55 protein-coding genes and 2 tRNA genes (2 of these 57 only partly in view) are annotated in these 55,345 nt (G+C 67.7%); 26 read left to right on the top strand and 31 right to left on the bottom strand.

The window, feature by feature from the left end:
• The 12 genes from flgK to GBG68_RS04640 form a co-directional block, all read right to left on the bottom strand.
• On the bottom strand, positions 1-780 hold the 5' end (the start) of the coding sequence (gene flgK, locus GBG68_RS04585; protein ID WP_152145626.1) for a flagellar hook-associated protein FlgK. 1,329 nt of this gene lie to the left of the window's left edge; 780 of the gene's 2,109 nt are visible here — the first part of the coding sequence; the start codon lies at positions 778-780; its stop codon lies off the left edge, out of view.
• Positions 781-840: 60 nt separating this feature from the next.
• Positions 841-1,842 carry a flagellar assembly peptidoglycan hydrolase FlgJ gene (flgJ, locus tag GBG68_RS04590; RefSeq protein WP_152145628.1) on the bottom strand — a complete coding sequence of 334 codons (1,002 nt, stop codon included), beginning with the start codon at positions 1,840-1,842 and terminating at the stop codon, positions 841-843.
• Between the two features lie 140 nt (positions 1,843-1,982).
• Positions 1,983-3,083, bottom strand: a complete 1,101-nt coding sequence (locus GBG68_RS04595; protein WP_152145631.1) for a flagellar basal body P-ring protein FlgI — start codon at positions 3,081-3,083, stop codon at positions 1,983-1,985.
• 11 nt (positions 3,084-3,094) lie between these two features.
• Complete coding sequence (gene flgH / locus GBG68_RS04600; RefSeq protein WP_152145633.1) at positions 3,095-3,760, bottom strand: flagellar basal body L-ring protein FlgH; 666 nt, start codon at positions 3,758-3,760, stop codon at positions 3,095-3,097.
• A 14-nt stretch (positions 3,761-3,774) separates the two neighbouring features.
• Positions 3,775-4,560, bottom strand: a complete 786-nt coding sequence (gene flgG, locus GBG68_RS04605; RefSeq protein WP_152145635.1) for a flagellar basal-body rod protein FlgG — start codon at positions 4,558-4,560, stop codon at positions 3,775-3,777.
• Positions 4,561-4,738: 178 nt separating this feature from the next.
• The gene (gene flgF / locus GBG68_RS04610; protein WP_152145637.1) at positions 4,739-5,479 is read right to left on the bottom strand and encodes a flagellar basal-body rod protein FlgF; all 741 of its coding nucleotides are present in this window, start codon (positions 5,477-5,479) and stop codon (positions 4,739-4,741) included.
• 79 nt (positions 5,480-5,558) lie between these two features.
• A complete protein-coding gene (gene flgE, locus GBG68_RS04615; protein ID WP_152145639.1) occupies positions 5,559-6,899 on the bottom strand; it encodes a flagellar hook protein FlgE in 1,341 nt (446 codons plus the stop codon).
• A 21-nt stretch (positions 6,900-6,920) separates the two neighbouring features.
• Positions 6,921-7,589, bottom strand: a complete 669-nt coding sequence (locus tag GBG68_RS04620; RefSeq protein WP_152145641.1) for a flagellar hook assembly protein FlgD — start codon at positions 7,587-7,589, stop codon at positions 6,921-6,923.
• An 11-nt stretch (positions 7,590-7,600) separates the two neighbouring features.
• On the bottom strand, positions 7,601-8,023 hold the full coding sequence (gene flgC / locus GBG68_RS04625) for a flagellar basal body rod protein FlgC (protein ID WP_152145643.1): 423 nt from the start codon (positions 8,021-8,023) through the stop codon (positions 7,601-7,603).
• Between the two features lie 5 nt (positions 8,024-8,028).
• On the bottom strand, positions 8,029-8,424 hold the full coding sequence (flgB, locus tag GBG68_RS04630) for a flagellar basal body rod protein FlgB (protein WP_152145645.1): 396 nt from the start codon (positions 8,422-8,424) through the stop codon (positions 8,029-8,031).
• Positions 8,425-8,602: 178 nt separating this feature from the next.
• Entirely contained in the window at positions 8,603-9,424 is an 822-nt protein-coding gene (locus GBG68_RS04635) for a CheR family methyltransferase (RefSeq protein ID WP_152145647.1), read from the bottom strand.
• A gap of 82 nt (positions 9,425-9,506) precedes the next feature.
• The gene (locus tag GBG68_RS04640; protein WP_152145649.1) at positions 9,507-10,436 is read right to left on the bottom strand and encodes a chemotaxis protein CheV; all 930 of its coding nucleotides are present in this window, start codon (positions 10,434-10,436) and stop codon (positions 9,507-9,509) included.
• Between the two features lie 214 nt (positions 10,437-10,650).
• Here GBG68_RS04640 and flgA point away from each other — a divergent pair, with 214 nt between their 5' ends.
• From flgA to GBG68_RS04660, 4 genes are all read left to right on the top strand, one after another.
• Entirely contained in the window at positions 10,651-11,400 is a 750-nt protein-coding gene (gene flgA, locus GBG68_RS04645; protein WP_193222221.1) for a flagellar basal body P-ring formation chaperone FlgA, read from the top strand.
• A 96-nt stretch (positions 11,401-11,496) separates the two neighbouring features.
• Positions 11,497-11,820: a flagellar biosynthesis anti-sigma factor FlgM gene (gene flgM / locus GBG68_RS04650; RefSeq protein ID WP_152145653.1), complete on the top strand. Its 324-nt coding sequence runs from the start codon at positions 11,497-11,499 to the stop codon at positions 11,818-11,820.
• A 53-nt stretch (positions 11,821-11,873) separates the two neighbouring features.
• A complete protein-coding gene (locus tag GBG68_RS04655; RefSeq protein ID WP_193222222.1) occupies positions 11,874-12,323 on the top strand; it encodes a flagella synthesis protein FlgN in 450 nt (149 codons plus the stop codon).
• 83 nt (positions 12,324-12,406) lie between these two features.
• Positions 12,407-13,111: a flagellar brake protein gene (locus GBG68_RS04660; protein ID WP_193222223.1), complete on the top strand. Its 705-nt coding sequence runs from the start codon at positions 12,407-12,409 to the stop codon at positions 13,109-13,111.
• 65 nt (positions 13,112-13,176) lie between these two features.
• Here GBG68_RS04660 and GBG68_RS04665 read toward each other — a convergent pair.
• Positions 13,177-13,252, bottom strand: a tRNA-Ala gene (locus GBG68_RS04665).
• A gap of 44 nt (positions 13,253-13,296) precedes the next feature.
• Positions 13,297-14,709 (bottom strand): glutamate--tRNA ligase, encoded by a 1,413-nt coding sequence (gltX, locus tag GBG68_RS04670; RefSeq protein ID WP_152145659.1) that lies wholly within the window; start codon positions 14,707-14,709, stop codon positions 13,297-13,299.
• A 112-nt stretch (positions 14,710-14,821) separates the two neighbouring features.
• Between gltX and GBG68_RS04675 the strand changes: the two genes are divergently transcribed.
• The 8 genes from GBG68_RS04675 (at position 14,822) to GBG68_RS04710 (ending at position 22,330) form a co-directional block, all read left to right on the top strand.
• A tRNA-Val gene (locus GBG68_RS04675) sits at positions 14,822-14,896 on the top strand.
• Positions 14,897-15,480: 584 nt separating this feature from the next.
• Positions 15,481-17,127 carry a cation:proton antiporter gene (locus GBG68_RS04680; RefSeq protein ID WP_152145662.1) on the top strand — a complete coding sequence of 549 codons (1,647 nt, stop codon included), beginning with the start codon at positions 15,481-15,483 and terminating at the stop codon, positions 17,125-17,127.
• Between the two features lie 251 nt (positions 17,128-17,378).
• Positions 17,379-17,774, top strand: coding sequence for a phasin family protein (locus GBG68_RS04685; protein ID WP_152145664.1), 396 nt, complete (start codon positions 17,379-17,381; stop codon positions 17,772-17,774).
• Between the two features lie 238 nt (positions 17,775-18,012).
• Positions 18,013-18,828 (top strand): tetratricopeptide repeat protein, encoded by an 816-nt coding sequence (locus GBG68_RS04690; protein WP_152145666.1) that lies wholly within the window; start codon positions 18,013-18,015, stop codon positions 18,826-18,828.
• Positions 18,829-18,954: 126 nt separating this feature from the next.
• Positions 18,955-20,007: an MlaE family ABC transporter permease gene (locus GBG68_RS04695; protein WP_226801647.1), complete on the top strand. Its 1,053-nt coding sequence runs from the start codon at positions 18,955-18,957 to the stop codon at positions 20,005-20,007.
• Positions 20,007-20,771, top strand: coding sequence for an ABC transporter ATP-binding protein (locus tag GBG68_RS04700; protein ID WP_152145670.1), 765 nt, complete (start codon positions 20,007-20,009; stop codon positions 20,769-20,771). Before GBG68_RS04695 ends, GBG68_RS04700 begins: the two co-directional genes overlap by 1 nt.
• Positions 20,771-21,697 carry an MlaD family protein gene (locus GBG68_RS04705; RefSeq protein ID WP_152145672.1) on the top strand — a complete coding sequence of 309 codons (927 nt, stop codon included), beginning with the start codon at positions 20,771-20,773 and terminating at the stop codon, positions 21,695-21,697. The genes GBG68_RS04700 and GBG68_RS04705 overlap by 1 nt, the downstream gene beginning before the upstream one ends.
• 9 nt (positions 21,698-21,706) lie before the next feature.
• Positions 21,707-22,330, top strand: coding sequence for an ABC-type transport auxiliary lipoprotein family protein (locus GBG68_RS04710; protein ID WP_152145674.1), 624 nt, complete (start codon positions 21,707-21,709; stop codon positions 22,328-22,330).
• Between the two features lie 42 nt (positions 22,331-22,372).
• Here GBG68_RS04710 and GBG68_RS04715 read toward each other — a convergent pair whose 3' ends face one another.
• From GBG68_RS04715 to GBG68_RS04725, 3 genes are read right to left on the bottom strand one after another with little or no spacing between them, the layout of a single operon-like run.
• Positions 22,373-23,161: an iron chelate uptake ABC transporter family permease subunit gene (locus GBG68_RS04715; protein WP_152145676.1), complete on the bottom strand. Its 789-nt coding sequence runs from the start codon at positions 23,159-23,161 to the stop codon at positions 22,373-22,375.
• Positions 23,154-23,882, bottom strand: coding sequence for a metal ABC transporter ATP-binding protein (locus tag GBG68_RS04720; RefSeq protein ID WP_152145678.1), 729 nt, complete (start codon positions 23,880-23,882; stop codon positions 23,154-23,156). Before GBG68_RS04720 ends, GBG68_RS04715 begins: the two co-directional genes overlap by 8 nt.
• Positions 23,879-24,376: a Fur family transcriptional regulator gene (locus GBG68_RS04725; protein ID WP_152145680.1), complete on the bottom strand. Its 498-nt coding sequence runs from the start codon at positions 24,374-24,376 to the stop codon at positions 23,879-23,881. The genes GBG68_RS04720 and GBG68_RS04725 overlap by 4 nt, the downstream gene beginning before the upstream one ends.
• A gap of 112 nt (positions 24,377-24,488) precedes the next feature.
• On the opposite strand from GBG68_RS04725, the gene GBG68_RS04730 reads away from it, so the two are divergent.
• From GBG68_RS04730 to GBG68_RS04755, 6 genes are all read left to right on the top strand, one after another.
• Entirely contained in the window at positions 24,489-25,400 is a 912-nt protein-coding gene (locus GBG68_RS04730; protein WP_152145682.1) for a zinc ABC transporter substrate-binding protein, read from the top strand.
• Entirely contained in the window at positions 25,397-25,699 is a 303-nt protein-coding gene (locus GBG68_RS04735) for a hypothetical protein (RefSeq protein ID WP_152145684.1), read from the top strand. Before GBG68_RS04730 ends, GBG68_RS04735 begins: the two co-directional genes overlap by 4 nt.
• Positions 25,700-25,823: 124 nt before the next feature.
• Positions 25,824-27,203 carry a TonB-dependent receptor gene (locus tag GBG68_RS04740; RefSeq protein ID WP_152145686.1) on the top strand — a complete coding sequence of 460 codons (1,380 nt, stop codon included), beginning with the start codon at positions 25,824-25,826 and terminating at the stop codon, positions 27,201-27,203.
• Between the two features lie 12 nt (positions 27,204-27,215).
• Entirely contained in the window at positions 27,216-28,109 is an 894-nt protein-coding gene (locus GBG68_RS04745) for a metal ABC transporter substrate-binding protein (protein ID WP_152145688.1), read from the top strand.
• Entirely contained in the window at positions 28,106-28,678 is a 573-nt protein-coding gene (locus GBG68_RS04750; protein ID WP_152145691.1) for an ATP-binding cassette domain-containing protein, read from the top strand. Before GBG68_RS04745 ends, GBG68_RS04750 begins: the two co-directional genes overlap by 4 nt.
• Entirely contained in the window at positions 28,672-29,484 is an 813-nt protein-coding gene (locus GBG68_RS04755; protein WP_152145693.1) for a metal ABC transporter permease, read from the top strand. The genes GBG68_RS04750 and GBG68_RS04755 overlap by 7 nt, the downstream gene beginning before the upstream one ends.
• Here GBG68_RS04755 and tsaB read toward each other — a convergent pair.
• A complete protein-coding gene (gene tsaB, locus GBG68_RS04760; RefSeq protein WP_152145695.1) occupies positions 29,457-30,134 on the bottom strand; it encodes a tRNA (adenosine(37)-N6)-threonylcarbamoyltransferase complex dimerization subunit type 1 TsaB in 678 nt (225 codons plus the stop codon). The two genes, GBG68_RS04755 and tsaB, sit on opposite strands and share 28 nt — an antisense overlap.
• A gap of 36 nt (positions 30,135-30,170) precedes the next feature.
• The gene (locus GBG68_RS04765) at positions 30,171-31,475 is read right to left on the bottom strand and encodes an MFS transporter (protein ID WP_152145697.1); all 1,305 of its coding nucleotides are present in this window, start codon (positions 31,473-31,475) and stop codon (positions 30,171-30,173) included.
• A 737-nt stretch (positions 31,476-32,212) separates the two neighbouring features.
• On the opposite strand from GBG68_RS04765, the gene ectA reads away from it, so the two are divergent.
• Genes ectA through GBG68_RS04780 form a run of 3 tightly spaced genes read left to right on the top strand, consistent with a single transcriptional unit; the run spans position 32,213 to position 34,463 of the window.
• On the top strand, positions 32,213-32,731 hold the full coding sequence (gene ectA, locus GBG68_RS04770; protein ID WP_152145700.1) for a diaminobutyrate acetyltransferase: 519 nt from the start codon (positions 32,213-32,215) through the stop codon (positions 32,729-32,731).
• A gap of 14 nt (positions 32,732-32,745) precedes the next feature.
• On the top strand, positions 32,746-34,044 hold the full coding sequence (gene ectB / locus GBG68_RS04775; RefSeq protein ID WP_152145702.1) for a diaminobutyrate--2-oxoglutarate transaminase: 1,299 nt from the start codon (positions 32,746-32,748) through the stop codon (positions 34,042-34,044).
• 29 nt (positions 34,045-34,073) lie between these two features.
• A complete protein-coding gene (locus GBG68_RS04780; RefSeq protein WP_152145704.1) occupies positions 34,074-34,463 on the top strand; it encodes an ectoine synthase in 390 nt (129 codons plus the stop codon).
• A gap of 678 nt (positions 34,464-35,141) precedes the next feature.
• Here the strand turns inward: GBG68_RS04780 and GBG68_RS04785 are convergent.
• The 12 genes from GBG68_RS04785 to GBG68_RS04840 all read right to left on the bottom strand — a co-directional run bounded on the left by GBG68_RS04785 (position 35,142) and on the right by GBG68_RS04840 (position 51,350).
• Positions 35,142-36,140: a 3-oxoacyl-ACP synthase III family protein gene (locus GBG68_RS04785; protein ID WP_152145706.1), complete on the bottom strand. Its 999-nt coding sequence runs from the start codon at positions 36,138-36,140 to the stop codon at positions 35,142-35,144.
• A 319-nt stretch (positions 36,141-36,459) separates the two neighbouring features.
• Positions 36,460-38,262, bottom strand: a complete 1,803-nt coding sequence (gene lpdA / locus GBG68_RS04790; protein ID WP_152145708.1) for a dihydrolipoyl dehydrogenase — start codon at positions 38,260-38,262, stop codon at positions 36,460-36,462.
• 13 nt (positions 38,263-38,275) lie between these two features.
• A complete protein-coding gene (locus GBG68_RS04795; RefSeq protein WP_152145711.1) occupies positions 38,276-39,652 on the bottom strand; it encodes a dihydrolipoyllysine-residue acetyltransferase in 1,377 nt (458 codons plus the stop codon).
• A gap of 59 nt (positions 39,653-39,711) precedes the next feature.
• Positions 39,712-42,369 (bottom strand): pyruvate dehydrogenase (acetyl-transferring), homodimeric type, encoded by a 2,658-nt coding sequence (aceE, locus tag GBG68_RS04800; RefSeq protein ID WP_152145713.1) that lies wholly within the window; start codon positions 42,367-42,369, stop codon positions 39,712-39,714.
• A 327-nt stretch (positions 42,370-42,696) separates the two neighbouring features.
• On the bottom strand, positions 42,697-43,326 hold the full coding sequence (locus tag GBG68_RS04805; protein WP_152145715.1) for a DUF502 domain-containing protein: 630 nt from the start codon (positions 43,324-43,326) through the stop codon (positions 42,697-42,699).
• 77 nt (positions 43,327-43,403) lie between these two features.
• Positions 43,404-44,564: a glycosyltransferase family 2 protein gene (locus GBG68_RS04810; RefSeq protein WP_152145717.1), complete on the bottom strand. Its 1,161-nt coding sequence runs from the start codon at positions 44,562-44,564 to the stop codon at positions 43,404-43,406.
• 101 nt (positions 44,565-44,665) lie between these two features.
• A complete protein-coding gene (gene hemF / locus GBG68_RS04815; RefSeq protein ID WP_152145719.1) occupies positions 44,666-45,565 on the bottom strand; it encodes an oxygen-dependent coproporphyrinogen oxidase in 900 nt (299 codons plus the stop codon).
• A 108-nt stretch (positions 45,566-45,673) separates the two neighbouring features.
• On the bottom strand, positions 45,674-46,255 hold the full coding sequence (locus tag GBG68_RS04820; RefSeq protein ID WP_152145721.1) for an L-threonylcarbamoyladenylate synthase: 582 nt from the start codon (positions 46,253-46,255) through the stop codon (positions 45,674-45,676).
• 14 nt (positions 46,256-46,269) lie between these two features.
• A complete protein-coding gene (locus tag GBG68_RS04825; RefSeq protein ID WP_152145723.1) occupies positions 46,270-48,603 on the bottom strand; it encodes a DNA topoisomerase I in 2,334 nt (777 codons plus the stop codon).
• 7 nt (positions 48,604-48,610) lie between these two features.
• The gene (locus tag GBG68_RS04830; RefSeq protein WP_152145725.1) at positions 48,611-49,087 is read right to left on the bottom strand and encodes a DUF494 family protein; all 477 of its coding nucleotides are present in this window, start codon (positions 49,085-49,087) and stop codon (positions 48,611-48,613) included.
• A 111-nt stretch (positions 49,088-49,198) separates the two neighbouring features.
• A complete protein-coding gene (gene dprA / locus GBG68_RS04835) occupies positions 49,199-50,341 on the bottom strand; it encodes a DNA-processing protein DprA (RefSeq protein WP_152145727.1) in 1,143 nt (380 codons plus the stop codon).
• Entirely contained in the window at positions 50,322-51,350 is a 1,029-nt protein-coding gene (locus GBG68_RS04840; protein WP_152145729.1) for a LysM peptidoglycan-binding domain-containing protein, read from the bottom strand. The genes dprA and GBG68_RS04840 overlap by 20 nt, the downstream gene beginning before the upstream one ends.
• A gap of 120 nt (positions 51,351-51,470) precedes the next feature.
• Here GBG68_RS04840 and def point away from each other — a divergent pair, with 120 nt between their 5' ends.
• The 5 genes in view from def to GBG68_RS04865 are tightly spaced (at most 60 nt apart) and all read left to right on the top strand, a layout consistent with a single transcriptional unit that may run on beyond the window.
• Complete coding sequence (gene def / locus GBG68_RS04845; protein WP_152145731.1) at positions 51,471-51,989, top strand: peptide deformylase; 519 nt, start codon at positions 51,471-51,473, stop codon at positions 51,987-51,989.
• Between the two features lie 60 nt (positions 51,990-52,049).
• A complete protein-coding gene (gene fmt / locus GBG68_RS04850) occupies positions 52,050-52,979 on the top strand; it encodes a methionyl-tRNA formyltransferase (protein WP_152145733.1) in 930 nt (309 codons plus the stop codon).
• Positions 52,980-52,983: 4 nt separating this feature from the next.
• Positions 52,984-54,276 carry a 16S rRNA (cytosine(967)-C(5))-methyltransferase RsmB gene (gene rsmB, locus GBG68_RS04855; protein ID WP_152145735.1) on the top strand — a complete coding sequence of 431 codons (1,293 nt, stop codon included), beginning with the start codon at positions 52,984-52,986 and terminating at the stop codon, positions 54,274-54,276.
• Entirely contained in the window at positions 54,255-54,848 is a 594-nt protein-coding gene (locus GBG68_RS04860) for a DUF4390 domain-containing protein (protein WP_152145737.1), read from the top strand. The genes rsmB and GBG68_RS04860 overlap by 22 nt, the downstream gene beginning before the upstream one ends.
• Positions 54,830-55,345 carry the start of a sensor histidine kinase gene (locus GBG68_RS04865; RefSeq protein WP_152145739.1) on the top strand. 1,677 nt of this gene lie beyond the right edge of the window, so only the first 516 of its 2,193 coding nucleotides appear in the window; the start codon lies at positions 54,830-54,832; its stop codon lies off the right edge, out of view. The genes GBG68_RS04860 and GBG68_RS04865 overlap by 19 nt, the downstream gene beginning before the upstream one ends.

The raw sequence follows: 55,345 nt of genomic DNA on the forward strand, positions 1-55,345 counted from the left end.
TACCAGGGAGATCTCGGACTGATAGGCCTGGTATTCATTGCGGCTGACCTGGATCTCCCGGGCGGAGCTGGCGCTGACCAGCGCCTGGCCGCGGCCGATGAAGATGTTGTAGCGGCCGTCGTCCTGCTCGGTGACGCTGATATCGATCCGCTCGGCGAGCTGGCGCACCATCGCGTCTCGCTGGTCCAGAAGGTCATTGGGCGGCTGGCCGGTGCGCCCGCGCGCTTCCATGATCTCCTGGTTGAGGGTGGCGATGTCCTGGGCGAACTGGTTGACCTCTTCCACCTGCACGGAAAGCCGCCGCTCCACGTCGGCGCTGAGCTCGGCGAAGCGCTCGTCCATGAAGCGGAAACGGGTAGCCAGGCTCTCGCCCTCGTTCAGCACCAGCTGCCGGGCGGTGGGCGAGGTGGGATCGGCGGCGGCGTCCTGCACGGCGTTGAAGAAGGCCTGCATGGCCGGCTGCAGGCCGGCCGCCTCGTCGGCGAGCAGGTTGTCCACGGTGCCCGACAGCTCCGCCAGGGCGTCCAGCCGGGCGTGTTCCGTGGTGTTGCTGCGCAGGGATTGCTCGCGGCTCAGATCGAACAGCCGCGAGACGGTGTCCACGTCCACGCCGGTGCCGATGAAGCCGCTGCCCAGGGCCTCCGGGGTGCGGGTGCTGTATTCCACCCGCTGGCGGCTGTAGCCCTCGGTGTTGACGTTGGCGATATTGTGGGACGTGGTCGCCAGCGCCCGCTGGGCGGCGATCATCGCCGAAACACTGGTACCTAGCAGATTCGCCATGTTCTCTACCCCACCCTCTTATGCTCTATCGGCCCCGTGGCCGATAACTTGAACCCTGTTTCAATCGGCATCGGCCAGCAGCTCGCTGCCCATGATGCGCTTGATCTTCTCGGCATAGGCCGGGTCGGTGGCGTAGCCGGCCTGCTGCAGCCCCTCGGCGTAGGCCTCGGGCTGCTCGCCGAGCTGCAGCACCTGGGCATAGCGCGGGTGGCTGCGCAGGAAATCCGCATAGTCGGCGATGGAGTGCTCCACCGATTCGTAGGCCCGAAAGGCGGCCTGCTCGCGCCGGGCGATGCCGTCGCGGTATTCCAGCGTGGGCACCCGCACCGTGTCGCCGCTCCAGTCCCGGTGGGCCTTGATGCCGAACAGATTATGGCTGCTGCTGCCATCGGCCTTGCGGATCACGTGCTGGCCCCAGCCGGTCTCCAGCGCCGCCTGGGCTACCACCGCCTTCACCGGCAGCCCCACGCTTTGCGCCACCTGGCGGGCGGCGGGCAGCACCGCCTGGACGAACTCCCGGGCATTGCTCCACAAGGCTTTGCCGGCCGGTGCCGCCGACGGCGCTGCCGCGGCGCGCGGCGGCGCGGTGGCGGCCGGGCCTTGCCCCTCGGCTTGCGCCGCGATGCCGCCGTCGGCAAGCGGCGCGCCTGGCGTGGAAGCCGCCGCAGCGCGGGCGGCGCTCGGGCGCATGGCCGTGGGCTGGCGGGCATAGCCTTCCAGCGAGGTATTCAGGGCCGGCTTCGCGCTCTCCGCGTCCAAGCCGGCGTTCTGCAGCAATTGCCGCTCGATCTGCGCGGCCAGGCCCATGCCCCGGCCCTGGCCGATCTGCATGGCGATCTGCTGGTCGAACATGTCCCGGTACTGTTTGCCGCCCTGCCCCAGGCCGTCATCGCCGAAGCTCGCCGCGCGCATGCTCTTCAGCATGGTGCGCACGAACAGCCCCTCGAACTGCTTCGCCACCTCCCGCGCCGATTCCGGCGTGGGGTTCCGGGTATCCAGGCGCAGCTTGCTCAGGGCCTGGGTGTCGAAGATATTGGCCTGACCGGCGATGTAGCCACTCATGGCAGAAGCTCCCGGCGGGAAGATTCACCACAGGGGCACAGCGACGCACAGAGCTGGGAAGGTGATTTTCTTACCATCATGATCTTGCCTTTCCGCTGTGAAACCCTGTGTTCTCTGTGCCTCTGTGGTTAAACACGACCTCAGATGACGATCAGCTCGGCCTGCAGCGCGCCCGCGCGTTTCAGGGCCTCGAGGATGGCCACCAGATCCCCCGGCGCGGCGCCGACGCGGTTCACCGCATCGACGATCTCCTGCAGCTCGGTGCCGGGGCCGAACAGGAACATGGGGTTGGTCTCTTCCTCCACGGCGATGCCGGTGTCCGGGGTGACCACGGTGTCGCCGCCGGCGAACGGGTTCGGCTGATCGACGTTGAAGTCTTCGCTGATGGTCACGGTGAGGCTGCCGTGAGTGACGGCGGCGGCGCGCACCCGCACCTGGTTGCCGATGACCACGGTGCCGGTGCGGGCGTTGACGATAACCCTGGCCGGCGCCTCGCCGGGGGTGAACTCCAGGTTCTCCACGAAGGAGATGAAGCTCACCCGCTGATCGGTGTCCGCCGGGGACTGCACGGCCACCGACACCGCATCCAGCGCCCGGGCGCTGCCGGGGCCCAGGGTTTCGTTGATGACTTCGGCCATGCGCTTGGCGGTGGTGAAATCCGGGTTGTGCAGGTTGAGCACCAGCGGCCCACCCTGGTCGAAGGGGTTGTTCACCTCCCGCTCCACGGTGGCGCCGCTGGGGATGGTGCCGCTGGAGGGGGTGTTCACCGAGATGCGCGAACCGTCGGCGCCGGAGACCCCGAAGCCGGAGACCACCACGCCGCCCTGGGCGATGGCGTAGATCTGGCCGTCGGCACCTTTCAGCGGCGTCATCACCAGGGTGCCGCCGCGCAGGCTGTCGGCATTGGCCAGGGAGGAGACGTTCACGTCCAGCCCCTGGCCGGGTTTGGCGAAGGGCGGCAGATCGGCGGTCACCATCACGGCGGCCACGTTGTTGAGCTGCATATTGGTGTTCGGCGGCAGGGTCACGCCCTGGGCGGCGAGCATGCTGCGGATGGACTGCACGGTGAAGCGCGCCTGGCTGGTCTGGTCGCCGGTGCCGTCCAGGCCCACCACCAGGCCGTAGCCCACCAACTGGTTCTTGCGCACCCCGGCCACCGAGGCCAGGTCCTTGATGCGCTCGGCCTGGGCCAGGTTCAGCAGGGCCAGGGAGAGTGTGATGACCGCAAGCAGACGCTTCATGGCGGATCTCCTCAGAAGGGCCACAGGCCGCTGTTGAACACCCGCGCGATCCAGCCCATGGTGTTGGCGTCGGCGAGCGCACCGTTGCCGGTGTAGCCGATGCGGGCGTTGGCCACGCGGGTGGATGACACGGTGTTGTCCGGGTTGACGTCATCGGGGCGGATGATGCCGCTCACGGTGATGTACTCGTCGCCCTGGTTGAGGGTCAGCTTCTTCTGGCCCTCGATGATCAGATTGCCGTTGGCCATGACGTCGGTGACGATGGCGGTGAGGTTGCCGGAGAGCGCGTTGCTCTGATCGGCGCTGCCACTGCCGCCAAAATTCCGCCCCGCCTCCACATTGGCGGACAGCGGGTTGCCGTTCACCGTCATCGCCCGGCCGAACACTTCCGGCACGCCCAGACCGATGCTCTGATCCTTGGCCACGGTGGTGCTGGAGTCCTTGCTGGCGTCGGTGGACTCTTCCAGCACCACGGTGATGATGTCGCCCACCCGGCGCGCGGTGCGGTCCTCGAACAGGCGCACACCGCGCCCCGCCTGGAAGATGGAGCCATTGTTGGCCCGGGGCGGCTCGCGCAGCTCGGGCTGGGGCAGCGGCTCCGGGGGCTGCTGGGGGACGCTGGCGCAACCGGCCAGCAGGGCCAGGGCGAGCATGGGAATGAGCTTGACGGCGTTCATGGTCCGGCCTCGGCTTAGAGGTTATTGGTGATGAACTGCAACATCTGGTCCGTGGTGGACACGGCCTTGGTGTTGGTCTCGAAACCGCGCTGGGTCTCGATCATGTTCACCAGTTCCTCGGCGATGTTCACGTTGGACGATTCCAGCATGCCCTGCTGCACGCTGCCGATGCCGTTCAACCCCGGCGCGCCGACCTGGGCCGGGCCACTGCCGGCGGTCTCCACATAGAGGTTGCCGCCCACGGCCTGCAGGCCGGCGGGGTTGATGAAGTCGGCGAGCTGAATGTTCCCCACCTGCACCGGCTGGGCCTGGCCCTGCACGGTGGCGCTGACGGTGCCGTCCTGCCCGATGCTGATGCTCTGGGTGTTGGCCGGCACATTGATGGCCGGCTCCAGGCGCAGGCCACCGGCGGTGACCACCTCGCCCTGGTCGTTGATCTGGAAGGAGCCGTCGCGGGTGTAGGCCACACTGCCGCCGGGCTGGGCGATCTGGAAAAAGCCCCGACCGTCCACGGCCAGATCCAGCGAGTTGCCGGTCTGCATCAGGTTGCCCTGGGTGTGCATCTTCTCGGTGGCCACCACCCGCACGCCGGTGCCCAGGTTCAGCCCCGAGGGCAGACGCGAATCCTGGGTGGCCTGGCCACCCGCCTGACGCACGGTCTGATAGACCAGGTCCTCGAACTTCGCCCGGTCCTTCTTGAAACCGGTGGTATTGACGTTGGCCAGGTTGTTGGACACCACCGACATGCGCGTCTGCTGGGCGTCCAGGCCGGTCTTCGCGACCCAAAGTGCCGGGTTCATGGCATCACCTCTTTGCTTGATTGCCTGTGAGTTTCATCATGCAGTTAACGTGCCAGCCAGCTCACAACCCCTGCAGGAGGGGGATTTTCAGGGGGGGTTAACCGCAGAGGCGCAGAGGACGCAGAGTCACGCGGAGGAAAGACAGTTTAAAATCTATTCTCTGCGATCAAACACTCCCCTAGCTATTGCGCAACAAGCGCTGGGCCTGTTCGTCGTTGCTCTTGGCCTCGCTCATGAGCTTGACGTAGGCCTCGTAGCGGCGGGCGTTGTCGATCATCTGCACCAGGCCATCCACCAGGTTCACATTGCTCGATTCGAGCATGCCGGTGTTGACCCGTACATTGGCGTCGGCGGGCTGGGGCTCGCCGCTGGCGTGGCGGAACAGGCCATCCTCGCCCTTGCCCATTGCCGCATTATCGGGCTGGACCAGCTTGATCCGGTCCACCACCGCCAAAGTATTGGCGGCCTGCCCCAGGGGCACCACGCTGAGGGTGCCGTCCTGGCCGATCTCCACCTTCTGCGCCGGGGGCACGGCCACCGGGCCGCCCTCGCCCAGCACCAGATTGCCGTCGCCGGTCTCCAGCAGCCCGTTGGGGTTGATGTGGAAATCGCCGCGCCGGGTGTAGGCCTCGGTGCCGTCGGGGGCCTGCACCGCGATCCAGCCCTCGCCCTGGATGGCCACATCCAGCTGCCGGCCGGTGTTGAGCATCGCCCCCTGGCTGAGGTCCGAGCCGGTGGTGGCCAGCTCGCTGTAAGCGCGGGAGTCGTGACCGGGGCCGCTCACCGGGGCCTGCAGCAAGGCCTGGAAATCGGCCCGAAAGCCGGTGGTGTTGGCATTGGCCAGGTTGTGACTGACCTGCTGCTGGTTCTGCATGGCGTGCTTGGCGCCGGTCATCGCAAGGTAAAGCATGCGGTCCATGGTCAGGGCTCCTTGAAGCTGGGCGATCTCTCCCCCCTTGGGAGCGGCTCATGCGCTCCCAAGGGGTTGGCGGGTGGCGTTAACCGCGGATGTTGAGGATTTCCCGGGTCAGCTGATCCTGGGTGGAGATCATCTGGGCGTTGGCCGAGTAGTTGCGCTGGGCGGTGATCATCTTCACCAGCTGCTCGGTCAGGTCCACATTGGATTGCTCCAGCGCCCCCGCCTCGATCACCCCCAGGCCGCCGTCCCCCGGGTTGCCCATCACCGGCTGGCCGGAGGCGAAGGTCTCCACCCAGCTGGTGCCGCCCACGTTCTGCAGGCTCTCGGGGGCGGGGAAGTTGGCCAGCGCCACCTGCCCCAGCACCTGGGACTGGCCGTTGGTGTAGCGGGCGAAGATGGTGCCGTCGCCTTCCACGCTGAGGCTGGAGAACTGCCCGGCGGCATAGCCGTCCTGGTCGATGCGGGTCACCGCGAAGGGGGTGCCGAACTGGGTGAGGCTGGAGAAATCGATCTCGTAGCGCAATTCGTTGGCGCCGCCCAGGGGGCCGCCGCTGAAGGCCACTTCGGCGCTGTTCGGCCCGGTGGCGCTGACGTCGGCGACGATGGCCGGGTCCACGTCCGGCACGCCGGGCTGGGTGTCGGGCAAAGTGGGGTCGTTATCCACCGCCACGCCGGAGAACACACCGTTCTGGTCGAAATTGAGCTGGATGGGGCCGCGCGCGCCGCTGCCGACACCTTCCACTTCCGCATAGGCCGTCCAGGTGTTGTCGGCATCCTTGCGAAAATACAGGGTCTGCACATGCTCCCGGCCCAGGGAGTCGAACACGGTGGTGGAGGTGGAGAAGTTGTACTGCTCCGGGCGCGGGTTTAGGCGGTCAAAGGCCAGCGTCGGATCCAGCGGGTCGATGGCGTTGTCCTGGGCGTCCAGGTTGGCGACGATGCTCATCGCGACGCCGGTGCCGCCGGTGGCCCGCGGGTTCACGTCCCCGGTCTGCACGCTCAGAGGCCCCAGCTGGCCGGTGACGTTGCCCTGGGCATCGGCCAGGAAGCCGGTCAGTTGCTGCCCCTGGGCGTTGCTCACGAAGCCATCCCGGTCCAGTTCGAAGGCGCCGGCACGGGTATAGGCGACGTTGCCGCCGTCATTGACGCGGAAGAAGCCGGTGCCGTCGATGGCCAGGTCCAGCGCGTTGCCGGTGTAATCCCGGCCGCCCTGGGTGAACTGCTGGCGGATATCCGACAGGCGCACGCCCTGCCCCACGGCATTGCTCGCCGCGCCCAGGTTGCTGGAGGCGAAGATATCGGCGAACTCCGCCCGGCTCTGCTTGAAGCCGATGGTGGAACTGTTGGCAACGTTGTTGCCGGTGACGTCCAGATCGGTGCTGGCGGCCTTCAGGCCGGTCAGTGCGGTTTCAAAGCTCATCTCACACCCCCTGCGGTGGTCTTATTGGATCTGCTGTACGGAATCGAGGGAGGTCTCGCCCAGGCCGGCGAGGGTCAGGGTCGGGCTCTGCCCGCCCTGTCCCAGCCGCACGCTCTGCACCTGGGCGCTGCTCACGGTCTCCAGGGCATAGCTCTCGCCCTCGTAAACCGTGCTGGCGCTGATCTGGTAACGCCCCGGGGGCAGGCTGTTGCCCTCGGCGTCGGTACCGTCCCAGCTGAAGGCGGTCTGGCCCGCCGGCTGGCCGCCCAGGTTGCGCTCGTGGACGAGCTGCCCGGCGGCGTTGCGAATCTTCACCGTCAGATTATCGACACGGCTCGGCAGCTGGATGCCGGCGCGCAGCTCGCCGCCTTCGGCCAGATAACCTTCCGGCGAGCGGATGCTGACCTCGCGACCCACCAGGCTGGCGGCGCGCAGGGCCTGGTCGGATTTCATGTCGGCGGTGAATTCGGAGAAGGCCTTGCTCAGCTCGCCGATGCCGTTGGCGGAGGTGAACTGGGCGATCTGGGTCATGAATTCGCCGCTCTGCATGGGCTCCATGGGGTCCTGGTTGCGCAGCTGCGCGGTCATGAGCTTGAGGAAGTCCTCCTGGCCCATCTCGCTCTTGCCGCGGCCGGCGCCCTGGCTGCCGCCCACGCCGTTGCCGCCACTCAGTGCCGAAAAATCAATCATGCTCTACCCCCTTATTGGCCCAGCCGCAGGGTCTGCAGCAGGAGTTCACGGGAGGTGTTCATGACCTCCACGTTGTTCTGGAAGCTGCGCGAGGCGGAGATCATATTGGTCATCTCCTCCACGGCGTTGACGTTGGAGCGGTATACATAGCCGTTGCCATCGGCCATGGGATGGTCCGGCTGGTACAGGGCCTGCACCGGCGCCTCGCTCTCGACGATGCCCTGCACCCGCACGCCCACGCCGGCGGCCTCGTTGGCGCCGGCCTGGCTGGCCTTGAGCGCGGCGGCGAACACCGGCTGGCGGGCGCGGTAGGCCTCGACCTCGCTGCCGGCGACGCTCTCGGCATTGGCCAGGTTGCTCGCCGTGGTGTTCAGCCGCAGGGACTGGGCGTTCATGGCGGAGCCGGCGATGTTGAACACATGCAACAGGGACATGGTGATTACTCCCCTCTGAGCGCGCCGAGCAGACCCTGGATCCGCCCGGTCAGGAAATTGAGCGACGCCTGGTAGTGCACGCTGTTCTCGGCGAACTTGGCCTGCTCCACCTGGGTTTCCACGGTGTTGCCGTCCAGGCTCGGCTGCTGAGGCACGCGGTAGAGCGCACGGGGCTGGAAGGCGCCGCCGCCCTCGGGCTGGATATGCCGGGCGTGGGTGGCGCGCATCTCGCCCTGCCCGCCCTGGGCCTGACGCAGCGCCGCCTGGAAGTCCAGGTCGCGGGCCTTGTAGTTGGGCGTATCGGCGTTGGCCAGGTTCTCGGCCAGCAGTTTGGTGCGCTCGGCGCGCAACTTGAGTGCGGCCGCATGCACACCGAAGGTCTTGTCGAAAGAGATGCTCATGGCTCGCCTCGCAATGAATCGTTGCCGAAGCATCTGCAAGGGGTGTGCCAAGTGGCCGCTAAACGAGGAGTACGCCGGGTTGGAGGCCGCCCGGGCAGGGATCAGGCCGGTGGCCCGGGGCGAGGGGCCGGGCGGGCGGCGTCGGTTTTCTGACGGCTCGCCGCGAGGAGCGCGCGGCTCAGGCTTTCAGGCGATAGATGGAGCCGTTGGCTGTGCGGACCATCTCGAAGGCGTCGCTGTGCCGGGCCAGGGATTCGCTGGCCCCCAGCATCAGGTAGCCGCCCGGGTTCAGGATGCGGCTCATGCGGGAGATGATGTCCTGGCGGGATTCGGCTGAAAAATAAATGAGCACATTGCGGCACATGATCAGATCGAAGCGCCCCAGCAGGCTGTAGCTCTCCAGCAGGTTGTGCAGCCGAAAGTGCGCGCGGCGACGGATCTCCGGCTTCACTTCCCAGTGCGCTTCATCCACCGGGGTGAAGAAGCGCTCCTGGCGCTCGCGGCTCAGGCCGCGGTTCATGGCGGCAGTGCCATAGCGGGCGGCGTTGGCGTGGCTGATCATGGCCGGGGCGATATCGGTGCCGATAATCTCGGTGTCCAAGGAATTGCCCTGGTCATTGAACTCCTGGTTGGTCATGGCCACGGAGTAGGCCTCCTGCCCGGAGGAACAGGCGGCCGACCAGATGCGGGTGCGCCAGCGTCGGGCCTGCAGCCACTCGGGGAACAGATAGTTCTGCAGGATCAGGAAGGGGTAGCCATCACGAAACCACTGGGTTTCGTTGGTGGTCATGGCCTCGATGACCTCGCCACGCAGGCTTTGGGCGCCTGCCCGATCCAGGGCCTCCACCAGCGCGCCCAGGTCCGTGAAACCGTGGCGGCTCATGGTGTGGCCGAGTCGGCTGCTTACCAGATACTGCTTGTGCTCGCCCAGGACAATGCCGCTGGAGCGCTCCAGAAATCGGCAAAATCGTTCATAGTCTTCGGCCTTGATGGCGGTCATCGGCAAACCCGGTCGTTATACCCGCGGCGGCTGTTTGCCAAGTCCCTCGGCATGGTGGCCTCCTGCCGGCATGAGCGCAACATTATACGGCTTGGCCCATCTGTTCCAGCCGCCCGTTCACCTTCTCGGCCAGCTCCTCGGGATGGAACTTGGCGAGAAAGTCATCGGCACCCACCCGCTGCACCATCTCCTTGTTGAACACGCCGCTCAGGGAGGTATGCAACAGCACATGCAGGCGCATTAGCTCATCGTCGTCACGGATTCGGCGGGTCAGGGTATAGCCGTCCATCCGGGGCATCTCGATGTCGGAAATCACCAGCAGCAGGCGCTTGAACGGAGACTCCGGATCCTGGCTCCACTCCTTGAGTGTCTTGAGGGCCTGTTCGCCGTCGTTGGCCAGGGTGACCTCCACGCCGATGCGCTCCAGGGTGCGCTTGATCTGGTTGCGCGCCACCACGGAGTCGTCGGCCACCAGCACATGCCAGGCACCGGCGTCTTCCCGGCTCTGCACCGCTTCCTCGTTGAAGTTCACGCCGCCGGCGGCGTTGATCTCGGCGAGCACCTTCTCCACATCGACGATCTGCACCAGCTCCTGCTCCACCTTCGCCACGGCGGTCATGTAACTGTTGGCGCCGCCGCTGGGCGGGGGCAGCACGTCCTGCCAGTTCATGTTGATGATCCGGTCGACGGCGGCCACCAGGAAGCCCTGCACCGTGCGGTTGTACTCGGTGATGATGATCGAACCCTTTTCCCCCTCGCGCAGGGGAATGCCCGAGGTGGCCATGTTCAGGTCTATCACCGAGACGGTCTTGCCACGGATGTGGGCAACGCCGCGCACCGCCGGATGAGCGTGGGGCAGGCGGTTCAGCCGCCCCACGGGGAGCACCTCGCGCACCTTGAAAACGTTGATACCGAAGCGTTGCCGGCCGTTCATGCGAAACAGCAGCAGCTCCATCCGGTTGCGCCCGGCCAGCTGGGTACGCTGGTCCACACTCGCCATAATGCCTGCCATCGATCCCCCTCAAGCCCGAGGCCCCGCCTCGCTGGCCGCTACAAGTGATTCGCCACCGCATCGGACCTTTGCCCGATTGCACTGTATACATCGGTACGCCGCGCCAAAGCTTTAGGGAGACTCGGATCGACCCCTTGGCCCCCGGGCGCCTGGCATGAAATCTGCAAGCAACCCGCCAAACCGACAAGGGCCAGCCCGGCGGAGCGTTCATGACATGCAGCAGCAAGGTATTTCCAGGCTATTCGGCAAGCGCCGGCGACGCGACGTCGTCTTTTTGACACGTGCCCTGCTCCTCGCCCTGTGTCTGATCCCCGGCGCCGCGCCGGCGGAGGCGCTGCAGTCGCTGGAGAGCATCCGGCAAAAGGTACAGGCATATCTGCAGGAAAACCATGCGGGGCTGGGGGAAAATACCCGGGTGGAGATTGGCCGCCTGGACCGGCGCCTGCGCCTGGCGGCCTGTGGCGAGCCGCTGGCGGTGTCCTCGCCCTACGGCAAGCCGCGCAGCGGCAGCGTGACCCTGGAGGTGAGCTGCGCCGGCCCCAAGGCCTGGCGCCTGTACGTGCCTGCCCGCATCGAGAGCTACCTGCCGGTGCTGAGCCTGAGCCGGAACCTGCCCCGGGGCGCCATGCTAAAGGAATCCGATCTGCAGCCGCTAAGACAGAACATTGCTGCACTGCCGCACGGCTATTTTACCGATGCCGCGGAGCTGGTGGGCATGGAACTGCGGCGCCCCTTGCGCGCCGGCGCGGTGGTCTCCCCCGGCGCGGTAAAGGCCCCGACCCTGGTGCGCCGGGGCCAGAACGTGAGGCTGGTGGTGGAGAGCGGCGGCGTGCGGATCAGCTCGCAGCTGGAGGCGCTGCAGGACGGGGCCGAGGGCGAGCTGATAAGGCTGAAAAATCCACGCTCGGGGCGTATTGTGCAGGGCAGGGTCAGCGGCCGGGACACGGTACGCATCAAACTGTAATTTTTTATTAAAGCTTTGGGCCGAACGGCCGATATATCTGACGAGTCAGAACGGCCGAGCCCCCGAAACGGGAGCGGGCTCCAAGGAGTAAGGCAGATGAGCAACCCCATCGACAACGGCTCGCGCATCAACGGCGGCGCGCCGCTAGGCGGCCTGCGCAAGGCCCATGCTGGCGCGGTGCAAGGCACCGACCTGGCCGCGGAGGCCGAGCGCAAGGATGCCGGCAACGCCACCCAGACCAGCGGCAGCAACGCGTCCGAGCGGCTGCAGGCGGTGCGCGATCGCATCGATAACACCCCGGAAGTGGACATGGAGCGGGTGGAGGCCATCAAGCAGCAGATCGCCGACGGCGAATACCCGCTGAACCCGGAGCGCATCGCCGAGAAGTTCCTGGAACTGGAAGGCATGCTCAACGACTGAGTGACAGCGTGATGAGCGGACAGGCAGCAGTAAGTTCCGAATGCGAGGCACAGATGGCGGGGCTCCTGACGCAGACCCTGGCGGCCTGCGAAGAGCTGACCGTGGTGCTGGGCGATGAGCAACGCAGCATCGCCGACGCCGATGGCGACGCCCTGCCCGCGCTGATCCAGCGCAAGCTGGAGCTGCTGCAGCAGCTGGAGAGCCTGGAGCAGGATCGGCGCCGGCTGCTGGGCCACGAGGCCGCCGCGAATGAAGGGGCGATGCAGGCCTTCATCGCCGGCTGTGCCCGGGGCGATGCCCTGGAGGCGCAATGGCAGGCGCTGCTGGGGCAATTGCGCCAGCTGCAGGCGGTGAACGAGGCCAGCGGCGCACTGATCAACCGCGGCCTGCACCAGACCGAAGCCTCCCTGAGCGTGCTCACCGGGCGCGATCGGCAGAACACCTACGAGTCCGGCGGCCAGCGCCCCGGCTACGGCCCGGGGCGCGAACTCAGCCGTGCCTGAGGGAGCCGGGGCACCGACACGGCTTCGGCACCACAACGCCCTCCCCCTCCCGCCAGCCCGCCCGGGCCGGTAGAATGCCGCGCATGGCTGCCTACCAAGATACCCCCGCGCAACAGATCCGCAACGCCGGCCAGCGCGCCGCCCTGCTCAAACGCCTGGTGAAGGACCGCGCCCTGCTGTCGGTGCGCCTCCCCGGACGAGAGGGCCGATACACCAGCGTGCTGCTCAGCGTGGACGCGAACAAAAACACCCTGCTGCTGGACGAGCTTACCCCGGAGGCGGGCCACCGGCTGATGGAGGAAGGCGTGGAGGTCGCGGTGATCGGTCGCTGCCGGGGCGTGGAACTGCGCTTTCGCTGCACGGTCCAGCGCCTTGAGCGCGAGGGCGATGTCTACGGTTATCGCTGCCCCCTGCCCACCAGCCTGGACTACTACCAGCGTCGGGAGAATCACCGGGTGCCGGTGCGACTGAGCTTTCAGCACGAGGTCTCCCTGGGCGGCACCGAGGAGCAGATCGGCGCCCGCCTGACGGATATTTCCACGGGCGGACTGGGGGGCGTGCTGGGCGATGTGACCGCCGGCCTGCAGCGCGGCGAGCGCTATACCTGCCGCATTCAACTCAGTGACCGCCCGCCCATCGACGTGCGGGTGGAGATCCGCTTTCTGGGGCGTGGGGGCGTCCAGAATCAGCGCTTCGGCGCCCAGTTCGTCGACCTGCGCCCCGGCCATGCCCGCCAGATAGAGCGCCTGGTCAGCGAACTGGAGCGCCAGGCTCTGCGGGGGGAATAATCCGCCCGCGGTTAAACAACCCAAACACAAAAAAGCCGGCCTCTTGGCCGGCTTTTTCGCGGATTTGGTGGAGCTAGGCGGGATCGAACCGCCGACCTCCTGCATGCCATGCAGGCGCTCTCCCAGCTGAGCTATAGCCCCGTGTCCGTAACGAGATGCGCATTATACAGCGCGGCTTTTCATCGTCAACCCTGTTCGGCGGATTCGATGTGGGCGATGGCCCGATCCAGCCGCGCCAGGGTCTTCTCCCGCCCCAGAAGATCCAGGGTGGCATCGATGGAGGGCGAGACCGGCCCCCCCATCACCGCCACCCGCAGCGGCTGCGCCACCTTGCCCAGCTTCAACTCCAGCCGCTCGGCGGTGAGCTGCACCAGCTCGTGCAGCTTCACGCCGTCCCATTCGGCAAGCTCCGCGAAGGCGCTGCGCAGGGACTTCAGCACGGTCAGGGCCTCGCCCTTGAAGTTCTTCCTGGCCGCCTTTTCGTCGTAGGCATCGAAATCCCGGTAGAAAACCACGCTCTGCTCGGCGAGCTCCGCCAGGGTCTTGCAGCGCTCACGCTGCACCCGCGTCAGCGCGAGCACATCCGGGCCGGTGGCCGGGTCTATGCCCTGCTCGCCCAGATGGTGGCTCAGGTGCCGGGCGACGTGCTCCACCGGCAGGCTTTTCAGATAGTGCTCGTTCAACCAGCCGAGCTTGCCCGGGTTCAAGCGCGAGGCGGAGGCGTTGATATCGTCGATATCGAACAGGTTCACCATTTCGTCCAGCCCGAAGATTTCCTGATCGCCGTGGGACCAGCCCAGGCGCACCAGATAGTTGATCACCGCCTCCGGCATGTAACCCTTGTCCCGGTACTCCATCACGCTGGCCGCCCCGGTGCGCTTGGAGAGCTTCTTGCCCTCCTCGTCGAGGATCATGGGCACATGGGCGTAAACCGGGGGCTCGTGGCCCAGGGCGCGCATGATATTCATCTGCCGCGGCGTGTTGTTGAGATGGTCGTCGCCCCGGATGACGTGGGTGATGCCCATATCGGTATCGTCCACCACCACGGTGAAGTTGTAGGTGGGGGTGCCGTCGCCCCGGGCGATGATCAGGTCATCCAGCTCGGTGTTGCTGTAGACCACGCGGCCGCGCACCCGGTCATCGATGACCACCCCGCCATCGTCCGGGTTGCGAAAACGCACCACCGGGGCCGGCGCGTTTTCCGGGCGCTCGCTGAGGTTGATGCAGCAGCGGTCGTAGCGGGGCTTTTCCTTGCGCGCCATCTGCTCTTCGCGCAGTTTCTCCAGCCGCTCCCGGGTACAGTAGCAATAATAGGCCTTGCCCTCGGCCAGTAGCTGCTCGATGACCACCTTGTAGCGGTCGAAGCGGCCGGTCTGGTAGAAGGGGCCCTCGTCATAGTCCAGGCCCAGCCAGCTCATGCCCTCCAGGATGGCATTCACCGCCTCGTCGCTGGACCGCTCCCGGTCCGTGTCCTCGATGCGCAGCACGAAGCTGCCGCCGTGGCGGCGGGCATAGAGCCAGGAGAACAGCGCGGTGCGGGCGCCGCCGATGTGCAGATAACCGGTGGGGCTGGGGGCGAAGCGAGTCTTGACGGTCATGGGGGTCCTGCCGAGATGCGGTTGGAAAGGCGGGCGCTATCTTAACAAAGAACCGGAGCGGCGCGGCGTTGACAGCCGGGGGCAAGCTGATAGAATGCGCGCTCTCGAATACGGACGCGTAGCTCAGCGGGAGAGCACTGCCTTCACACGGCAGGGGTCGCTGGTTCAATCCCAGCCGCGTCCACCATCTTCCCGGAAAGGGGCCAGGCGAAAGCCTGGCCCCTTTTTCTTGGTTCTTCGCGGGTTGGCGGGAGCCCAACAGCGCGCTCGATAGTGGTGATGGCCGGGCCTGCGGGCTTGGCGGCGGGTCCTGGGGCGGGCGCGGCCGACGGCCGCCCACGATTTGCCACCGGGCTGCGCCCGGCGCTCCCCTGCGCTTCTCGCCGGAAGGGGGCGAGCAGCAAACTCGCTACGCTCAAACAAGCTGCTCGCTGATCCCCTTCCGGCTGCGATGCTCGGCTGCATCGACGGCCGCCGCCGGCCGTACCCGCCCCCGGGACCTTCACGCTCCGGTGGGCGCTCCACCAGTAGCTGGGAGCCGGGTCAGGTCTGATGCTGGGGGCGATGTACCTGCCGGGCAGCTCATCCGGTTTGGGCGAAACCGTTCCTGTTTCCCTGGGCGGTTCCGCTCAAGACCGAGGCACCCAAGCCGATTTCACCTCGCCCGGGTCCGGCGCGGGAGGATCAGCATCGCCCCTTGCCGGCGAGTTTCTGGCAGCATGAAACCCTACGCCCATTTCAGGGGTCGAACAGCCACGCAGGCGGACGCCCATGGAACATATCTATCAGGAAATCACCCTGCTGCTGCTGATTTCCGCGGTGATCGGCGTCATCGCCCTGCGGCTCCGTCAGCCGCTTATCGTCGCCTTCATCCTGGTGGGTTTGTTCGTGGGGCCGTCGGGGCTCGAGCTGGTGGGCGCCACCGCGGAAGTCCATCTGCTCGCGCAGATCGGCATCACCATTCTCCTGTTCCTGGTAGGCCTGAAACTCGACCTGCATCTGGTCCGGCAATTGGGGCCGGTGGCACTCGCCACGGGCCTGGGGCAACTGGGCTTCACCATCCTGTGCGGCTACGGGCTGGCCTTGCTGCTCGGCCTGGAGAGCATGACCGCGCTCTACGTGGCGGTGGCGCTGACCTTCTCCAGCACCATCATCATCGTCAAGCTGCTCTCGGACAAACGCGAGCTCGATGCCCTGCACGGGCGCATCGCCATGGGCTTTCTGATCGTGCAGGACATTGCCGTGGTGGTAGCCATGGCCCTGATCAGCGCCCCGGGCACCGGTGAATCCTCGCTGATGCCGGCCCTGCTCATGGTGGGCAGGTTGCTGCTCACCGTGGCCGCCATCCTTTTGCTCATGCGCTACGTCATGCCCCGCCTGATGGGGCTGCTGGCGCACTCCCCGGAACTGACCCTGGTTTTCGCAGTGGCCTGGGGCACGGCCATGGCCAGCGTCGGCGATATGGCCGGCTTCGGCAAGGAAGTGGGAGCGTTCCTGGCGGGCTTTTCCCTCGCCTCCACCGGGCACCGGGACGTGGTGGGCTCTCGCCTGGAGAGCCTGCGCGACTTCCTGCTGCTGTTCTTCTTCATCGACCTGGGAACCAAGCTGGATCTGGGCCTGCTCGGCGCGGAGATCCCCGCCGCGCTGGCGTTGTCGGCCTTCGTGTTGTTCGGCAACCCGCTGGTGGTGATGGCGATCATGGGCTACATGGGCTATCGCAAGCGCACCGGCTTCAAGGCCGGCCTGACCGTGGCGCAGATCAGCGAATTCTCCATTCTGTTCATTGCCCTGGGCGTCTCCATGGGCCATGTGCCGGACACCGCGCTGGGGCTGGTCACGCTGGTGGGCCTGATCACCATCACCCTGTCCACCTACATGATTCTCTACTCCGATCAGCTCTACGTCCGACTCTCTCGCTGGATGAGCCCGTTCGAGCGACGCCATCCTTATCGGGAAATGCAGGTGGAGCAACGCCGCCAGACCCTGCAGGGTGCGGATGTGGTAATCATCGGCATGGGCCGACTGGGCCGGCGCATCGCGCGGCTGCTGCAGCAGGGGGGCTACCAGGTGGTGGGCGTGGACTTCGACCCGGATGCCCTGCGACGCGCCGAGGAATACGACATCGTGGTCTTCCCGGCCGATGCGGGTGATCACGAGTTCATCGCCAGCCTGCCCGCCCGCCCCGATAACTTTCTGGTCTCCACCCTGCCCCGCTGCGACACGGCCCTTTCCCTGTTGAAAGGGCTGCGGGATGCGGGCAACCGGGCCCAGCTGATGATGGCCGCCTTCAACGAGCGCGACGCCGAGCGGCTGGGCCTGGCGGGGGTACAACGCCTGCTCCTGCCCTACACCGACGCCGCCGACCACGCCGCCAGCCAGATCATCGAGGCCCTGGGCGGGACCAACCGGCCAGCCTGACCCCCCGCGCCCGGCCCCACCGGGGATCCCGGATTCCCGCCTTCGGCTCACCCGGGCAAGGCGGGCCCGGGTACCCACATTCACGAAACACCATCCCTTTCCGCGCCGCCACAATGCCGCGAAGCGAGATCACGGAATCTCCTTTTCCCTAACGACAACCAATACCTACGCGATGTTGCAATGCGTCAAAAGCATTGCTATATTGCACCGCACCAATCAGTAAGAAACGCGATCGACGCGGAGGAAAAACCATGTACGCAGAAATCATCAACAAGACCACCGAGCAGTTCCAGCAGCTTCAGGCCCCGGTGAAGCAGTTCAACAGCCTGGTCGTGGACCATATGGACAAGCTGACCCAGTTCCAGCTGGACGCCGCCCAGTCCTACGCCGAGCTCGGCATGCAGAACCTGCGCGCCGCCCTGGAGGTGAAGCAGCCCCAGGATCTGCAGCAGTACGTCGGCCAGCAGAAGAGCGTGGCGGAAACCGTGAGCAAGAAGCTCAACGACGACGCCACCACCCTGGTGGCGCTGAACAAGGGTTTCGTGGAAGGCGTGCAGAAGCTGGCCGAGGAAGCCAAGCCCGTCGCCGCCGAAGCCCCCAAGGCCAAGCCGGCCGCGCGCAAGTCGGCGGCTCGCAAGAGCGCCTGAACACCTGAGGGTGTGAGTCATGGCAACCGCCGGTTCCGCCGGCGGTTTCTTTTTTGGCCTGGTGCCCGGACTCTTGAAGATCCTGCCCCAGGCCCCCAGTGTCAAAAACTCGCAACAACACCACAAACCCTGCCGCAGAAGCCGCCCAAGGCTGGCGCCGCCATGAAACCGTCTTCGTGGCCCACCGCCCCACCGCCGGCCGAGCTGCGCGCGAGGGAGATCAACCAGGGATTCGGTTATGTCTCGCCTCATCTGCCTGCTGCTGATCAGTGTGCTGCTCCACGCGCCCGCCCGGGCCGCGGAGAGCCTGGACCGTCTGCGTGAAGGCCTGGAAGCCTACCAGGCGGGCGACTACACCCTTGCAGCCGAGCGCCTGCAGAGTCTCGCCGACGCCGGCCAAGGCACGGCTCAAGGGCTGTTGGCCTTCATGTATCTGCGTGGCGAGGGCCTGCCCCGGGATCCGCGCCTGGCCGCCCACTGGGCCAAACAGGCCGCCGCCGCGGGTGACGCCCCGGCCCAGGGGCTGCTCGCCGGCTTCCATGCCCAGGGTTACTACGTGGAGCAGGACGACGGGCTCGCCGTGTACTGGGCCCGGGCCGCCGCGGAACAGGGCATCCACAGCGCCCAGAACCTGCTGGCGCTCAGCTATTACCACGGCCGCGGCGTGGATCCGGACCCGGGCCTCGCCGCCCGTTGGGCACTCCCCGCGGCACGGGCCGGTGAAGCCGCCTCCCAGGCCCTGCTCGCCCAGCTCTATCACTTCGGCAAGGGGGTGCCGGCCGACCCGGCCCAGGCCCTGTACTGGGCACGCCTTGGCGCCGCCCAGAACCATCCGACCGCCCAGCTGCTGCTGGGGCTGATGCACCTGCGCGGCCGCGCGGTGACACAGGACTACGTGCGCGCCCATATGTGGACCAATCTCGCCGCGGCGGGCGGCCTGAGCGCCGCGGCCCGCTTGCGCGATGGCATCGCCGCGCGCATGTCTCCGGCACAGATCGCCGAGGCCCAGCGGCTCGCCGCCGGCCAGTTGGGCCCGGCCCTGGCCGGGCGCTGACCCCCGAGGCAGGGGGAAGTATCTCCCCTCCGATCACGTTATAGTTGGGCCCGTGACTGCCGCCAAGGAGCACCGGCCATTTCCAGCAGCAGCCCTCATTTCACCCTGAACCGGGCCGCCCGCCGCGTGCGGTGCCACGGGGAGTGGCGCGCGCCTCTGCTGCACTCGGTAGAGCGCCAACTGGGGGAGCTGGGCGCACAGGCGGGCGAATGGACGGTGGATGCCCGCGACACCCGCGCACTGGACAGTGCCGGCGCGCTGCTGCTGCTGAAACTGCGCCAGCACCTGGGTGGGGCGGAATTGCGGTTGCATCCGGAACAATCCCGCCTGCTGGCGCTGCTCCAGACCGTGGAACCGGAACAAGCACCCGCCGAGACCCCGGGCCCCGGCCTGCTGGAGCACCTGGGCCGCGCCACCGTCACCGTTGCCCGGGAATCCGCCGCCCTGCTGCAGTTCATCGGCGAGTCCGCCGCCGACAGCCTGCCGCGGCTGCTCCGCCCCCATACCCTGCGCTGGCGCCAGATCACCAACGACATTCACCGTGCCGGGCTGGACGCCCTGCCCATTGTCGGCCTGCTGGTGTTCCTGATGGGCGTGGTCATCGCCTACCAGGGCGGCGGCCCGCTGCAGGATTACGGCGCCAATATCTACCTGGTGGACCTGCTCAGCATCACCATGCTGCGGGAGATGGCGCCGCTGGTCACCGCCATCGTGGTCGCCGGGCGCACCGGGTCGGCCTATGCCGCACAGCTGGGCACCATGAAGATCACCGACGAGGTGGACGCCCTGCGCAGCCTGGGCATCACCCCCACCGAGATGCTGGTGCTGCCCAAGTTCATCGCCCTGCTCATCGCCCTGCCGCTGCTCACGGTTTTCGCCGACCTGCTCGGGCTGATCGGCGGCATGCTGGTGGCCCAGGCCTGGTTCGACATCGCTTACCGGGAATTCCTCGGCCGCCTGCCGGTGGCGCTGGATCACAGCGCCTACTGGGTGGGCATCATCAAGGCGCCCATCTTCGCCGCGATCATCGTCACCGTGGGCTGTTTCAATGGGCTGCGGGTCAACGGCAGCGCCGAGGAAGTGGGCCGGGGCACCACCCGCAGCGTGGTGCAGGCAATCTTTCTGGTGATCGTCACCGACGCGCTGTTCTCGGTGCTGTTTCGCACGCTGGGGATCTGATGGACGGGCGAGCGATCATACGCGCCAGGGGGCTGAGCACGCGGGTGGGGGGCAAGACCCTGCACAGCGCGCTGGATATGGAGGTGCACCGGGGCGAGGTCATGGCCATCGTCGGCGGCAGTGGCAGCGGCAAGACGACTCTGCTGCGCACCCTGGCGCTGCTGCACCCGGCCGCGGGGGGTGAGATCGAGCTGCTGGGCGAAGCGGTGCAGGGCCGCCGAGGCAATGCCCTGCGCGCCCTGCGCGTGCGGCTGGCGGTCATGTTCCAGAACGGCGCCCTGTTCACCTCGCTGAACGTGCTGCAGAACATCGCCCTGCCCCTGCGCGAGCATACCCGGCTCGGCCCGGCGCTGATTCGGGAGCTGGCCATGATCAAGCTGCGGCTCGCCGGCCTGCCACCGGAAGCCGCCAACAAGTTCCCCGGCGAACTCAGCGGGGGCATGGTCAAGCGCGCCGCCCTGGCCCGGGCACTGGCCCTGGACCCGGCGGTGCTGTTCCTGGACGAGCCCACCGCCGGGCTGGACCCGGTGGGCGCGGCGGGCTTCGATGAGCTGATACTGGAGCTGCGGGAGCTGCTGGGCCTGACCGTGCTGCTGGTCACCCACGACGTGGATGCCCTGTGGCGAGTCACCGACCGGATCGCTTTCCTGGGGGCGGGGCGCCTGCTGGCGGTAGCCCCGGTGGCGGAACTCGCCCGCTCACCGGAGCCGGAAATTCAGGACTACTTCAGCGGCCCCCGGGGCCGTCGCGCAGAGGAGGGCTGATGGAACCGCGCGCAAGTTACACCGCCGTAGGCGCTTTCGTGCTGGCACTGGGTTCAGCGCTGCTGGCCATGGGCCTGTGGCTGGGCAGCGATATCAGCACCCAGAGCTACAAGCGCTACAGCGTCTACTTCACCGAATCGGTCTCGGGGCTCAACAGGGACGCCGCGGTGAAATACCACGGCGTGCGCGTGGGTCGGGTAGCCGTGGTGGAGCTGGCCCCCGCAGACCCCAACCGCGTCCATGTGCTGCTGGAGGTTGAGGCGGACACGCCCATCAAGGTGGATACCCGGGCACGCCTGGATGTGCAGGGGCTGACCGGCCTGGCCCATGTGGAGCTGAGCGGCGGCGACCCGCGCTCCCCCGCCCTGCCCTCCACCGACCCGCACCCCCCCTACCCGGAGCTGCAGACCGACCCCTCGTTGATGACACGGGTAGACCAGGCGCTCAGCGACGGGCTGTCAGCGCTGGAGGATATCGGCGGGCGGCTGGACCAGTTGCTCAGTGGCGAGAATATCGCGCGCTTCAGTGACACACTGGAAAACCTGCGCCAGCTCAGCGCCACCCTGCGCGATGAGCGGGAAACCCTCAGCCGCACCCTGCGCAACGCCGAGCGCCTCAGCGCCGACGCCGCCCGCGCCGGCGAGCGCCTGCCCGGGCTGATGGCCGAGTTGGACACGCTGGTCGCGGAATACCTGGCACTCAAGCAGACCCTCAACCAGGCCGGCGAGAACGTGAGCGGCTTCGCGAAAAGTGGCGAGCGCGGCATGAACCGGCTCACCCGCTCCACCCTGCCCCGCCTGGACGCGGTGCTGGCGCGCATCGACGAACTCTCGGTGAACCTCGGGCGGCTGGGCGATGAGCTCAACGACAATCCGCAATTGCTGATCTACGGCCGACCGCGCCCCAAGCCCGGCCCGGGCGAATAGGAGAACCGCATGCCCCGCCTGCTCTGCCTTGTTCTGGTACTGCTGCTCGCCGGCTGCTCCAGCCTGCCCGAGACACCGCCGGCCCAGCGCAGCTTTCTGCTGACCCTGCCGGCGGATGCCGAATTCAGCGCCGGCGAGAGGCGCCCCGGGGTTCTGTTGGTGGACAGCAACGCCGGCAACAGCGCCTATGATCAACGCCGCATGGCTTACCGGCATAACCCCCACGAGATCCGCTACTACGCCGCCAGCCAGTGGGCCTCCTCACCCGCCGAGATGCTGCGGGCCGCGGTGGTGGAGAGCCTGGAGCCGGCCGCGCTGACCGAAACCGTCCTCCAGCGGGAGGGGTATGTGCGCCATGATTATCGGCTGGAACTCCAGCTTCTGCGGCTCAGCCATGAATACGCCGAGACACCCATGCGCGGCGAACTGGTGGTGGCCGCGCGGCTGCTGCGCCGCGGCGCGGAAGTGCTGGCCGCGGACCGCTTCCAGGCAAGCAGCCCCGCCGAGGGCGAGGGGCCCGCGGCCGGCGTGCAGGCCCAGAGCCGGGCACTGCGGGCGGTCATCGAGGAGCTGCTGGTGTTCCTGGACGAGAACCTGCCCCGGGAATTGCCGAAAGACCGGTACGGCGACTGAGCTTCAGCCCCTCTTTGGTATGGGCGTGGCGCAGCGCAGAGCTCAGGCGCGCACCCGCCCGGCCAGGTTGCTGATGAAGAACATGCCCGCGGCGGCCACCACCACGGCGGGTCCACTGGGCAGATTCCACCACCAGGAGCCGGCCAGACCCAGCAGCACCGCCAGGCAGCCGATCAGCGCCGCCAGGGCGGCCATCTGTTCCGGGGAACGGGCGAAGGCCCGGGCCGCCGCCGCGGGGATGATCAGCAGCGAAGTCACCAACAACACGCCCACCATCTTCATGGCGATGGCCACCACTACGGCGATCATGGCGGCGAACAGCAGTTGCAGCCGCCAGGGGCGCACCCCTTCCACCACCGCCAGTTCCTCGTCGATGGTGAGCAGCAGCAGCGGCCGCCAGATCCAGGCCAGTGCCCCCAGTACCGACAGCCCACCCAGCGCGATCCACCACAGATCCCGGTCGCTGACCGCCAGAATATCGCCGAACAGATAGCCCATCAGATCCACCCGCAGGGTCTCCATGAACCCCAGCGCCACCAGTCCCAGCGCCAGCGAACTGTGCGAGAGGATGCCCAGCAGCGTGTCATCGGCCAGCGAGCGACGCCGCTTCAGGCCCACCATCAGCACCGCCACCAGTACGCAGATCAGCAATACGCCCAGGTTCAGATTCAAGCCCAGCAGAAAGCCGCTCACCACCCCCAGCAGGGCCGCATGGGCCAGGGTGTCGCCGAAGTAAGCCATGCGCCGCCAGACCACGAAACTGCCCAGCGGCCCCGCCACCAGGGCAAGCCCCAGACCGGCGCTCAGCGCGCGCAGCAGGAAATCATCCATGACCCGAGGCTCCCGGTCGGTGGTGGTGATGATGTTGGTGAGGGTCGTGATGGAAAATCGCCTCGCCCGGTGCGAGCAGCGCCTGGTAGCTACTGGAATCCCGCACCGTGTCCGGGGTGCCGGAACAGCACACATGCCCCTCGGCCAGGCACACCACCTGGTCGCTGGCCTTCATCACCAGGTGCAGATCGTGGGAGATCTGCGCCACCGCACAGCCGCGCAGCTCCCGGGCCTGTTCGATCAGGCGGTACATCTCCCCCTGGCCATGCAGATCCAGCCCCGCCGCCGGCTCGTCCAGCGCCAGCAGATTGGGGCGGCGCAACAAGGCGCGGGCGAACAGCACGCGGCGCAACTCGCCGCCGGAAAGCACCTGCATGGGCCGCTCCAGCAGATGCCCGATGCGCACCTCCAGCGCCACCGCATGCACCTGGGCCGCCTTCATGCCGATCCCCAGAAAACGCCCCACCGACAGGGGCAGATTACGGTCCACCTGAAAATGCTGCGGCACATAACCGACGCGCAAATGCGGTGCGCGCCGCACCATTCCCCGACGGGGATGACGCAGCCCCACCAACGCCTTGAGCAGGGTGGACTTGCCCGAACCGTTCGGCCCCACCAGGGTCATGATCTCGCCCTCGGCGAGGCTCAGATTCACATCGGTGAGCAGGGTCCGACCACGGGCACTCAGGTGCAGGCCCCGGGTCTCCAGCAGCACGCTCATCGACCGTCCCCGCAGCGAGCGCACAGCCCGCTCAGTTCCACCGTCGTCTGATCCGCCGCGAAGCCCAGGCCGCTGGCCGTCGCCAACAACACCTGATTGAGCTCGGGGTCATCCAGTTCAGCCACGGTATGACACTGCCGGCAGATGAGAAACTGCCCCTGGTGGGCATGACGCGGATCACCACAACCCACATAGGCACTGAGAGATTCCAGCCGGTGGATCAGCCCTTCGGCCAGAAGAAAATCCAGCGCCCGATACACCGTGGGCGGCGCCACCCGGCCGCGCTCCTCGCCCAAGCGCTCCAGCAACTCATAGGCCTTCACCGGCCCATGACTGCTCCAGACCAGTTCCAGCACCCGCCGGCGCAGGGCGGTAAGGCGCAGATTCCTGCTGCGACAAAGCCTCTCGGCGGCGGCCAGCGCACCGTCCACGCAGCGTGCGTGGTCGTGACGGCTACCGTGAAAGGCGCTGAGCACTTTCAGATCCTGACTCATGCGATACACCCCGGCAGATCTCCGGCTTGGGGGACACTGATCCGCCACTCTTGTGGAAACAAAACGTAATGTTATAACATTTTGCCCTTCCCAACCCAGCCGGAGCGCTTTCATGGCCCGCGTGTTCATCGCCCTCATCCTGCTGCTCTGCTGCCTGCCGGCCTTGGCCGCGCCACGGGTGGTGGTCAGTATCAAGCCGCTGCACAGCCTGGCGGCGGGGGTCATGGCGGGGATTGCCGAGCCGCGGCTGCTGATCGACGGCGCCGCCTCGCCGCACACCTACGCTCTGCGCCCGCGGGAGGCGCAAGCCCTGCACGATGCGGATCTGGTGGTGCGGGTCGGGCCGGCACTGGAGCGCTTTCTGGACAAGCCCCTGGCTACGCTGGCCAACCGGGCGGCGGTGCTGGATCTGGCTCATGTGCCGGGCATGACACTGGCCGAGAGCGGCGAACACGATGGCGGCGCGCTCGGTGACAGCGAACATCTCCACCACGGCAGCATCGACCCGCATATCTGGCTGGACGCCGACAATGCCGCGCTGATCAGCCAGGCGCTGGCGGACCGCCTGGCGCATCTGGACCCCGTTCATGCCGAGCGCTACCGCGCCAACGCCCGCGAGCAACAAGCGGACATCGCCGCGCTGGATGCTCGCCTGCAACGCCGCCTGGAACCCCTGCGCCATCGCCCCTTCGTGGTATTCCACGACGGCTACGGGTACTTCACCCGGCGCTACGGCCTGCACATGGTCGGCGCCATCACCCTGAGCCCCGAGCGCGTTCCCGGCACCCGTCAGGTGGCCGAGATACGTCGGCAAATCGTCGACCGCAACGTCGTCTGCGTGTTCAGTGAGCCCCAATTCCGCCCCGCCCTCATCGACACCCTGGTGCGCGCCACCCAAGCGCGGGTGGCGACGCTGGACCCCTTGGGCGCGGATTTGCCGGCGGCCCCCCAGGGCTGGTTCCAGCTGCTCGACGGCCTGGCCGCTTCCATGCACGCCTGCCTGGGGGCTCAGCCGTCGCCATGAACCGCGGGCCGCGCAAACCCACGGCGAGCACACTGAGCACGCTGCTGCTGGCCCTGGCGCTCACCCTGGGCCAGCTCCTGCTGCTCGCCCACTCCCATGAGGACGGCACGCTACACGCCCAGGTCGACTGCCAGCTCTGCCTGCACCAGGCGGGCAGCAAGGCCGGCGGCACGCCGGCGGCGCTGACCCCCGCCACACCCCCGTATTTCGCTGAACCAGCCTCCCAGCCGATCACGATAACGTGGGCCAGCCCGCGCCAGCCCGCGCAGGCCCGCGCCCCGCCTTCCCTCTCAAGCTGAACCTTTCCATGGCCTGATTTGCGCCCGCAAGCGGCGCATCGGTGCCCCACGGATCCTCTGGGCCTCCGCGGCGAGCGGGCTTCATGCCCCCTGCGCGCGGCCCCAGTTTGAGACAGGCAAGATCATGAAGACCCAGGCATTGACCCTGGCGGCCCTGCTGGCCGCCCAGCCTCTGAGCGCCCACGCCAACAACAATGAGGCACTGGAACAGTTGCGCGCGGAAATGCGCCGACTGGAGCAACAACACCAGGCGCAACTGCGCCGCATGGAAGAACGCATCAACGCCCTGCAGACCGAACAGGCGCGGCGGGAACCGCTAGAGACCCGCGCGGAGCGCCCACCGGCCGCAGGCCAGCCGGGCTCCGCGCTACAACGCTTCAACCCCCAACTCTCGGTCATTCTCGATGGTCGCTACTACGACGACAGCGCCGATGGTCACGGCGCCGCGGCCATCGGCGAGGCCGCGGGCTTCCACACCGGCCACGGCAATCACGGCCATGCTCACGGCCACGATCTAGCGCCCGGCTTCTCCCTGGGCGAAACCGAGATTGCCTTCTCTGCCTCTGTGGACCCGTACTTCGACGCCAGCCTGTATCTGGGGATCAGCGAAGATGGCGATGTGGCCGTGGAGGAAGCCTGGGCGGCCACCCGCAACCTGCCCGCGGGCCTGACCCTCAAGGGCGGCAAGTTCCTCAGCGGCATCGGGTACAACAACAGCCAACACCACCACAGCTGGGATTTCGTCGATCAGAACCTGGCCTACCGGGGGCTGCTCGGCGACCACGGCCTGGCCGACACCGGCCTGCAACTGAGCTGGGTGCCGGACTGGCCCTGGTACACCCGCTTCGGCGTGGAGGCCCTGCAGGGCGATCATGAAAGCTTCGGTGCGCTGGAGGGCCATGACGAGAAGAGCGGGCCGCGCCTGGGCACCGCCTTCGTCAAGTTTTCGCCGAATCTGGGCTACGAACATGCCCTGCAGATCGGCCTGTTCGCCGCCTACAGTCGCCAGCACCAGGAAGCCCACGAGCACGGCGGCCACCACGAACTGCTGGACGGCGACGCCTGGCTTGCCGGCACCGACTGGGTGTACCGCTACGACGCGCCCCACGCCTACGGCCAAGGAGACTTCAAGCTGCAGGCGGAGTATCTGTACCGCGACAAGGACCTGCGCATCGTCGAAGCGGACGACCCCGCGGAACTGGGCGAGCGCCACCGCGCCCGCCAGGACGCCTTCTACCTTCAGGGCACCTACGGCATCGCCCCGCGCTGGCAACTGGGCGCGCGGTATTCCGCCCTGGGCCTGCGCAACGAGGTGGGCGACGAGGACCTGAACGACTCCCGGCGCGCCTCGCTGGCCTTGAGCTTCCGCCCCTCGGAGTTCTCCGTACTGCGCCTGCAGTTGAGCCGCGCGAAGATCGCCACCGAACACGGCGATGAGCGGTTCAACCAGGTGTTCCTGCAGTATCAGCACAGCCTGGGCAGCCACGGCGCCCACAGTTTCTAAGGAGTACCCCCCATGAGACGAATCCTGAAACAGGCCACGCTGTCACTGGCCCTGCTGCTGAGCCTCCCCGCCGCCGCCCAGCTGCGGGTGGTGGCCAGCACCTCCGACATGGGCCTGCTGGCCGCGGAGATCGGCGGCGAGCGCGTGAGCCTGGAGGTGCTCGCCCCCGCCGACCGCGACCCCCATTATCTGGTGGCACGGCCCGGGATGATGCGGGCCCTGCGCGGTGCCGACCTGCTGATCCACACGGGAGCGGGGCTGGAACAGGGCTGGCTGCCAGCGGCCATGGACGGGGCCGCCAATCCGGCCATCCGCGAAGGCCGAGCGGGGAATTTCAACGCCTCTGCCCAGGTGAGCCTGCGAGATGTGGGTGTCGCGGCCGATCGTGCCCTGGGCGATGTGCACCCGGAAGGCAATCCCCACTTCAGCCTGGACCCTCTGCGCTACGCCCGGGTGGCCGAAGCCCTGGCCGCGCGGCTCGCCACGCTGGATGCGCAAGGCGCGGAGTATTATCTGGCCCGGGCCGAAGCCTTCAAGCAGGCGCTGGCGCAGCGCCTGCCCCGCTGGCGCGAGGCCTTGCAAGGCGCGCCCGGCGCGGTGCTCTATCACAAGAACGCCGATTATTTGCTGGCCCGCTTCGAGGTGCCCCTGCTCGGGCTGCTGGAACCGGTGCCCGGCGTGCCCCCCACCGGCCGCCATCTGCGGGAGCTGATCGACGCGCTGCGGGGGCGGGACGGCGTGGTGCTCTACCACGGCTACCAGTCACCGGCGGCCCCGCAGCGCCTCGCGCGAGCCCTGGGCTGGGACGCCCGGGAAGTCCCGGCCTATCCGCCGGCGGATGAAGGGGCGCAGGCCTATTTCCGCCTCATCGACCAGTGGGTGCGAGCCCTGGGGAGCACCGAGTGAGGGAACTGCTGCGACTGGAAAGGCTGCGCGCCGGCTACCGCGCGCCGCTCAGCGCACCGGTCAGCCTCAGCCTGCGTGCCGGCGAGACCGTGGGCCTGACCGGCCCCAACGGCTGCGGCAAGTCCACCACCCTGCACGCCGTGCTCGGCCAGGCCCAGGTGTTCCAGGGGCGGCTCTGGCGCGCGCCGGGCAGCCGCATCGCCTACCAGCGCCAGCAGCCGATCCGCCCGCCGGGGCTGCCCCTGCGGGCCCGGGAGTATCTGCGCTACCTGGATGCGGAAAACGCCCTGGCCATGCTGCCCGCCTCCCTGCAGGCACGGCTGGACACCCGCATCGACCGGCTCAGCGGCGGGCAGTTCCAGCTGCTCGCCGTGTGCGCCGCCCTGGGTGGAGCCGCGGAACTGGTACTGCTGGATGAGCCCACCAACAACCTGGACCCGGACGGGCAGGCCGAGCTGGAACAATTGCTCGCCCGCGAGCACCCGGATCGTGGCGTGCTGCTGGTCAGCCATCAGCGGACGTTCCTGGAGCGCAGCTGCGAGCGGATCGTGGAATTGACGACATGCTGAGACTGGTACTGGATCCGCTGTTCACCACGCCGTTGCTCACCGGACTGTGCTGTGCATTGCTGCTGTCGGTGCTCGGCTGCTGGCTGCGCGTGCGGGAGGAGTGGCTGGCAGCCCTGGGCCTTGCCCATGTGGCCGCGGCAGGAGCCCTGCTGGGGCTCGCCGCGCAGCTGCCCGCCCCACTGGCCTCGGCCTCGGGCGCGCTGCTCGCCGCCCTGGGCAAGGCCGTGGCCGGGCTGCGGGGCAACAGCGGCTATGGGCTGATGATACTTGCCGGTTGGAGCCTGACCCTGTTGCTGGCGGCCAATACGGCACTGGGGGAAGAGCTGGCCCATGCGCTGATCGACGGCCAACTGTACTTCGTCGCCGACTGGCAATTGCGGGCCATGGCAGCGACCACCCTGCTGAGCCTCGCGCTGCTGCCCTGGCTCAACCGGCGCCTGCTGCGGGCGCAACTGTTGCCCGAGGGCGATCGCGCCAACGCCCGCCCCGCCTGGCGCTGGCACGGCGCCTTCGACCTGCTCAGCGCCGCGGCGCTGGCGCTCGCCACCGGCAGTGTCGGTCTGATGGCCGCCTTCGCGCTGGTGTTCATCCCGGCCTGGCTGGCCTTCGTGCTGGCACCGGGCTGGCGCGCGGCGCTGCTGCTGAGCCCGGCGCTGGGCGTCGGCGCCTATCTGCTGGCCTTCGTTCTGGCGCTGGGGGCGGATCAGCCCTTCGGCCCCACCCTGGTGGCTTGCCTGTTGGTGCTGAGCACCGCCGTGCTGGGCCTGCGGGAGCTGCTTTACCGGGTCACCCGGTCGCGCAGATAGACCGGCAAGGCCTGGGCGGCGCCCACCAGCGCGCCGGCGTCACGCAGCCGGGCGGCCAGCGGAAGCGCGTCCAGGGCGCGCGGCAGGGCCTCGCCGTCGACCCCGCCCAGGCGACCGGCGAAGCGCTGCCCCAGCTCCTCCGGGTAGCGAGCCCAGCCGGTGCCGGCGGCGAACCAGCCCGGCGTTTCCGGCAGCGCGGCCGCCTGGGGCGGCAGGACCCGCTCCTCGCCCAGTAATTCCATCACGCCCTCGCGCAGCCGATACGCCCCCCAGTACACCTCCGCCATGCGCGCATCCACCGCCGCCAGCACCCGCTCGGCGCCATGGGCGCGGGCCGCGCCCTGGGCCAGCATGGCCAGGGTGGATACGGGCGCCACCGGCAGATCCACGCTGTAGGCCAGGCCCTGGGCCACCCCGGCGCCGATGCGCACGCCGGTGAAGGAGCCGGGGCCCCGCCCAAAGGCCAGAAGGTCCACCTGCGCAAGCGTCAACTCGGCCTCGGCCAACAGTTCCCGCACCATGGCGAGCACATGCTCGGCATGGCCACGGGGCATCAGGGCGTAACGCTCCCGGGTCTCGCCGCCCACGCTGAGCGCGGCGGAGCAGGCTTCGGTGGCGGTATCCAGGGCGAGCAGTACAGATTGGGTCACGGCGTCTTCGGCTCGGCTGCTTGAAGGGCGGGCGTATTATGCCTGAGGCCCGGCGGCCTCGTCCGCCGGCGTCTCGGACTCGCCGTCGACGTCGAACTGGAACTCCAGCTGTTCCTCTTCGGCGCGCGGGTCCATGACCGTGCCGGCAATGGGCGTGGTGTCGGGCACAGCCAGGTAATCGGTCTGCTCCTCCAGCGAGACGTGCTCACCCACCTGGTTGCGATAGACCGCAACCAGGGTGAGGAACACCCCGGCGGCGGCAATCCCCCAGAACAGCCCCGCTGCCCCCACTTTGCTCATCAGCGCGGCGGCCGCGATGGGGCCGATGATCATGCCGATGCCGTGCACCATGAGCAGCGCCGCCCCCGCGCCCACCAGCTCTTCCCGGCTCATGAAATCGTTGGCCAGAGCCACGCTCAGCGGATAGATGGTGAACGCCAGCCCACCCCAGAGCGCGGCCAGCACGATGATCACCAGGGGCCCGGCATGGACCAGCAGCGCAATGGCCACACTGACCAGCACCACGGCGAGGGCCACGGCAATAATGGTTCTGAAACGATCGTAACGGTCCGAGGCGCGCCCTATGGGGTACTGCAGCACCAGTCCGCCGAGGATGGTCGCCCCCATCAGGCTCGCCACCTGGTTGACACTGAACCCCACACCCTGGGCGAACACCGGCCCCATGGCCATGAAGGAGCCATTGAACAGCCCCGAGGTCAGAGACCCGGCGGCCCCTAGCGGACTGATCGCGTACAGCGCCTTGAGGCTGATGGGCCGGGTCTCGTGCAACTCCGGCGAGCGGGCCCGGGTGAGCGCCACCGGCACCAGCGCCAGGGCAAACAGGAAAGCGGCCAGGCTGAACAGCTCGAAACCGCGGATGTCCCAGGCGCCGAGCAGGAACTGCCCACCGCCCAGCGCCGCGTTGGTGGTGATCGCATACACCGCCAGCAACTGTCCGCGCCGTTCTTTGGGGGTTCGGTCATTGAGCCAGCTCTCGGTGACTATATACATTCCGGCGAGCGAGAAACCGAAGATCACGCGCATCAAACCCCAGGCCAGCGGATCGAGCACGATGGGATAAACCAGGGTGGAGCCCGCCGCGATGGCCGCGAGCACGGCGAAGCTGCGGATATGCCCCACCTTCTGGATCACCCGTGGGAACCAGAAAGTCGCCAGCACGAAACCCACCGAATAGCAGGCCATGACCACGCCGATCACTTCCGTGGGAAAGTCTTCGACACCCATGCGTACCGCCAGCAAGGTCCCCAGCAGGCCGCTGCCCACCAGCAGTATGGCGACGGAGAGCAACAGCGCGATGAAGGGCGCCAGCAGCGGAAGCATGGTGCTTTAAACGACCTCGAAGCCTTGGGGGTCACCGATCAATTCCCTTGGGCCTCTGCGATAGCCAGGCGGCCAGAGGGCCAGGGGAATTGATCCGTGCCTCACTTGCGGTAGATGCGCCCCAGCTTAGCAGATCCGCCACGGCGTAGAGCCTGGGGAATTGATCTGTGTCGGACAGGGCCCCGCGAGCCTGGTGGCGACTCCTCTATTGGGACAGCGAGGAACCCCGTTTTCCTTGCTCGGCATTGCGGCGGCAATAGGCGCATCTGTCGGCTTCTGGATGAACCTGGCGCCGACAGATGGGGTGCCGTGCCCGGCGCGGTTCTGGGGCGGGTAAAGGCTTTCTCCGTGCCTCTTCTTTCCCGTCAAAGGGCGAAGAAGTATTTTAATGGATTAGGCGGAAATAGAAAGGAATCGCCTATTGCCGCATTGCTGCAATAATACAATTATAAACAAGCACCTACCTTGACGAAGGGAAAAGAACGTGTTTTACTTCGCCGCCTGTTTTGGCGAACGAACCGCAGCTATCTCTAGCAAAAGAAACAGCCCCGAACGGCTCCCCAAGGCCGCTTGCGGGCAGCTCACGAAGTCCCGCACACACCCTGGCGCCCTGCCCGTGACCAGCACGCATGGCAAGGCCCCGGCGGCGCCCCTCTCTGCTTTGACGACAGCGAACCGGCTCTTCGCCACTCGCCCCCTGCCCGAAAAACCAGACACGATGACAAGGCTTGAAATCCATGTCCGATGATGGGATCACCTTTCGTAACCCGACCGTTGAAGACGGCGGCGCCATCTGGCGCATCGTCAAGGAATCCGGCGTGCTGGACCTGAACTCCAGCTATATGTACCTGCTGCTGTGCAAGGACTTCGGCGACAGCTGCGTGATCGCCGAGCACGAAGGCCGCGCGGTGGGCTTCGTCACCGGCTACCGCCCACCTGGCCGCCCCGAGGCCGCCTTTCTGTGGCAGGTGGGTGTGGACAGCGCCATGCGTGGCCACGGGCTGGGCAAGCGGCTGCTGGGCGCCTTCCTGCGCAGCCCCGGCAATCGCGGCGCCACCCGGCTGGAGACCACCATCTCGCCGGACAACGACGCCTCCCGCGCCCTGTTCCGCGCCGTCGCGCGGGATCTGGGCGCCGAGGTCAAGGTGGAGCCCTGCTTCACCGCTGCGCATTTCCCCGAAGCGGGCCACGAGGACGAGGAACTGTTCCTCATCGGTCCCTTCGATGCAGAAACCCCGAACAAACTTCCCTACTGAGAGAGGACTCGAACATGAGCCTGGACGTATTTGAACAACTGGAATCCGTGGTACGCGGCTATGTGCGCAATTTCCCGGCCGTGTTCGACCGCGCGCAGGGCGCCTGGCTTCACGACGTGGACGGCAAGGCCTATCTGGACTTCTTCTCCGGCGCCAGCGTGCTGAACTATGGCCACAACCCCCCCGAGCTGAAGAAGGCGCTGATCGACTACATCAGCCGCGACGGCATTACCCACAGTCTGGACATGGCCTCCAAGGCCAAGGCCGACTTCATGCAGACCTTCCACGACCGGATCCTCAAGCCCCGGGGCCTGAACCACAAGATCCAGTTCCCCGGCCCCACCGGCACCAACTCGGTGGAAGCGGCGCTGAAGCTGGTGCGCAAGGTCACCGGCCGTGAAAAGGTCATCTCCTTCACCAATGCCTTCCACGGCATGACCCTGGGCGCGCTGTCGGTGACCGGCAACGCCTTCAAGCGCGCCGGCGCCGGCCTGCCGCTGACCCACTCCGACACCATGCCCTTCTATGGCTACTTCGGCGATGAAGTGGACACCATCGAGTACATCGACAAGATGCTGCAGGACCAGGGCTCGGGCGTGGACCTGCCGGCCGCGGTCATCGTCGAAACCGTGCAGGCCGAAGGCGGTGTCAACGTCGCCGACCTGAAATGGCTGAAGGACCTGGAAGCCCTGTGCCGCAGGTACGAGATGCTGTTCATCGTCGACGACATCCAGATGGGTTGCGGGCGCACCGGCAAGTTCTTCAGCTTCGAGGATGCCGGCCTGGACCCGGACATCATCTGCCTGTCGAAATCCATCAGCGGCTACGGCCTGCCGCTGGCGCTGACCCTGATCAAGCCCGAGTACGACATCTGGGAGCCGGGCGAGCACAACGGCACCTTCCGCGGCCACAACCTGGCCTTCATCACCGCCGCCGAGAGCCTGAACCGCTTCTGGAGCGATGACAGCCTGAGCCGGGAAACCGAGCGCAAGGGCGAGCTGATGCGCCAGGGGCTGCTGCAGATCGCCGCGAAGCACCCGGATGCCAAGGGCACCGTGCGCGGCCGGGGCATGATGCAGGCCATCCACTTCGAGAACATCGACATGGCGGGGACCGTCTCGAAGCATGCCTTCCAGCGCGGCCTGATCATCGAGACCTCCGGCCCCGACGGCGAGGTGCTGAAGCTGATGCCGCCGCTGGTCACCGATGACGCGGACATCCAGAAGGGTCTGGAGATCATCGACGCCGCCCTGGCCGAAGCCGTGCGCCTGGAAGGCCGCGACAGCCAGCCGGTTCGCGTGATCCGCGACTGAACCCTCCCCACGACACCCGAGGAGCGAACATGATCTACCGTACTCTGGAAGACGTGCTGGGCACCGACAACGACGTGCACGGCCCGACCTGGAACAGCCGCCGGCTGCTGCTGCGCAAGGACGGCATGGGCTTCACCTTCGCCGACACCGTGATCAAGGCCGGCACCGAGACCTACATCTGGTACGCCAACCACCTGGAATCGGTGTACTGCATCGATGGCGTGGGCGAGATCGAGACCGTCGAGGATGGCAAGGTCTACCCGCTGCGGGCCGGCGTGATGTACGCGCTGGACAAGCACGACAAGCACTATCTGCGCGCCACCAGCGATCTGCGCATGATGTGCGTGTTCAACCCGCCGCTGACGGGGCGGGAAGTGCATGACGAGAATGGGGTCTATCCGCTGATCGAAGAGGACTGAACCCGGGCGCGTACCGCACCCTGATGAACGCCGGGTACACCACCCGGCGTTTTTTTTGCTTCATCGCGCTTGGGCGGGAAAACGGAGGTACAGGGAAACGGCCTTTGACGAGCCTTATGGCGTAGGTGCCGGTCCCGGGGTGGGTACGGCCTGGGGCGGCCCACGATTTGGCCCGGCTACGCCGGGCTGCCCTGCGCTTCTCGCCGGAAAGGGGCGGGTTGCAAACTCGCTTCGCTCAAACAGGCAACCCGCTTTTTCCCTTTCCGGCTGCGATGCTCGGCTGCATCGACGTCCGCCCCAGGCCGTACCCACCCCGGAACCCCATCTGTCGGCGCAAGCTCCACCCCAAAAGCCGGGAGAAATGCGCTCGCGCCGTCGCGATGTCACGAAGCGAAAGTGCGCTCTCTCTTTGTATCACTCTGGATCGAGAAGCAGCCACCCAGGTTCGAGGAGCCGTGTCCGGGTGGGCTTTGGGGGTTCGTTGGCGCAGCCGGGGCCAAGACTTGGAACCCCCAAAGCCCACCCGGGCACGGCGGCGGCCACCGACGTTCAGGCGTGTGTCCCCATGCTTTCCGGACAGCAAGGAAAGAATTGGTGGTTTCCGCTTGATCCGCGATGAGCCACAAAAAAGCCCCGCTTCTCAGCGGGGCTTTTCTTTCGAGCGTTCCGGCAACTGCCTCAGGGCATGCGGAAGGCCGTGGCGGCCTGGTTGTAGCCCACGCCGGAGCCAATCATCACCACCAGATCGCCGGACTTGATCTTGCCCTGCTCGATGGCGTCATCCAGCGCCATGGGGATGCAGGCGGAACCCGTGTAGCCCCACTTGTCCATGACCATGTGGCACTTCTCGACCGGCACGCCGATGTTCTCGGCGGCCAGCTCGATGGTGGGCTTGCGCACCTGGGTGAAGATCACCTGGTCCACGTCGTCGGCGGTGAAGTTGTTCTCTGCGGCCAGGCGCTTGAACAGGCGCGGCCAGCCCTCGTCGTTGATTTCGGGCGGGTAGCGCTTGACCAGCTTGACCTTGGTGCGGCCTTCCTGCAGTGCTTCCTCGTTGGCGGGCTCGGCGGTGCCGCCGGCGTAGATGCCCCAGGCGTCGGCGAAGGCGCCGTCGGCCTGCAGGGCGGTGCCGATGAAGCCCGGCTTGTCGCCCGGCTCCAGGATGGCGGCCCCGGCGCCGTCGCCGTAGAAGAAGATGGTCGGGTCATCCGGGTCGCCCAGCTTGTGCATCATGTAGACGCTGACCACCAGCACCTTCTTCAGTGCCGGGTTGGTGGCGATCAGGCCCGCGGCAGCAGCGAAGGCGGTGGGGAAGGAGGCGCAGGCGCAGCCCACGTCGAAGGTGCCGGCGTTCTTGGCGCCCAGCTTGTGCTGCAACACGGTGGAGGTGGCCGGGGTGATGTAGTCCGGCGAATCGGTGCCCAGCACGATCAGGTCGATGTCCTCGGGCTGGAGGTCGGCCTTGTCCAGCACCTTGCGCGCGGCCTGCAGGGCCAGATCGGAGCTGGCCCAGTCATCGGGCGCGTACCAGCGTTGCTCGATGCCGGTGCTCTTGGCGAATTTGCCGATCACCTCGGGCAGTCCGAGTTCGGTGAAGTGCTTGTTCAGTTCCTCGTTGCTGACCTTGCGCTCCGGCACGTAATGGCTGGTCGCAACGAGATTGGCGATGCGTGTCATTCCAGGTTTCCCCCGACTTGGGTCGTTGATATCAGCTGACTGCCCTGTCATGTCATGAAGCGGCAAGCTTACCGGGGGAGGGGGCGCAAAGGGAACCCTTGCGGGGCGCCAATGCTTGCTGTGGTGCAGCATTGTCCGGGGGGTTACCGCAGAGGCGCAGAGGCGCAGAGGCGCAGAGGCGCAGAGTTGCGCAGAGTTGCGCAGAGTGGGGTCAGAGCCGTTCAAGGCGACGACCTCGGGCGGCGGGCACGCCACACGGTATCGTTCTTTCTGTGTGATCTCTGCGTCTCTGCGGTGCATGCCCCCCACGCCCCGCTCTTCAGCGTTTCGGCAGATACAGATCCGTGAGCGTGCCGGCCGCGGCCTCGGCGGCCATGGCTACCGTTTCCGACAGGGTCGGGTGGGGGTGGATGCTCAGGGCGATGTCCTCGGCCTCGGCGCCCATCTCGATCGCCAGCACCACCTCGGAAATCAGGTCCCCGGCGTTGGGGCCGGTGATCGCGCCGCCCAGCAGGCGCCCGGTCTCCTGGCTGAACAGCAGCTTGGTCATGCCGCTGTCGGCGTTCAGCGAGAGCGCGCGGCCGTTGGCCGCCCAGGGGAACACGGCCTTGTCCACGGCGATGCCGCGGGCTTTCGCCTGCTCCTCGGTCAGCCCGGCCCAGGCCACTTCCGGGTCGGTGTAGGCCACCGAGGGGATGCAGCGGGGCTCGAAGGCGCTCTTGTGACCGGCGATGACCTCGGCGGCGACCTTGCCCTCGTGGGTGGCCTTGTGGGCCAGCATGGGCTGCCCGGCCAGATCCCCGATGACGTGGATGTGGGCCACATTGCTGCGCTGGAATTCATCCACCGGAATATGGCCGTGCTCGTCCAGCTTCAGGCCCGCCGCTTCCACGTTGAGCCTGTCGCTGTTGGGGCGGCGGCCCACGGCCACCAGCACCCGCTCGAAGCTGTCCTCGTCCGGGGCGTCCTTGCCTTCGAAGCGCACTTTCACCTGCTTCTTGCCGGGCTCCAGGGCCGTGACCCTGGTTCCCAGGTAAATGGCCTCGTAACGCGGCTCGATACGCTTGCGCAGCGGTTTGACCATGTCGGCGTCCACGCCGGGAATCAGCCGATCGGCGAGCTCCACCACGGTGACCCTGGCCCCCAGGGCCTGGTAGACCGTGGCCATTTCCAGGCCGATGATGCCGCCGCCGATCACCAGCAGACGCTTGGGCACGTCTTCGAGCTGCAAGGCGTCGGTGGAGTCCATGATCAGCGGGTGATCCAGGTCCATGCCCGGCGGGGCCACCGGGCGCGATCCCGCGGCGAGGATGCAGTGGCGGAAGCGGATTCGGCGGCTCTTCCGGCCTTTCGCCGTCACCTCGAAGGTGTGCGGGTCGGTGAAGCGAGCCTCGCCCTGCACCACCTCGACCTTGCGCTGCTTCGCCAGGCCCTTGAGCCCGGCGGTGAGCTTGCCGATGACCTGGTCGCGCCAGCCGCCGAGCTTTTTCAGATCCAGCTTCGGCTTGCCGAAGCTGACCCCGTGTTCGGCGAACTCGGCCGCCTCCTCGATGACTTTCGCCGCGTGCAGCAGCGCCTTGGAGGGAATGCAGCCCACGTTCAGGCACACGCCGCCGAGGCTGGCGTGCTTCTCGATGAGGATCACCTTGAGGCCCAGGTCGGCGGCGCGGAAGGCGGCGGTGTAGCCGCCGGGTCCGGCGCCCAGCACCACCACGTCGGCGTCCACCTCGTCGGGGGCGTCGCTGGGGGCCGGCGCCGGGGCGGGTTGGTCCCCGCCTTTCTCGGCGGTCTGCGCCGGAGCGTGCGCGTTGTCGGGCGCGGCTTTCTCGGCGGGCGCTTCGGCCTGCGCCGCCTTGCCCTCCTCCGCGTCGCCTTCGCTCTCTTCGGGCTGGAGCAGCGCGACCACGTCACCCTGGGCGACCTGGTCGCCCACCTTGATCCTTACCTCGGTGATGGTGCCCGCTCGCTCGGCGGGTACTTCCATGGTGGCCTTGTCGCTCTCCAGGGTGAGCAGGGATTGCTCCTGCTCCACCCGGTCGCCGGCCGCGATGAGCACCTCGATGACATCCACGGCGTCGAAATCGCCAATGTCCGGGACTTTCAGTTCAATTGTGTCGGCCATTACAGGGCCCCTCCTACAGGATCAGCCGGCGCAGATCGCCCAGCAGCTCCGCCAGGTACGTGGTGAAGCGGGCGGCGGCGGCGCCGTCGATGACCCGGTGGTCGTAGGACAGGCTCAGCGGCAGCATCAGCCGCGGCTGGAACTGCTCGCCGTCCCAGACCGGCTTCATCGCCGCGCGGGATACGCCGAGGATGGCCACCTCCGGGGCGTTGACGATGGGGGTGAAGGCGGTGCCGCCGATGCCCCCCAGGCTGGAGATGGAGAAGCAGCCGCCCTGCATGTCGCCGGGGGCGAGCTTGCCGTCGCGGGCCTTGGCGCTGAGCTCGATCAGATCCCGGGCGATGTCGTAGATGCCTTTGGTGTCGGCATCGCGGATCACCGGCACCATCAGGCCCTGGGGCGTGTCCACGGCGACACCGATGTGGCAGTACTTCTTGTAGTAGAGGGCATCGCCTTCCGGGGCGAGGGAGCTGTTGAAGTCCGGGTAGCGGCGCAGGGCCGCCGCCGAGGCCTTCACCATGAACGCCAGCGGCGTGAGCTTGACGCCCTCGCCCTCGGCCCGGGCCTTCTCGGCCTTGCGGAAGGCCTCCAGCTCGGTGATATCGGCTTCGTCGAACTGGGTGACGTGGGGGATGTTCAGCCAGCTGCGGTGCAGGTGCGGGCCGGCGATGCGCTTGATGCGTGACAGCGCCACCTTCTCCACCTCGCCGAACTTGCTGAAGTCCACCGCCGGTATGGGCGGGATGCCGCCCATACCGGGGGTGGCGGTCGCCGCCGTGCCGCCGCTCAGGGCCTGCTTGACGAAGCCCTGCACATCCTCTTTCAGGATGCGGCCCTTGCGGCCGCTGCCCTGGATGCGCTCCAGCGGCGCGCCCAGTTCCCGCGCGAAGCGACGCACGGCGGGGCTGGCGTGGGCCTTGGTCTGGGACGCCACATCCAGCGGTGCCAGCGGCTGGTGGTCCTTCTTCACCGGGTGCTCCGGTGGCTCGCCGCCGGCGGCGGACGGGGCCGGCTCGGGCTCACTGGGCTCGGTGCCCGAGGCCTCCTCGGAAGGTGCCTCCGGGGCGGGCTGTTCGGCCTGCTCGTCGGCTTCCGGCCGGGCCGCCGCTTGGTCGTCCGGCGTATCGGCTTCCTTCGCGTCCTCGCTGTCGACGGGCTCCAGCAGCGCGATGACATCCCCCTGGGCGACCTTGTCGCCCACCTTCACCTTCACCTCGGTGACCTTGCCGGCCCGGGAGGCGGGTACCTCCATGGTGGCCTTGTCGCTCTCCAGGGTGAGCAGGGACTGTTCCTGTTCGATGCTGTCTCCCACCGAGACCAGCACCTCGATGACATCCACGGCGTCGAAGTCGCCGATGTCGGGTACCTTGATTTCTACGCTGTCAGCCATGTTCGGTCCTTTTCCATAGCCGCCCGGCGCGTCGCGCCGGGGCGGGGTGCTACGCGCGCTCAGCCGTGTTCCGGGCGGGCCTTCTCCGGGTCGATGCCGTACTTCTTGATGGCCTCGGACACGGTCTTGGCCGGAATCTCGCCGTCATCGGCGAGCACCTTGAGCGCGGCCACGGTGACGTAGTGACGGTCCACCTCGAAGTAGTTGCGCAGCCGTTCGCGGGTGTCCGAGCGGCCGAAGCCGTCGGTGCCCAGCACCAGGTAGCGTCGGTCCATCCAGGGCCGGATCTGGTCGGCGAAGCTGCGCATGTAGTCGGTGGCGGCCACCGCCGGGCCCTTGCGGCCCTTGAGGCAGTCGGCGACGTAGGCCGTGTGGGGCTTGTCCTCCGGGTGGAGCATGTTCCAGCGCTCGGCGTCTATGCCGTCGCGGCGCAGCTCGGTGAAGGACGGGCAGCTCCAGATGTCCGCGGAGACCTTCCAGTCCTTCTTCAGCAGATCCGCCGCCTCGATCACCTCGCGCAGGATGGTGCCGGAGCCGAGCAGCTGCACCTTGAGCTTGCCCTGACCACCGTCGCGCAAGAGATACATGCCCCGGCGTATGCCCTCCTCGGCCCCCTCGGGCATGGCCGGCTGGACATAGTTCTCGTTCATCATGGTGATGTAGTAGAAGACGTTCTCCTGCTCGGCGTACATGCGTCGCAGGCCGTCCTGGATCACGACGGCCAGCTCGTAGGCGAAGGCCGGGTCGTAGGAGACGCAGTTGGGGATGGTGGCCGAGAGCAGGTGGCTGTGGCCGTCCTGGTGCTGCAGGCCCTCGCCGTTGAGGGTGGTGCGCCCGGCGGTGCCGCCCATGAGAAAGCCCCGGGCCTGCATGTCGCCGGCGGCCCAGGCCAGGTCTCCCACCCGCTGGAAGCCGAACATGGAGTAGTAGGCGTAGAAGGGGATCATGGGCACGCCGTGGTTGGCGTAACTGGTGCCCGCGGCGATCCAGCTGGACATGGCGCCGGCCTCGTTGATGCCTTCCTGCAGGATCTGCCCGGTCTTGCTCTCCTTGTAGAACATCAGCTGATCGGCGTCCTGGGGTTCGTAGAGCTGACCCTGGGAGCTGTAGATGCCGAGCTGGCGGAACAGGCCTTCCATGCCGAAGGTGCGCGCCTCGTCGGGGACGATGGGCACGATGTGCTTGGCGAGCTTCTTGTCGCGCAGCAGGATGGAGAGCGCCCGCACGAAGGCCATGGTGGTGGACATCTCCCGATCGCCGCTGTCTTTCAGCAGCAGATCGAAGGCGGAGAGTTCCGGCACTTCCAGCGGGTCCACCTGATGGTGGCGCGCCGGCAACGGGCCGCCGAGCTGCTCCCGGCGCTCGCGCAGGTATTTTATCTCCGGGCTGTCCGGGTCGGGCCTGTAGAAGGGCGCCTCGGCGATGTCCTCGTCGCTGACGGGGATGTTGAAGCGGTCGCGGAAGGCCTTGAGTGCCTCGGTGCCCATCTTCTTCTGCTGATGGGTGATGTTCTGGCCTTCGCCCGCCGCGCCCATGCCGTAGCCCTTGACGGTCTTGGCGAGGATCACCGTGGGCTGGCCGCGGTGGTTCACCGCGGCGTGGTAGGCCGCATAGATCTTGTGCGGGTCGTGGCCGCCGCGGTTCAGGCGCCAGATGTCCTGGTCGGACATATTGGCCACCATGGCCTTGAGCTCCGGGTACTTGCCGAAGAAGTGCTCGCGGGTATACGCCCCGCCCTTGGCCTTGAAGTTCTGGTACTCGCCGTCCACCGCCTCTTCCATGCGCTTGCGCAGCAGGCCCTTGGTGTCCTTGGCGAGCAGGGGGTCCCAGTAGGAGCCCCAGACGACTTTCAGCACGTTCCAGCCGGCGCCGCGGAACTCGCCCTCCAGTTCCTGGATGATCTTGCCGTTGCCGCGCACCGGGCCGTCCAGGCGCTGCAGATTGCAGTTGACCACGAACACCAGGTTGTCCAGGCCTTCCCGAGCGGCGAGCCCGATCGCGCCCAGGGATTCCGGCTCATCCATCTCGCCATCACCCAGGAAGCACCAGACCTTGCGCTGGCTGGCATCGATGATGCCGCGGTGGTGCAGGTACTTCATGAAGCGGGCCTGGTAGATGGCCATGATCGGCCCCAGCCCCATGGAGACCGTGGGGAACTGCCAGAAGTCCGGCATCAGCCAGGGGTGCGGGTAGGAAGTCAGCGCATCCGGCAGGGTGTCCTGGCGGAATTTGCGCAGCTGATCTTCGCTGATGCGCCCTTCCAGGTAGGCGCGGGCGTAGATGCCAGGTGCCGAGTGGCCCTGAATGAACACCATGTCGCCGCCGTGCTCCTCCGTGCGCGCGTGCCAGAAGTGGTTGAAGCCCACGTCGTACAGGGTCGCGCTGGAGGCGAAGCTGGCGATATGGCCGCCGATGCCGTCGTGTTCCTTGTTCGCCTGCACCACCATGGCCGCCGCGTTCCAGCGGATGATCGAGCGCAGGCGCCATTCCAGCTCGTGATCGCCCGGGGAGCGCTCCTCCATGTGGGGCGGGACGGTGTTCTGGTAGGCGGTGGTCGCCTTGAAGGGGATATGGCCGCCACTGCGGCGGGCCTTGTCCACCAGGGCCTCGAGCAGATAGTGAGCGCGCTCCGGACCTTCGACATCGATGACCGCATCCAGGGCATCGAGCCACTCGCTGGTCTCTTGCGGATCCACATCCTTCGGTGTGTCAGCCATTCTTGCACCTCGTGGGTTGTCCGCGCATCGGGCGACCATGCGTTTCCGATTGGAAGCACGTGCTGCCCGGCCTTCTGGGCCGGGCGGCCGGTGACCCGCCTGCGCGGTGGCTTGTCAGGGGTAATGTTGTTTATTGACAGAGCCAATCCTAGCCCGCAAGGCCGCGCGCCTCCAGCGTTTCCCGTTGTGCAGCGCGGGATCGCGGGCAGGCCACAAGGTAATCGCTTAGCCTTTTGGGGGGCCTGCGGGAGCGCCTGTGAAAGCGTCGGCGGAAGCTTCTGGGGAGGAGTCCCCCGGGGCGCTTACAAGGCACGCCTCACGCCGGGCTCAGTTCGCTTGCTTGCCTTGATGGGGCTGGGCGGGGTGGTTTTCACGTCCGCCGCTGAGCCCGGCGGTGAGGGCAAAGCGCATGGCCTCGTCCACGGGCATGTCCACGGGCTGCAGAACCTCGCGGGGCAGGAACACGGTGTAGCCGCCGATCTGGTAGCTCATGGGGAAGTACACGGCCACCAGATCGTCGCCGGCCAGGCCGCGGGGCAGTTCCGCGCCCTGCTCACGGGTGACGAAGCCGAGGATGTGGTAGCCGCCGGGGCCCACCGGCGCGCTGACCACCTGGCCCATGTCGCTTTCACGGCTGCGGGAGAAGAAGCTCATCAGGTCCTGGGCGGCGCCGTAGATGCTTTTCACCAGCGGGATATGGAAGACCAGGCGCTCCAGGGCGTCGAGCAGTTTGCGCACCAGGTAGGCGCGCAGCAACACACCGAGCAGGAAGACCAGTACCAGGCCGGTCGCCAGGCCCATGCCGGGCAGGTAGGCCTGCGGGGGCAGCAGCCAGGAGATCACCGCGCCCAGCACGGCTTCGGCGCTGCTGCCGATCCAGTACAGCAGGTACAGGGTGATGGTGATGGGCAGGATCGCGACCAGGCCGCGGAGGAAGGTGCTGCTAAGTTTCTTCATGGGTAGGCGTTTTTGGTTCGGGGTGATGGAAGCATCCTACCCAAGCCTGGCCGTACCTGCTCGCCTGGCGGCCGGGCTCAACCGCGGGGAGTACGGGTCCAGGCCAGATTGCGCCTGCGCAGGCCGGCCACGCTGATCAGGGTCAGTTGTATCAGGGCGGGGGGGCTGGCCAGCAGCAGGGCCAGTCGTCGGCGGCTCAGGCCCAGGCCCAGGGCACCCGCCGTCAGGTAGGCGAAGTAGCCCGCCCCCACCAGCAAGGCCATGAGTATCAGCGCGGGCTGAGCGCTCAGCAGGCTGCACAGCAGCGCGGCCAGATACAGCAGCAGCACCAGGGGGCGGCTCAGGGTGAGCAGGGTCAGTGCCGCATCGCGCAATGGGCGTTGACGGCGGCGCAGGCCTTCCAGCCACAGCGCGGCGGCCTGGGCGCGCCCCAGAGACAGGTTCCCCTGGGCCCAGCGACTGCGCTGCACCCGCAGTTGTTGGGCGTCCACCGCGCTGGGGGATTGCACCCGGGTGTCGGGCAGGAAGACCACCCGATGGCCGGCGCGCAGCAGCCGCAGGCTGTGCTCGCTGTCCTCGGCAAGGGATTGGGCGCGCCAGGGCAGGGCCTCGAGCACCGCGCGGTGGAAGACCATGCCGGTGCCCCGCAGCAGTACCGCCTGGTCCGGGCGTTTGCCGGCGTAGAACAGGGCGTTTTCCAGGTGGCTGCCCACCGCGGCCATGTAGCTGATCGCACCGGCGTCGGGGTTGGAGGGCTGGTAACTGCATTGCAGCACCCGGGCACCGCTCGCGAGGTGGGCATCCAGGCTGCGCAGGGCGCGGCGCTCCAGGCTGCAGTCCGCGTCCAGTACCACCACGGCATCCAGGGGTGCGGCCAGCACCCTGGGCAGTGCCCAGGCCAGTGCCTGGCCCTTGCCGGGGCGGGCCGGATCATGGCGCTCCAGGACCTCGGCGCCGGCGCTCCGTGCGCGCTCGGCGGTGTCGTCGGTGCAGTTGTCGGCGATCACCAGCACCCGGAACAGCGCCGCGGGGTAGTCCAGCGCCCGGCAGGCGCGCACCGTGGCGGCAATCTCCCGCCGCTCGTCATGAGCGGGGATGAGGACGAGGAAGCGATGCCGGGGGTCGTTCCGCTGGGTGGGCGGTTGGCCTGTGTTGCGCAGGGCCCGCCAGGCATGGGCGGCGTAGTAGAGCAGCACCAGCAGGCTGAGACTCAGCAGGGCGAGGGCGATCAGGGTCATGGAGGCACCTGCGGGGCGTCGGTACCTGCAGTGATAAGGCCGTGGGCGGCGGCTTCAAGCGCTGTAACGATCCTGCCCGGCCCTCGGAGCCCGGTGTCTCCCTAGAGCCAGTCCCGCGGGCGCAGGAAGTCCGTTGTCAGACGCGCCTCGGGGCTGCCGGGCTCCGGCTCCCAGCCGTACTCCCAGCGGGCCAGGGGCGGCAGCGACATGAGGATGGATTCGGTGCGCCCGCCCGACTGCAGACCAAAGCGCGTGCCCCGGTCCTGCAGCAGGTTGAATTCCACGTAGCGCCCCCGGCGATAGAGCTGGAAGTGACGTTCCCGCTCGGCATAGGGCATGTGCCGGCGGCGCTCGACGATGGGGGTGTAGGCCGGCAGGAAATGGTCGCCCACCGAGCGCATCAGGGCGAAGGCCCGCTCGAAGCCGCCCTCGTCCAGATCGTCGAAGAACAGCCCGCCCACGCCGCGGGTTTCTTCCCGGTGGGGCAGGTAGAAGTACTCGTCGCACCAGCGCTTGAAGCGCGGATAGACATCGGCGCCGAAAGGCTCGCAGGCGGCCCGTGCGGTGCGGTGCCAGTGTATCGCGTCCTCCGCGAAGCCGTAGCTGGGGGTGAGGTCGAAGCCGCCGCCGAACCACCACACCGGCGCTTCGCCTTCCCGCTCGGCGACGAAGTAGCGCACATTCGCGTGGCTGGTAGGGGCGTAGGGGTTGCGGGGGTGTATGACCAGGGAGACGCCCATGGCCTCCCAGTGGCGGCCGGCCAGATCGGGGCGGCGCTCGGTGGCGGCGGCCGGGAGTGCGTCGCCGAAGACTTGGGAGAAATTCACTCCGCCCTGCTCGAAGGTTTCGCCGTCCTTGAGCACCCGGCTGCGGCCGCCCCCGCCGCCGTCTCGCGTCCAGGCGTCCTCGACGAAGCGGGCTTCGGGCTCGAAGGTTTCCAGCTCCCGGCAGATGCGGTCCTGGAGCTGTAGGAAGTAGGTTTTTACGGCTTCGGTGTTCATGGGGCGTTCAATGGCTTGTGGGGCATCGGACGGGGTGGGGAGTGCTCGATTCCGCCGGCAGCGGCATCGAGGCTACGCAGAGCCCGTGGGTTTTTCGGCTGACGGGCGTCATGCGGATGACTCGCCTGGGTCGCCGGCGCGGATAACGCGGCCGCTTTGCAGGTCGCGGATTTCGGTGGGGCGGCGGAGGCCGCCCAGGGGGGCGTTGAGGACGCCGGCGAGCTGCCCTCCGAAGATGCTGCGCGCGCGCAAGGCGCTGCGAGCCGGGGCCTGGCCGCTGCGGTTGGCGCTGGTGGAGACCAGTGCGCCGCCGAAGGCGCGGCACAGGGCCGCGGCGGGCTCATGGGCGGTGACCCGCACGGCCAGGGTGTCATGATGGCCGCTCAGCCAAGCGGGAACATCGGCGGCCTTGGGCACCAGCCAGGTGATCGGGCCGGGCCAGTGTTCGGCGAGCTGCTGCTCCTGGTGAGGGCTCAACGGCGCCAGCCAGGGGCGCAGCTGGTCCAGATCCGCGGCGATGAGAATCAGCCCCTTGGCCGCTTGCCGGCCCTTGAGCGCCAGCAGACCGGCGACGGCGGCGGGATTGGCCGGGTCGCAGCCCAAGCCGTAGACCGCCTCGGTGGGGTAGGCGATGACGCCACCCCCGCGCAGGCGGCGCACCAGGGGGGCGAGGCGATACACCGCGGTCATGCAGCGCCCCCAGGCTAGCTCTTGGACTTGGCCGCGCCCTTGCGCGGCGCGGCGCGGCGGCCCTTGCGCTCCGGGGCGGCGGCCAGCAGCTCCTTGCACTCTTCCAGGCTGAGCGACTCCGGATCCCGGTCCTTGGGGATGCGGGCGTTCTTCTTGCCGCCCTTGATGTACGGCCCGTAGCGCCCGCGCAGGATCTGGATGTCCTCACCTTCCTTGTCGAAGTCGCGAATCAGCCGGTTGGCGTCGGCTTCCTTCTTCGCGGCGATCAGCTCCAGGGCGCGTTCGCGGCTGATGGTATAGGGGTCGTCGTCCTTGGTCAGTGAGGCGAATTTCTTGTCGTAGCGCACATAGGGGCCGAAGCGGCCGATATTGACGCTGATGGGCTCGCCCTCGGGGGTTTCGCCCAGGTCCCGCGGCAGGGCGAACAGGGGCAGGGCCTCTTCCAGGGTGATGGTGTCCAGGCTCTGGCCCGGGCGCAAGCCGGCGAACTTGGGCTTTTCCTCATCGTCCCGGGTGCCGATCTGCACGAAGGGGCCATAGCGGCCCATGCGCGCGGTGACCGGCCGGCCGCTCTTCGGGTCGGTGCCCAGTTCACGGGCCTGCAGCACTTCGCTGCGGGAAACCTCGGCCTTTTCCTCCACCCGTGCCTGGAAGGGCTTCCAGAACTGCTCGAGCAGCGGCACCCACTCGCGCTCGCCGCGGGAGACGGCGTCCAGGTCATCCTCGAGCCGCGCGGTGAACTCGTAGTCCACGTACTGCTCGAAGTGCTCGGTGAGGAATTTGCTGACGATCCGGCCGATGTCGGTGGGCCGGAAGCGGCGGTTCTCCAGCTCCACGTACTTGCGCGCGGTGAGCGTGGAGATGATGGAGGCATAGGTGGAGGGGCGGCCGATGCCGTATTCCTCCAGGGTGCGCACCAGGCTCGCTTCCGAGTAGCGCGGCGGCGGCTCGGTGAAGTGCTGCTCCGGGCGCAGTTCCAGCAGTTTGACCTGCTCGCCCTCGTCGAGCTGGGGCAGGAACTTCTCGCCCGGCTCGCCCTTGCTGTCGTCGCGGCCTTCCTGGTAGACGGCCATGAAGCCCGGGTCGGCGATGCTGGAGCCGGTGGCGCGGAAGCTGTTGCCCTCGCCGCAGGCGAGATCCACCGCCACGGTGTCGATGGTGGCGTGGATCATCTGGCAGGCCATGCTGCGCTTCCAGATCAGCTGATAGAGCCGGAACTGGTCGTCGGAGAGTTTGGCCCTGGCCTGTTCGGGCAGCACGCGCACGGAGGTGGGGCGTACCGCCTCATGGGCCTCCTGGGCGTTCTTGGCCTTGGTCTTGTAGGCCTGCGGGCTGCCCGGGACCTTGTCCTTGCCGTAGCGCTCGGCGATCAGTTCGCGCATCTCCCCCACGGCCTCGTTGGACAAGGCCACGGAGTCGGTACGCATGTAGGTGATCAGGCCCACGGAGCCGGAGCCCAGATCCACGCCTTCATAGAGCTGCTGGGCCACGCGCATGGTGCGCTGGGCGGAAAAGCCCAGCTTGCGCGAGGCTTCCTGCTGCAGGGTGGAGGTGGTGAAGGGCGGGGCCGGGTTGCGCCGGCGCTGCTTCTTCTCGACCTTGCTGACGGTGAGTGCGCCGCCGGCGGCCTCCCGCAGCAGCTTTTCCACCCGCCGGGCCTCGGGCTCGGCATTGATGTCGAACTGCTCCAGGCGCTTGCCTTCCAGGGTGTGGAGCTTGGCGCGGAAGGCCTCGCCGGCCTTGTCCAGATCCGCCTCCACGGTCCAGTACTCCCGGGGCTCGAAGGCTTCGATCTCCTGTTCGCGCTCGACGATCATGCGCAGCGCCGGGCTCTGCACCCGGCCGGCGGAGAGCCCCGTCTGGATCTTCTTCCACAGCAGCGGCGAGAGATTGAAGCCCACCAGGTAGTCCAGCGCGCGGCGCGCCTGCTGGGCGTTGACCATGGGGGTGGAGAGCTCGCGGGGGTGGCGCACGGCGTCCTGAATGGCGCGCTTGGTGATCTCGTGGAAGACCACCCGGTTGACCGCCTTGTCGTCGAGGATGCCCTTGTCCTTCAGCAGCTCGTAGAGGTGCCAGGAGATGGCTTCGCCTTCGCGATCGGGGTCAGTGGCGAGCAGCAGGGCGTCGGCCTTCTTCATCGCCTTGGCGATGGCGTCCACGTGTTTGGCGTTCTTGTCGATCACATCGTATTTCATGGCGAAGCCATGCTCGGGATCGACGGCGCCCTCTTTGGGGATGAGGTCGCGCACATGGCCGTAGGAGGCCAGTACCTGGTAGTCGGGGCCCAGGTACTTCTTGATGGTCCGCGCCTTGGCGGGGGATTCGACGATGACGAGATTCTTGCTCATTGCGTGTTCAGTGCACCAGTTCGGCGGGGCTGTCGAACAGCAGGTTCTCCAGCCAGACGTAGGCTTCTTCCTGACCGGGCGAGTTGAACAGCACCATCAGGATCACCCACTTGAGGGTGTCCAGATCAATCTCTTCCTCATCCAGCGCCATGGCCCGGTCGATGACCAGTTCGCGGGCGCTGGCGGAGAGGATACCCACCTGCTCGAGAAACAGCAGAAAGCCCCGGCATTCCCGGTCCAGCTTCTGCTCCTCGGCATCCGCATACAGGCGCATGGGGCCGTTGTCGCCCAGGGGCAAGTCCGCGGTGCGGCGCTCGTCGGCGAGGCCGTCCAGCCAGACGAAGGCCTTGCGAATTTCGGTCGGGGTGAAGCCCACCTCGGACAGGCTGCTCTCCAGGTCTTCGCGGTCGGGGCGGGGTTCGTCGTCGCTGTGGAAGTAGTTCTCGAACAGATACATCAGGACTTCGAACACGTTTTCTTTCATTCCAGGTCCCTTCGGGAAACACTTAACAAATCCCCCAAGCGGGGACGGGCAGGTGCATGAAACCGGAGGGTGGCCGCCGATGCTGTGCGCTGATTCACGGCGCGGACCGTGTCAGCGACGCTGATAACGCCCGCCTGCGGACGCTGTGACGTAGCCCCGTAATTCAAGTAGCAGCAGGATGGAGGAAACCACATCGGGCGTCAATCCAGTGCGCTGCAACACGAGCTCCAGCGGTGTGGGGTCATGGCCCAGGGCGTCCAGCACCTGCTGGTGTTCCGGGTCCAGCCGGTCATCCGCCGCCGTTTCCGGCGCGTTTTCGGCCTCCCGTGGCCCGGTGGCGGTCCAATCGGGCATGGCCAGGTCCGAGAGCTCCTCCAGCACGTGCTCGGCGGATTCCACCAGCTTGGCGCCGTCGCGGATCAGCCGGTGGCAGCCCTTGGCGAGGGGGTTGTGAATGGAGCCGGGGATGGCGAAGACCTCACGGCCCTGCTCCAGCGCCAGACGCGCGGTGATCAGCGAGCCGCTGTTGAGCCCCGCTTCCACCACCAGCACCCCATGGCTCAGGCCGCTGAGGATGCGGTTGCGCCGGGGGAAGTGCTCGGGCCGCGGGCCCACACCGGTGGGATATTCGCTGACCAGGCAGCCTTGCCGGGCGATGCGGTGAGCGAGTGCGCGGTGACGGGCAGGATATACCCGGTCAGGGCCGGTGCCGATCACCGCCACGGTGCCACCGCCGGCCTGCAACGCGCCCTCATGGGCGGCGGCGTCCACCCCCAGGGCCATGCCGCTGCTTACGGTCAGGCCCAGGGTGGTCAGATGCGCGGCGAACTCGCGGGCATTGTCCAGCCCGCCGGCGGAGGCCTTGCGGCTGCCGATGATGGCGAGTTGCGGCACCCGCAGCCAGTCCGGGTCGCCCACCACGAACAGCAGCGGCGGCGGGTCGGGTAGATCCCGCAGCCTGGCCGGGTAGCCGGAGCTGTCGTAGCGGAGCAGGTGGTGATGGGGCTCGGCGAGCCAGGCAAGGTCCGCGGCCAGGCCGGTTTCGTCGGGTTCGGTGCGCAGGGCGCGCCGGGCCCGGGCATCCAGGCCAGCGCCCTGGAGCTGGGCGTCCCGGGCGTTCAGTGCCGCGCCCGGGTCGCCGAAGTGCTCCAGCAGTTGCAGGAAGGCCTTGGGGCCGATGCCCGGCTGGCGCCAAAGGCGCAGCCAGTCGGCATCGGCGTGGGAAGGGGCGGGTTCAGGGGGTCTGGACGGCATCGCCCACGTTCATGGCCCGCTCGGCCTCCATGATCAGCCCCAGACTCATGCGCTCGAATACGCGGAACACGATCAGCTGTCCGCCGGGCTCCCGGGGCAGGGTGACCATCTCGGCGCGGCGGCCGGCGTAGGTGTCGCGCACCTGGCGGCCCGCTATCAGCACATCCAGCACATGGCCCTGCGCCAGGCCGTGCTCGGCGCCGCGGTTCAGGGCCACGACACTGTACTGGCCGATCTGGGTGACGCCGTCCAGCACCGCCATGATCACGCCCTCCACCTCGTGGGCGGGGGCGGTGGGTACGTAGCGGCTCTTCAGCGGGTCCTCTGGCAGGCGCAGCAGGCGGTCACCCGGCAGCACCTCGCGGGTCACTTCGGTGATGCGGAAGCTGGCCGGATCGCCCTCTTTCAGCAACACGGCCTGGCCGATGTGGATGGCCTCGTGACCGAGCAGTTCTCCGGTCTCCGGGTCCGTGTACGGGTCGCCCTTGCGCACGATGGCGTAGCCGCGCACCTGGTCCACCGGCTCGAAGCCGCGCACATAGACCGTGTCGCGGGGCGCGCCCATCACCCGCTCATCGGCGCCGGCGAGGATGTAGGGGGCCGCCTCCAGCTCCCCCTCGCTGACCACGCTGGTGCGGGTGAGGAAGGGGCGGATGGCATCCAGCGGAATGGTGTGAATGGCCTGGTCCAGCGGAATTTCACGCGCCCGGGGACTCAGCTTCACGGTGCGTTGGCCTCGCTCCACGGTCAGCCGCGGTTCGCCATCCACTCGCAGCAGACGGATGATGTCGCCGGGGTATATAAGGTGGGGGTTCTCGATCTGGGGGTTCTTGTACCAGATCTCCGGCCAGAACCAGGGCTCGTTCAGAAAGCGCCCGGAGATGTCCCAGAGCGTGTCGCCCCGTTGAACTTCGTAACGCTCGGGGCGGTCTGATCGAAAGGCATCCTGCGCGGCCATCAATGGGGCGCAGACCAGGAAGGTGACCAGCAGCCAGGCTAGCTTACGCATGCGGCAATCCCTTTAAGCTTCAAGCCCTCTGCTGTCGTGCCGGGCTTGACTTCGTTATAGTTGATTTTCGATTTGGCCCAGAGCCACTCACTATTTAGCACGATCCGCGACGGAACTTCTATGGCAGTGCTCGACATTTTGCATTACCCGGACCCGCGTCTGCGCACCGTGGCGCAGCCCGTGCCCCAGGTGGACGACGAGATTCGCCGGCTGGTGGACGATATGTTCGAGACCATGTACGAGGCGCCGGGCATCGGCCTGGCGGCCACTCAGGTCAACGTGCACCGGCGGGTGATCGTGATCGACACCTCCGAGGACCGCAGCGAGCCGCTGTGCCTGATCAACCCGGAGTTGCTGGAATTGCACGGCGAAGAGGAAATGCAGGAAGGTTGCCTGTCCGTGCCCGGCTACTACGACACCGTGCGCCGCGCCGACCGTATCCGCTTCACCGCCCTCAACCGTGAGGGCGAGCGCTATGAGCTGGAGGCCGAGGGGTTGTTGGCGGTGTGCGTGCAGCACGAGATCGACCACCTGGACGGCAAGCTCTTCGTCGATTATCTCTCCGAGCTCAAGCGCAAGCGCGTGCGCAAGAAGCTGGAAAAGATCAGCCGCGAACAGGCCGCCGCCCAGGGCGCCTGATCGCAAGCCCCATGACCACGGGCGGCCGTTCGGCCGCCCGTCTCGCCCCAGGAAGACACCGTGAAGCTGGTATTTGCCGGAACGCCCGATTTTGCCGTGCCGCCTCTGCGCGCCTTGCTGGCGGCCGGCCATGAGGTGCTGGGCGTGTACACCCAGCCCGATCGCCCCGCCGGACGCGGCCGCAAGCTGCGCCCCGGCCCGGTGAAACAGCTGGCGTTGGAACACGGTCTGCCGGTGCACCAGCCGCGCAGCCTGCGCGATGCGCAGGCTCAGGCGGAGCTGGCGGCGCTGGCGCCGGAGCTGATGGTGGTGGTGGCCTACGGCCTGATTCTGCCCGCCGAGGTGCTGGCCATACCCGCACTCGGTTGCCTGAACATCCACGCTTCGCTGTTGCCGCGCTGGCGTGGCGCGGCCCCCATCCACCGCGCTCTGCTCGCCGGAGACACCCGCACCGGGGTGAGCATCATGCGCATGGACGAGGGCCTGGATACCGGGGCGGTGCTCGCCGAGGCCGCCTTGCCCATAGAGCCCGAAGACACCACCGGCGTGCTGCACGACAAGCTGGCGCGGCTGGGCGCGGAGCTGCTGGTGGAGAGCTTGCCGGCGTACGCCAGGGGCGATCTGCCGGCCCGCCCGCAGCCCCAGGATGGGGTTAGTTACGCCGAGAAGCTCAGCAAGGCTGAAGCGCGGCTGGATTGGACCCGGCCGGCGGAGGCGCTGGCGCGCCAGGTGCGCGCCTTCAACCCTTGGCCGGTGGCGCAGTTCCAACGCCAGGGCGAGACCTTCCGCGTCTGGGAGGCCCGCGCCCTGGCCGATGTCGCGCCGCCGCCCCCCGGGCGGGTACTGGCGGCGGGTCGTGAGGGGCTGGATGTGGCCACCGGCGACGGGGTGCTGCGCCTTTTGCGCCTGCAGGGGCCGGGGGGCAAGCCTTTGGCGGTGGCGGATTTTCTCAACGGCCGCCCCTGGGTCGCCGGCGACGTGCTGGAGTAAGGCCATGAATCCGCGACTGGCGGCGGTACGCGTGCTTGCCCAGGTGCTCGATCAGGGCCGCTCCCTGGCCGAGGCTCTCCCGCAGGTGCAGCGCGAGCTGCCCGAGCGGGACCGCGCGCTGGTACAGGAGCTTTGCTACGGCGTGCTGCGCCGGCGGGACCTGCTGCAGGCGGTGCTGGAGCAATTGCTGAGCAAGCCCCTGCGTGCCAGGGAGCGCGAGGTGCAGCTCCTGCTGCTGGTCGGGCTTCACCAGATTCTGCACATGCGTACCCCGCCCCATGCCGCGGTCTCCGCCACGGTGGAGGTAACCCGGGTGCTGGGCAAGAAATGGGCCGCGGGCCTGGCCAATGCCGTGCTGCGCCGAGCGCTGCGCGAGCGCGAGTCGCTGCTGGCGGCGGTGCCGGCGGCAGCTCGTTTGTCACACCCCGACTGGTTGCAGGACGCCCTGCGCGATGCGTGGCCAAAAGAGGCCGAGGGGCTGATGGAGGCCAATAACCTCCACCCCCCCATGAGCCTGCGGGTCAATACGCAGCGCCAGAGCCGGGACGAGTATCGTCGCGAACTGGACGAGGCCGGCATCGCGGCCGCGCCCGGCCCCCATGCCGAGGAGGCGCTGCTGCTGGAAAAGCCCCGCGGGGTAGAGAGCCTGCCCGGTTTTGCCGAAGGGCGGGTCTCGGTGCAGGATCAGGCCGCCCAGCTGGCGGCCGCGTTGCTGGACGTGCCGGCCGGAGCGCGGGTGCTGGATGCCTGTGCCGCCCCCGGTGGCAAGACCTGTCACCTGCTGGAGCGCCAGCCCGAACTCGCCGAGCTCGTGGCCGTGGAGCTGGACCCGTTGCGGATGCCCCGCATACAGGAGAACCTGGCGCGGCTCGAATTGCATGCCAAGCTGGTGGAGGGGGATGCGGCCCGGCCTGCGGACTGGTGGGATGGCCGCCCCTTCGAGCGCATACTGCTGGATGCGCCCTGTTCGGCCACCGGCGTGATCCGCCGCCATCCGGATATCAAGTGGCTGCGTCGGGCCGATGACATCCCGCGGCTGGCGGCGCTGCAGGAGAAGTTGCTGGAGGCCCTGTGGCCCCTGCTCGCCGAGGGTGGCAGGCTGCTCTATGCCACCTGCTCGGTGTTGCCGGTGGAGAACAGCGAGCAGATTCAGCGGTTTCTGACGAGGCATCCGGAAGCCCGCTGCGAGCCCCTGCCGGGGAGCTGGGGGCGGGAGCAGGCCTGTGGGCGGCAGATCCTCAGCGGAGACGAGGGAATGGACGGTTTCTACTACGCGTGTCTGAGCAAGCGGGGCTGATGCAGGGGCGAGGCACAAGCCGGCGTTGGCTGTTCGCGGCCTTGCTGGCCCTGTGGGCGGTGACCGCCATGGCCCAGGCCGCGGAGGGTGTTTCCGTGCGCCGGGCGGTCATCGAGCCGCGCGAGGACGGGCATTACCTGAGCGCGCGCATCGACTATCGGCTTACCCCCGAAGTGATCGAGGCGCTGGATAGCGGCGTGACCCTGAGCTTCCAGCTGCGGGTGCAGCTGGAAGAGCCCCGCCGCTGGTGGATGGACCGGGAACTGGCGGCGCTGGAGCTGCGCTACAGCCTGCGTTACCACGCCCTGAGCGGGCGATACGTGCTTGTGCGTCTGGACACCGGCGAGAGTCGCAGTTTCGCGACTCGCGGCAGCGCGTTGTATGTCTTGGGCCAGGTGGAGGGCCTGCGCCTGTTGGGGCCGCAAGCACTCGAGCCCGGCGAGCGCTATACCGCGCGGCTACACGCGGCCCTGGACACCGCCGCCCTACCCCTGCCCCTGCGTACCCTGGCGGTGATGTCCCCGGCCTGGCGGCTTGGCAGTGAGTGGTACGAATGGCATTTCGACGGCTGAAGCGACGCACCCTGGAGGCTTGGCTGCGGCTGGGGCTGAGCGTGTTGCTGCTGATCTCGCTGTTCCTGCTCAGCCAGGCGAGCGAGAACTCGGCGCGCTTCGGTGCCCTGCATCCCTGGCTGTTGGTGATCAACGCCCTGGGCATGCTGGTGCTGCTGGTGCTGATCGGGGCGAATATCTACCGCCTGGTGCGCCAGTACCGGGGCGGGCAGACCGGCAGCCGTCTGGCCACCCGGCTGATGGTGATGCTGGTGATTCTCGCCGTGGTGCCGGTGGGCGTGGTGTATTACTTCTCCATGCAGTTTCTGCGCAGCGGCATCGACAGTTGGTTCAACGTGCGGGTGGAGGCGGCGCTGAGCGATGCGCTCAGCCTGTCCCAGGCGTCGCTGGACCTGCGCATGCGCGATTTGCTGCGGCGGGTGGAGAGCGGCGCGGCGGGCCTGGCTGATGTGGACGACGTCATGGCGCCCATGGCCCTGAGTGATCTGCGCCGGGAG

The sequence above is a fragment of the Alkalilimnicola sp. S0819 genome, from assembly GCF_009295635.1.
GTDB lineage: Bacteria > Pseudomonadota > Gammaproteobacteria > Nitrococcales > WHIW01 > S0819.

Coding starts and splice junctions, on each gene's coding strand:
- flgJ (WP_152145628.1), bottom strand. CDS start 1,842: ATGAGTGGCTACATCGCCGGTCAGGCCAATATCTTCGACACCCAGGCC.
- GBG68_RS04595 (WP_152145631.1), bottom strand. CDS start 3,083: ATGAAGCGTCTGCTTGCGGTCATCACACTCTCCCTGGCCCTGCTGAAC.
- flgH (WP_152145633.1), bottom strand. CDS start 3,760: ATGAACGCCGTCAAGCTCATTCCCATGCTCGCCCTGGCCCTGCTGGCC.
- flgG (WP_152145635.1), bottom strand. CDS start 4,560: ATGAACCCGGCACTTTGGGTCGCGAAGACCGGCCTGGACGCCCAGCAG.
- flgF (WP_152145637.1), bottom strand. CDS start 5,479: ATGGACCGCATGCTTTACCTTGCGATGACCGGCGCCAAGCACGCCATG.
- flgE (WP_152145639.1), bottom strand. CDS start 6,899: ATGAGCTTTGAAACCGCACTGACCGGCCTGAAGGCCGCCAGCACCGAT.
- GBG68_RS04620 (WP_152145641.1), bottom strand. CDS start 7,589: ATGATTGATTTTTCGGCACTGAGTGGCGGCAACGGCGTGGGCGGCAGC.
- flgC (WP_152145643.1), bottom strand. CDS start 8,023: ATGTCCCTGTTGCATGTGTTCAACATCGCCGGCTCCGCCATGAACGCC.
- flgB (WP_152145645.1), bottom strand. CDS start 8,424: ATGAGCATCTCTTTCGACAAGACCTTCGGTGTGCATGCGGCCGCACTC.
- GBG68_RS04635 (WP_152145647.1), bottom strand. CDS start 9,424: ATGACCGCCATCAAGGCCGAAGACTATGAACGATTTTGCCGATTTCTG.
- GBG68_RS04640 (WP_152145649.1), bottom strand. CDS start 10,436: ATGGCAGGCATTATGGCGAGTGTGGACCAGCGTACCCAGCTGGCCGGG.
- flgA (WP_193222221.1), top strand. CDS start 10,651: ATGCAGCAGCAAGGTATTTCCAGGCTATTCGGCAAGCGCCGGCGACGC.
- flgM (WP_152145653.1), top strand. CDS start 11,497: ATGAGCAACCCCATCGACAACGGCTCGCGCATCAACGGCGGCGCGCCG.
- GBG68_RS04655 (WP_193222222.1), top strand. CDS start 11,874: ATGGCGGGGCTCCTGACGCAGACCCTGGCGGCCTGCGAAGAGCTGACC.
- GBG68_RS04660 (WP_193222223.1), top strand. CDS start 12,407: ATGGCTGCCTACCAAGATACCCCCGCGCAACAGATCCGCAACGCCGGC.
- gltX (WP_152145659.1), bottom strand. CDS start 14,709: ATGACCGTCAAGACTCGCTTCGCCCCCAGCCCCACCGGTTATCTGCAC.
- GBG68_RS04680 (WP_152145662.1), top strand. CDS start 15,481: ATGGAACATATCTATCAGGAAATCACCCTGCTGCTGCTGATTTCCGCG.
- GBG68_RS04685 (WP_152145664.1), top strand. CDS start 17,379: ATGTACGCAGAAATCATCAACAAGACCACCGAGCAGTTCCAGCAGCTT.
- GBG68_RS04690 (WP_152145666.1), top strand. CDS start 18,013: ATGTCTCGCCTCATCTGCCTGCTGCTGATCAGTGTGCTGCTCCACGCG.
- GBG68_RS04700 (WP_152145670.1), top strand. CDS start 20,007: ATGGACGGGCGAGCGATCATACGCGCCAGGGGGCTGAGCACGCGGGTG.
- GBG68_RS04705 (WP_152145672.1), top strand. CDS start 20,771: ATGGAACCGCGCGCAAGTTACACCGCCGTAGGCGCTTTCGTGCTGGCA.
- GBG68_RS04710 (WP_152145674.1), top strand. CDS start 21,707: ATGCCCCGCCTGCTCTGCCTTGTTCTGGTACTGCTGCTCGCCGGCTGC.
- GBG68_RS04715 (WP_152145676.1), bottom strand. CDS start 23,161: ATGGATGATTTCCTGCTGCGCGCGCTGAGCGCCGGTCTGGGGCTTGCC.
- GBG68_RS04720 (WP_152145678.1), bottom strand. CDS start 23,882: ATGAGCGTGCTGCTGGAGACCCGGGGCCTGCACCTGAGTGCCCGTGGT.
- GBG68_RS04725 (WP_152145680.1), bottom strand. CDS start 24,376: ATGAGTCAGGATCTGAAAGTGCTCAGCGCCTTTCACGGTAGCCGTCAC.
- GBG68_RS04730 (WP_152145682.1), top strand. CDS start 24,489: ATGGCCCGCGTGTTCATCGCCCTCATCCTGCTGCTCTGCTGCCTGCCG.
- GBG68_RS04735 (WP_152145684.1), top strand. CDS start 25,397: ATGAACCGCGGGCCGCGCAAACCCACGGCGAGCACACTGAGCACGCTG.
- GBG68_RS04740 (WP_152145686.1), top strand. CDS start 25,824: ATGAAGACCCAGGCATTGACCCTGGCGGCCCTGCTGGCCGCCCAGCCT.
- GBG68_RS04745 (WP_152145688.1), top strand. CDS start 27,216: ATGAGACGAATCCTGAAACAGGCCACGCTGTCACTGGCCCTGCTGCTG.
- GBG68_RS04755 (WP_152145693.1), top strand. CDS start 28,672: ATGCTGAGACTGGTACTGGATCCGCTGTTCACCACGCCGTTGCTCACC.
- GBG68_RS04765 (WP_152145697.1), bottom strand. CDS start 31,475: ATGCTTCCGCTGCTGGCGCCCTTCATCGCGCTGTTGCTCTCCGTCGCC.
- ectA (WP_152145700.1), top strand. CDS start 32,213: ATGTCCGATGATGGGATCACCTTTCGTAACCCGACCGTTGAAGACGGC.
- ectB (WP_152145702.1), top strand. CDS start 32,746: ATGAGCCTGGACGTATTTGAACAACTGGAATCCGTGGTACGCGGCTAT.
- GBG68_RS04780 (WP_152145704.1), top strand. CDS start 34,074: ATGATCTACCGTACTCTGGAAGACGTGCTGGGCACCGACAACGACGTG.
- GBG68_RS04785 (WP_152145706.1), bottom strand. CDS start 36,140: ATGACACGCATCGCCAATCTCGTTGCGACCAGCCATTACGTGCCGGAG.
- lpdA (WP_152145708.1), bottom strand. CDS start 38,262: ATGGCCGACACAATTGAACTGAAAGTCCCGGACATTGGCGATTTCGAC.
- GBG68_RS04795 (WP_152145711.1), bottom strand. CDS start 39,652: ATGGCTGACAGCGTAGAAATCAAGGTACCCGACATCGGCGACTTCGAC.
- aceE (WP_152145713.1), bottom strand. CDS start 42,369: ATGGCTGACACACCGAAGGATGTGGATCCGCAAGAGACCAGCGAGTGG.
- GBG68_RS04805 (WP_152145715.1), bottom strand. CDS start 43,326: ATGAAGAAACTTAGCAGCACCTTCCTCCGCGGCCTGGTCGCGATCCTG.
- GBG68_RS04810 (WP_152145717.1), bottom strand. CDS start 44,564: ATGACCCTGATCGCCCTCGCCCTGCTGAGTCTCAGCCTGCTGGTGCTG.
- hemF (WP_152145719.1), bottom strand. CDS start 45,565: ATGAACACCGAAGCCGTAAAAACCTACTTCCTACAGCTCCAGGACCGC.
- GBG68_RS04820 (WP_152145721.1), bottom strand. CDS start 46,255: ATGACCGCGGTGTATCGCCTCGCCCCCCTGGTGCGCCGCCTGCGCGGG.
- GBG68_RS04825 (WP_152145723.1), bottom strand. CDS start 48,603: ATGAGCAAGAATCTCGTCATCGTCGAATCCCCCGCCAAGGCGCGGACC.
- GBG68_RS04830 (WP_152145725.1), bottom strand. CDS start 49,087: ATGAAAGAAAACGTGTTCGAAGTCCTGATGTATCTGTTCGAGAACTAC.
- dprA (WP_152145727.1), bottom strand. CDS start 50,341: ATGCCGTCCAGACCCCCTGAACCCGCCCCTTCCCACGCCGATGCCGAC.
- GBG68_RS04840 (WP_152145729.1), bottom strand. CDS start 51,350: ATGCGTAAGCTAGCCTGGCTGCTGGTCACCTTCCTGGTCTGCGCCCCA.
- def (WP_152145731.1), top strand. CDS start 51,471: ATGGCAGTGCTCGACATTTTGCATTACCCGGACCCGCGTCTGCGCACC.
- rsmB (WP_152145735.1), top strand. CDS start 52,984: ATGAATCCGCGACTGGCGGCGGTACGCGTGCTTGCCCAGGTGCTCGAT.